This window comes from Caballeronia sp. J97 (genome assembly GCF_905220305.1).
Lineage (GTDB): Bacteria > Pseudomonadota > Gammaproteobacteria > Burkholderiales > Burkholderiaceae > Caballeronia.
On the sequence record NZ_CAJMZL010000012.1, the window covers coordinates 110,812 to 167,664 of the forward strand.

Annotated in this window: 51 protein-coding genes (1 of these 51 only partly in view); 28 read left to right on the forward strand and 23 right to left on the reverse strand. The window is 63.2% G+C overall.

Translation table 11 applies throughout. From position 1 onward, the window contains the following. A protein-coding gene (gene xdhB, locus U4Y90_RS17455; RefSeq protein ID WP_321796318.1) for a xanthine dehydrogenase molybdopterin binding subunit crosses the window boundary here: on the forward strand, positions 1-33 show its 3' end. 2,331 nt of this gene lie to the left of the window's left edge; the window shows 33 of its 2,364 coding nt (coding positions 2,332-2,364); its start codon lies beyond the left edge, outside the window; the stop codon is at positions 31-33. Further along, on the forward strand, positions 30-536 hold the full coding sequence (gene xdhC / locus U4Y90_RS17460; RefSeq protein WP_321796319.1) for a xanthine dehydrogenase accessory protein XdhC: 507 nt from the start codon (positions 30-32) through the stop codon (positions 534-536). The genes xdhB and xdhC overlap by 4 nt, the downstream gene beginning before the upstream one ends. Before the next feature lie 11 nt (positions 537-547). On the opposite strand, the gene U4Y90_RS17465 is transcribed toward xdhC, so the two are convergent. The 5 genes from U4Y90_RS17465 to U4Y90_RS17485 all read right to left on the reverse strand — a co-directional run bounded on the left by U4Y90_RS17465 (position 548) and on the right by U4Y90_RS17485 (position 5,407). Next, positions 548-1,468, reverse strand: coding sequence for an AraC family transcriptional regulator (locus U4Y90_RS17465; protein WP_321796320.1), 921 nt, complete (start codon positions 1,466-1,468; stop codon positions 548-550). A 57-nt stretch (positions 1,469-1,525) separates the two neighbouring features. Beyond that, entirely contained in the window at positions 1,526-2,509 is a 984-nt protein-coding gene (locus tag U4Y90_RS17470) for a LysR family transcriptional regulator (protein WP_321796321.1), read from the reverse strand. A gap of 138 nt (positions 2,510-2,647) precedes the next feature. Next, positions 2,648-3,307: a 2-hydroxychromene-2-carboxylate isomerase gene (locus U4Y90_RS17475; RefSeq protein ID WP_321796323.1), complete on the reverse strand. Its 660-nt coding sequence runs from the start codon at positions 3,305-3,307 to the stop codon at positions 2,648-2,650. 140 nt (positions 3,308-3,447) lie between these two features. After that, a complete protein-coding gene (locus U4Y90_RS17480) occupies positions 3,448-4,923 on the reverse strand; it encodes a TAXI family TRAP transporter solute-binding subunit (RefSeq protein ID WP_321796325.1) in 1,476 nt (491 codons plus the stop codon). A 310-nt stretch (positions 4,924-5,233) separates the two neighbouring features. After that, entirely contained in the window at positions 5,234-5,407 is a 174-nt protein-coding gene (locus tag U4Y90_RS17485) for a hypothetical protein (RefSeq protein ID WP_321796326.1), read from the reverse strand. A gap of 87 nt (positions 5,408-5,494) precedes the next feature. Between U4Y90_RS17485 and U4Y90_RS17490 the strand changes: the two genes are divergently transcribed. Both U4Y90_RS17490 and U4Y90_RS17495 read left to right on the forward strand, forming a co-directional pair. Beyond that, positions 5,495-5,866: a BON domain-containing protein gene (locus U4Y90_RS17490; protein WP_321796327.1), complete on the forward strand. Its 372-nt coding sequence runs from the start codon at positions 5,495-5,497 to the stop codon at positions 5,864-5,866. Positions 5,867-6,238: 372 nt separating this feature from the next. Further along, positions 6,239-8,290: a D-(-)-3-hydroxybutyrate oligomer hydrolase gene (locus tag U4Y90_RS17495; protein ID WP_415749374.1), complete on the forward strand. Its 2,052-nt coding sequence runs from the start codon at positions 6,239-6,241 to the stop codon at positions 8,288-8,290. A gap of 12 nt (positions 8,291-8,302) precedes the next feature. Here the strand turns inward: U4Y90_RS17495 and U4Y90_RS17500 are convergent, their stop codons facing one another. Then, a complete protein-coding gene (locus tag U4Y90_RS17500; protein WP_321796331.1) occupies positions 8,303-9,052 on the reverse strand; it encodes a DUF2242 domain-containing protein in 750 nt (249 codons plus the stop codon). A 454-nt stretch (positions 9,053-9,506) separates the two neighbouring features. On the opposite strand from U4Y90_RS17500, the gene U4Y90_RS17505 reads away from it, so the two are divergent. Next, positions 9,507-9,797: a co-chaperone GroES gene (locus U4Y90_RS17505; RefSeq protein WP_006999126.1), complete on the forward strand. Its 291-nt coding sequence runs from the start codon at positions 9,507-9,509 to the stop codon at positions 9,795-9,797. Positions 9,798-9,894: 97 nt separating this feature from the next. After that, on the forward strand, positions 9,895-11,535 hold the full coding sequence (groL, locus tag U4Y90_RS17510) for a chaperonin GroEL (protein ID WP_321796335.1): 1,641 nt from the start codon (positions 9,895-9,897) through the stop codon (positions 11,533-11,535). A 116-nt stretch (positions 11,536-11,651) separates the two neighbouring features. On the opposite strand, the gene U4Y90_RS17515 is transcribed toward groL, so the two are convergent. From U4Y90_RS17515 to U4Y90_RS17525, 3 genes are read right to left on the reverse strand one after another with little or no spacing between them, the layout of a single operon-like run. Then, positions 11,652-12,077, reverse strand: coding sequence for a hypothetical protein (locus tag U4Y90_RS17515; RefSeq protein WP_321796336.1), 426 nt, complete (start codon positions 12,075-12,077; stop codon positions 11,652-11,654). Positions 12,078-12,106: 29 nt separating this feature from the next. After that, entirely contained in the window at positions 12,107-12,886 is a 780-nt protein-coding gene (locus tag U4Y90_RS17520; protein WP_321796338.1) for a DUF72 domain-containing protein, read from the reverse strand. 31 nt (positions 12,887-12,917) lie between these two features. Continuing rightward, positions 12,918-13,793: a hydroxymethylpyrimidine/phosphomethylpyrimidine kinase gene (locus U4Y90_RS17525; RefSeq protein ID WP_321796444.1), complete on the reverse strand. Its 876-nt coding sequence runs from the start codon at positions 13,791-13,793 to the stop codon at positions 12,918-12,920. Between the two features lie 311 nt (positions 13,794-14,104). Here U4Y90_RS17525 and U4Y90_RS17530 point away from each other — a divergent pair, with 311 nt between their 5' ends. Next, positions 14,105-14,275 (forward strand): rubredoxin, encoded by a 171-nt coding sequence (locus U4Y90_RS17530; protein ID WP_321796339.1) that lies wholly within the window; start codon positions 14,105-14,107, stop codon positions 14,273-14,275. A 333-nt stretch (positions 14,276-14,608) separates the two neighbouring features. Then, positions 14,609-16,003 carry a hypothetical protein gene (locus tag U4Y90_RS17535; RefSeq protein ID WP_321796341.1) on the forward strand — a complete coding sequence of 465 codons (1,395 nt, stop codon included), beginning with the start codon at positions 14,609-14,611 and terminating at the stop codon, positions 16,001-16,003. On the opposite strand, the gene U4Y90_RS17540 is transcribed toward U4Y90_RS17535, so the two are convergent. Further along, a complete protein-coding gene (locus U4Y90_RS17540) occupies positions 16,000-17,511 on the reverse strand; it encodes a deoxyribodipyrimidine photo-lyase (RefSeq protein ID WP_321796343.1) in 1,512 nt (503 codons plus the stop codon). The genes U4Y90_RS17535 and U4Y90_RS17540 overlap by 4 nt on opposite strands. 30 nt (positions 17,512-17,541) lie before the next feature. On the opposite strand from U4Y90_RS17540, the gene U4Y90_RS17545 reads away from it, so the two are divergent. The 6 genes from U4Y90_RS17545 to U4Y90_RS17570 are packed head-to-tail and all read left to right on the forward strand — an operon-like array spanning position 17,542 to position 22,244. After that, positions 17,542-18,120 (forward strand): YqgE/AlgH family protein, encoded by a 579-nt coding sequence (locus tag U4Y90_RS17545; protein WP_321796344.1) that lies wholly within the window; start codon positions 17,542-17,544, stop codon positions 18,118-18,120. Beyond that, positions 18,117-18,563: a Holliday junction resolvase RuvX gene (gene ruvX / locus U4Y90_RS17550; RefSeq protein WP_321796346.1), complete on the forward strand. Its 447-nt coding sequence runs from the start codon at positions 18,117-18,119 to the stop codon at positions 18,561-18,563. Before U4Y90_RS17545 ends, ruvX begins: the two co-directional genes overlap by 4 nt. Beyond that, a complete protein-coding gene (pyrR, locus tag U4Y90_RS17555; RefSeq protein WP_321796348.1) occupies positions 18,550-19,065 on the forward strand; it encodes a bifunctional pyr operon transcriptional regulator/uracil phosphoribosyltransferase PyrR in 516 nt (171 codons plus the stop codon). The genes ruvX and pyrR overlap by 14 nt, the downstream gene beginning before the upstream one ends. A 44-nt stretch (positions 19,066-19,109) precedes the next feature. Continuing rightward, the gene (locus tag U4Y90_RS17560) at positions 19,110-20,147 is read left to right on the forward strand and encodes an aspartate carbamoyltransferase catalytic subunit (protein ID WP_321796350.1); all 1,038 of its coding nucleotides are present in this window, start codon (positions 19,110-19,112) and stop codon (positions 20,145-20,147) included. A 10-nt stretch (positions 20,148-20,157) separates the two neighbouring features. Continuing rightward, positions 20,158-21,435: a dihydroorotase gene (locus tag U4Y90_RS17565; protein WP_321796352.1), complete on the forward strand. Its 1,278-nt coding sequence runs from the start codon at positions 20,158-20,160 to the stop codon at positions 21,433-21,435. A gap of 2 nt (positions 21,436-21,437) precedes the next feature. Further along, positions 21,438-22,244, forward strand: a complete 807-nt coding sequence (locus U4Y90_RS17570) for a lysophospholipid acyltransferase family protein (protein ID WP_321796354.1) — start codon at positions 21,438-21,440, stop codon at positions 22,242-22,244. Here the strand turns inward: U4Y90_RS17570 and U4Y90_RS17575 are convergent. After that, complete coding sequence (locus tag U4Y90_RS17575) at positions 22,213-23,067, reverse strand: symmetrical bis(5'-nucleosyl)-tetraphosphatase (protein ID WP_321796356.1); 855 nt, start codon at positions 23,065-23,067, stop codon at positions 22,213-22,215. The two genes, U4Y90_RS17570 and U4Y90_RS17575, sit on opposite strands and share 32 nt — an antisense overlap. 351 nt (positions 23,068-23,418) lie before the next feature. Here U4Y90_RS17575 and rfbB point away from each other — a divergent pair, with 351 nt between their 5' ends. From rfbB to wecB, 11 genes are all read left to right on the forward strand, one after another. Further along, positions 23,419-24,480 carry a dTDP-glucose 4,6-dehydratase gene (rfbB, locus tag U4Y90_RS17580; protein WP_321796357.1) on the forward strand — a complete coding sequence of 354 codons (1,062 nt, stop codon included), beginning with the start codon at positions 23,419-23,421 and terminating at the stop codon, positions 24,478-24,480. Between the two features lie 10 nt (positions 24,481-24,490). After that, complete coding sequence (gene rfbA, locus U4Y90_RS17585; RefSeq protein WP_321796359.1) at positions 24,491-25,384, forward strand: glucose-1-phosphate thymidylyltransferase RfbA; 894 nt, start codon at positions 24,491-24,493, stop codon at positions 25,382-25,384. After that, positions 25,369-25,920 carry a dTDP-4-dehydrorhamnose 3,5-epimerase gene (gene rfbC / locus U4Y90_RS17590; protein WP_321796361.1) on the forward strand — a complete coding sequence of 184 codons (552 nt, stop codon included), beginning with the start codon at positions 25,369-25,371 and terminating at the stop codon, positions 25,918-25,920. The genes rfbA and rfbC overlap by 16 nt, the downstream gene beginning before the upstream one ends. 8 nt (positions 25,921-25,928) lie before the next feature. Further along, the gene (gene rfbD, locus U4Y90_RS17595) at positions 25,929-26,819 is read left to right on the forward strand and encodes a dTDP-4-dehydrorhamnose reductase (RefSeq protein ID WP_321796363.1); all 891 of its coding nucleotides are present in this window, start codon (positions 25,929-25,931) and stop codon (positions 26,817-26,819) included. Continuing rightward, entirely contained in the window at positions 26,801-27,706 is a 906-nt protein-coding gene (locus U4Y90_RS17600; protein WP_415749372.1) for a glycosyltransferase family 2 protein, read from the forward strand. The genes rfbD and U4Y90_RS17600 overlap by 19 nt, the downstream gene beginning before the upstream one ends. Before the next feature lie 333 nt (positions 27,707-28,039). Then, a complete protein-coding gene (locus U4Y90_RS17605; RefSeq protein WP_321796366.1) occupies positions 28,040-29,911 on the forward strand; it encodes a glycosyltransferase family 2 protein in 1,872 nt (623 codons plus the stop codon). A 145-nt stretch (positions 29,912-30,056) separates the two neighbouring features. Continuing rightward, the gene (locus tag U4Y90_RS17610; RefSeq protein WP_321796368.1) at positions 30,057-30,845 is read left to right on the forward strand and encodes an ABC transporter permease; all 789 of its coding nucleotides are present in this window, start codon (positions 30,057-30,059) and stop codon (positions 30,843-30,845) included. Between the two features lie 69 nt (positions 30,846-30,914). Next, entirely contained in the window at positions 30,915-33,362 is a 2,448-nt protein-coding gene (locus U4Y90_RS17615; protein ID WP_321796370.1) for a glycosyltransferase, read from the forward strand. 85 nt (positions 33,363-33,447) lie between these two features. After that, positions 33,448-34,905, forward strand: a complete 1,458-nt coding sequence (locus U4Y90_RS17620) for an ABC transporter ATP-binding protein (RefSeq protein WP_415749373.1) — start codon at positions 33,448-33,450, stop codon at positions 34,903-34,905. An 81-nt stretch (positions 34,906-34,986) separates the two neighbouring features. Continuing rightward, complete coding sequence (locus U4Y90_RS17625) at positions 34,987-39,054, forward strand: glycosyltransferase (protein WP_321796373.1); 4,068 nt, start codon at positions 34,987-34,989, stop codon at positions 39,052-39,054. Positions 39,055-39,104: 50 nt separating this feature from the next. Continuing rightward, on the forward strand, positions 39,105-40,232 hold the full coding sequence (wecB, locus tag U4Y90_RS17630; RefSeq protein ID WP_321796375.1) for a non-hydrolyzing UDP-N-acetylglucosamine 2-epimerase: 1,128 nt from the start codon (positions 39,105-39,107) through the stop codon (positions 40,230-40,232). 23 nt (positions 40,233-40,255) lie between these two features. Here wecB and U4Y90_RS17635 read toward each other — a convergent pair whose 3' ends face one another. From U4Y90_RS17635 to U4Y90_RS17650, 4 genes are all read right to left on the reverse strand, one after another. Next, positions 40,256-40,651 carry a GtrA family protein gene (locus U4Y90_RS17635; protein ID WP_321796376.1) on the reverse strand — a complete coding sequence of 132 codons (396 nt, stop codon included), beginning with the start codon at positions 40,649-40,651 and terminating at the stop codon, positions 40,256-40,258. 1 nt (position 40,652) lies between these two features. Further along, complete coding sequence (locus U4Y90_RS17640) at positions 40,653-41,597, reverse strand: glycosyltransferase family 2 protein (protein ID WP_415749375.1); 945 nt, start codon at positions 41,595-41,597, stop codon at positions 40,653-40,655. 53 nt (positions 41,598-41,650) lie between these two features. Continuing rightward, positions 41,651-43,906 (reverse strand): hypothetical protein, encoded by a 2,256-nt coding sequence (locus U4Y90_RS17645; RefSeq protein ID WP_321796379.1) that lies wholly within the window; start codon positions 43,904-43,906, stop codon positions 41,651-41,653. 61 nt (positions 43,907-43,967) lie between these two features. Then, on the reverse strand, positions 43,968-45,365 hold the full coding sequence (locus U4Y90_RS17650; RefSeq protein ID WP_321796380.1) for a hypothetical protein: 1,398 nt from the start codon (positions 45,363-45,365) through the stop codon (positions 43,968-43,970). A 749-nt stretch (positions 45,366-46,114) separates the two neighbouring features. Between U4Y90_RS17650 and U4Y90_RS17655 the strand changes: the two genes are divergently transcribed. Next, entirely contained in the window at positions 46,115-46,531 is a 417-nt protein-coding gene (locus U4Y90_RS17655; RefSeq protein ID WP_321796381.1) for a GtrA family protein, read from the forward strand. 79 nt (positions 46,532-46,610) lie between these two features. Here the strand turns inward: U4Y90_RS17655 and U4Y90_RS17660 are convergent, their stop codons facing one another. The 8 genes from U4Y90_RS17660 to U4Y90_RS17695 all read right to left on the reverse strand — a co-directional run bounded on the left by U4Y90_RS17660 (position 46,611) and on the right by U4Y90_RS17695 (position 54,674). Continuing rightward, complete coding sequence (locus U4Y90_RS17660) at positions 46,611-47,894, reverse strand: hypothetical protein (protein WP_321796382.1); 1,284 nt, start codon at positions 47,892-47,894, stop codon at positions 46,611-46,613. Between the two features lie 61 nt (positions 47,895-47,955). Then, positions 47,956-48,696: an SDR family oxidoreductase gene (locus tag U4Y90_RS17665; RefSeq protein WP_321796384.1), complete on the reverse strand. Its 741-nt coding sequence runs from the start codon at positions 48,694-48,696 to the stop codon at positions 47,956-47,958. Beyond that, positions 48,693-50,009, reverse strand: a complete 1,317-nt coding sequence (locus U4Y90_RS17670; protein ID WP_321796386.1) for an FAD-binding oxidoreductase — start codon at positions 50,007-50,009, stop codon at positions 48,693-48,695. The genes U4Y90_RS17665 and U4Y90_RS17670 overlap by 4 nt, the downstream gene beginning before the upstream one ends. A 3-nt stretch (positions 50,010-50,012) precedes the next feature. Continuing rightward, positions 50,013-51,434: a UbiA family prenyltransferase gene (locus tag U4Y90_RS17675; protein ID WP_321796387.1), complete on the reverse strand. Its 1,422-nt coding sequence runs from the start codon at positions 51,432-51,434 to the stop codon at positions 50,013-50,015. Between the two features lie 436 nt (positions 51,435-51,870). Next, positions 51,871-52,686 carry a glycosyltransferase family 2 protein gene (locus U4Y90_RS17680; protein WP_321796388.1) on the reverse strand — a complete coding sequence of 272 codons (816 nt, stop codon included), beginning with the start codon at positions 52,684-52,686 and terminating at the stop codon, positions 51,871-51,873. Positions 52,687-52,693: 7 nt separating this feature from the next. Next, the gene (locus tag U4Y90_RS17685) at positions 52,694-53,050 is read right to left on the reverse strand and encodes a DMT family transporter (protein WP_321796390.1); all 357 of its coding nucleotides are present in this window, start codon (positions 53,048-53,050) and stop codon (positions 52,694-52,696) included. Next, the gene (locus U4Y90_RS17690) at positions 53,047-53,832 is read right to left on the reverse strand and encodes a sugar phosphate isomerase/epimerase (RefSeq protein WP_321796391.1); all 786 of its coding nucleotides are present in this window, start codon (positions 53,830-53,832) and stop codon (positions 53,047-53,049) included. Before U4Y90_RS17690 ends, U4Y90_RS17685 begins: the two co-directional genes overlap by 4 nt. Positions 53,833-53,891: 59 nt before the next feature. Next, the gene (locus U4Y90_RS17695; RefSeq protein WP_321796393.1) at positions 53,892-54,674 is read right to left on the reverse strand and encodes a pyridine nucleotide transhydrogenase; all 783 of its coding nucleotides are present in this window, start codon (positions 54,672-54,674) and stop codon (positions 53,892-53,894) included. Positions 54,675-54,922: 248 nt separating this feature from the next. Between U4Y90_RS17695 and U4Y90_RS17700 the strand changes: the two genes are divergently transcribed. Continuing rightward, the gene (locus tag U4Y90_RS17700) at positions 54,923-55,777 is read left to right on the forward strand and encodes a glycosyltransferase family 2 protein (protein ID WP_321796394.1); all 855 of its coding nucleotides are present in this window, start codon (positions 54,923-54,925) and stop codon (positions 55,775-55,777) included. Then, the gene (locus tag U4Y90_RS17705; RefSeq protein WP_321796395.1) at positions 55,774-56,763 is read left to right on the forward strand and encodes an NAD-dependent epimerase/dehydratase family protein; all 990 of its coding nucleotides are present in this window, start codon (positions 55,774-55,776) and stop codon (positions 56,761-56,763) included. Before U4Y90_RS17700 ends, U4Y90_RS17705 begins: the two co-directional genes overlap by 4 nt. The last annotated feature ends 90 nt before the right edge of the window (positions 56,764-56,853 follow it).

The following is a 56,853-nucleotide window of genomic DNA, read 5'->3' on the forward strand; positions in this document are numbered from 1 at the left end:
GCGGTGAATGCCGTGCGGAGCGCGCGGTCATGATGCACGTCGTCCTGTTCGGCGCGGGCCACGTCGGTCACGCGCTCGTGAAGGTGCTCGGCACGCTGCCGTGCGTCGTGCAATGGGTCGACGCGCGCGACGAACTCTTCCCCGACGAAGTGCCGGCCAACGTGCAGGTCGAAGCGACCGATCTGCCCGACGCGATCGTCGACGAAGCGCCGGCGGGCGCGTATTTCATCGTGATGACGCACGATCATTCGCTCGACTTCTCGCTCACGCAACGCATCATGCGGCGCGACGACTTCGCCTACTTCGGACTGATCGGCTCGAAGACCAAGCGCGTGAAATTCGAGCGGCGGTTGGTGGAGCGAGGTGTGCCGGCGGACCGGCTGCCGGAGATCACGTGTCCGATCGGCGTGGAAGGTATCGTCGACAAGGCGCCGTGGTCGATCGGGCTGGCGGTCGCGGCGCAGTTGCTGCGGGTACGCGAGATGACGACGCGGCTGGGGGTGTCGACGTTCAAGGCGGCGCATCTCGCCGCCTGAGCAACGACGCTTCAGGTGAGGCCGTTGGTTTGCCTGAAGCGTCCCGGCGCCACCCCGTAAAGCTCCTTGAACCGCTTCGAGAACGCCGCCTCCGACTGATACCCCACGTCCGCCGCGACATCCGCGATGCTCTTCTTCGTGTGCGTGAGCATCGTGCTCGCGAGCTGCATGCGCACGTGGCTCAGCAACGCCAGCGGCGAGCTGTCCGAATGCGCCGAGAATGCGCGCATGAACGTGGCGCGCGACATCGCCGCTTCCTTCGCCAGCATCTCCAGGGTCCACGGTTCTGCGGGGCGCTCCAGCATCGCGATGATCGATGCGCCCAGCCGCCGATTCGCCAGCAGACCCAGCACGCCAGCCCAGGACGGCTGCCCGTCGAGCCATGCGCGCAGCACCATCGTGAAGAGCGCGGTCGAAAGCGCAGTGACGATCGACGGCGCGCCCAGTTGCGCATCTTCCGCCTCGCGGCGCATCGTCTGGACGAGCGGCGCGAGATAGGGCGCCGACGCGTTCGTGAACGACACGTGCACGACATCCGGCAGCACGTCGATCAGAAGCGCGCGGGGCGAATAGAGAAAGCGGCCGCACAGCAAGTCCACGCCCGGTCGCTCTCCGCTGCAATTGCTTTCCACCGTGACCGCGCCGTTGTGGCGCGTTTCCATCTCCGTCTTCTTCGCCCCTGCTTCACGGGCCTGAATGCTCAGCACGTGCGCGTCGCCACGGGGCAGGAAGAAAATATCGCCAGCGCGCAACTCCAGCGGCGCATGACTCTTGCGAACTACCGTGCATGCGCCATCGAGCACCACGTGGTACACCGCTTCGCCGGCGGGCGCGGGCGCATGATCGAGTTCCAGCGGGCCGCTCAGCAGGCAGCGCAGATCTAGCGCGCCGGAAAGGCTCGCAAGCTGGATCAGTTTGTCGAGAGCATCCATGAACGGGCGGGAAGAGGGTGTCGTTCCGGATAGTACCGAAGTCCCGCCGTGCCTGCCTTACTTCGCGACCGCGTCCGGCTCGGTGGTTTCGACGCCCAGCGAAGCCGCGACGGGCTTCTTGCGCGTGAGCGAATCGGAGACGCTCGAAATCAGCGCGCGCAGCCAGGCGACGTCCGTCGGCTGATCGGGCTGCGGCACCGAAAGCTGATAGCACTTGATGCGCGGAAACGGTACCGGCGAGTCGAGCACGGCGAGCGGCAGCATCGCGGCATAGTGCTGCGCGAACCGGCGCGGCGCGGTGAAGATGAGGTCCGACTGCAGCAGCACCTGCGGCACGAGGCCGAAGTACGGAATAGTGGTGACGATGCGCCGCTCGATGCCCGCGCGCGCCAGTCCGATGTCGATCGGATGACGCCTGCCGCCGCTGTATGGCGTCGGCGCGAGATGCGCGGCGAGCGCGTAGCGTTCCGCCGTCAGCGGCTCGCGCGCGAGCGGATGATTCGCGCGCATCAGGCAGACGAATACATCGGTGAACAGATCCTGGCGTTCGAAGCGCGGCTCGGGCTTCGTCCAGTTTGCGACCATCAGATCGATTTCGCCCTCATCGAGCATGCGCTCGTGATCGCGCGTCGGGTTCAGCGACTCGATCTCGAGGCGCGCGTTGGGCGCCGCGTCGCGAAAGGCGGCGACGAGCGTCGGCATGAAAAAATCGTTCAGGTAATCGGGAGCGGCGACGCGGAAGGTGCGGCGCGAACTCTCCGGGTCGAAATCGCCGTGCGGCGTCGCGACGAATTCCACTTCGCGCAACGCGCGCTGCGCCGGCGCGAGCAGCGACTCGCCGTACTCGGTCGGCACCATGCCCTGTTTGCCGCGCACGAGAATCGGGTCGTTCAGGATCTCGCGCAGGCGGCGCAGCGCGGTGCTGATCGCCGGCTGTGTCTGGTTCAGCCGCTGCGCGGTCTGCGTCACGCTGCGCTCCAGCAGCAGGGTGCGCAGCACGCGGATGAGCCAGATATCGAGTGAGTCGGCGGGATCGTTCATGGCCAGCAAAGCGGTTGAAATCAGGATGCGCGGGCGCGAACTCGCGAACCCTCGCCCGAAGTTACACGCTTTTTCACTTCTGACGCCATAGCGAGCGCGCTATGCACGGCATAGGCACACCGGCCAGCCCCGCCTCCGTCAGCCGAAATCGGCGTCCCGCGGCGCGATCGGCAACGCGCTGATGCGCTTCACTTCCGCGCCGTCGAGCCAGTTCGGCGAACGCGCGACGTAGAGCACCATCGGCAGCGTGTCCTCGCCCCAGAAGATCTGATCGTTGACGAGGAAGGTCGGCACGCCGAACACGCCCATCGACACGGCGCGGTCGTTGTTGTCGCGCAGTTTCGCCTTGATGTCCTCGTCTTCGATGCGCTCCACGCCCTCCGGCATCCCGACGTGCTCGCACAACGCGCGAAAGCCTTCCGGCGTAGCGGGATCGCGACCCTCGCGCCAGATGTAGCGGAAGATTTCCCGCACGCGGGCGATCTCGCCGTTCGCCAGCACCGCGAGACGCAGCGCCTTGCTCGGATCGAACGGATGCGCGGGCGGCATCCTGAACGGGATGCCGAGTTGTTCCGCGCGGAACAGCGCGTGGCGGTAGGTGAAGACGCGCTTGGAGGGAATCGTCGCGGCGTGCGGCTGGCCCCAGCGTTCGAGCAGCTTCATTAACTGGACGGGCACGAGTTCGAACGGCATGTCCGGCCACTTTTCGTGCTGTTCCAGCAGCAAGTACGAAAACGGCGAAATGAAGTCGAAGAAAAAGTACGGATGACCAGCGCTGGTCGAATGCGGGGCACTCATTTTCCCTTCTCCCTGAGATTCCGTGGCATCGTTCGCGCGAAAGCGCGCCTGAGCCTCATCTGTTCGTTTTTTGTCGTGACCTGCACATTGGATGCGACGCGCGTGGCATCGCATCCGTTCTTCCGCTTCTCAAATAGATATTACGTGCTGCCTTGTTCCGTGTCTGCCCGAGAAGCAAAGCCGGCCACATCCTGTCGCGTGACGTTGCGCGCATGGGCGTCGTCGCCCTGCGCGAAGGACGTGTGCGCGAGGCGCGCCCGCACGAAGCCGATGTGCTCGCGCAACACATAGAACTGGTCCGCGAACGCGAGCGGCATCTTCATGCGATTCACGGCCGTTTCGATCGCGTCGATGCGGTCGAGCAGGGCGTTGCGCTGCGCGCTGTCGGGACCGCTGATCGCTTCGCGCTCTATCGCAATGAGCGCGCCATACCAGCGATAGATGCGCGATTTCACGCGCCAGCGATACAGTCCCGGCACGAGCCGCAGGCCCGGAATCAGCACCACGATGAGCGGCACCAGCACGACGAGCACGCGATCCGCGAGACTCGCGAGCCAGAACGGCAGCGTGCGGTACAGAAAGCTCTTGCCCGATTTGTAATAGCGCTCGGCGTTGTCGCTGATGCGGAATTCGTGCACGAGCGGCGCGGGGAATTCGTTTGCCCGCTGCAGCAGATTCGCGCGCCCGTGCACTTCCCGCGCGGCCTCGATCAGCAGATCCGAGAGCGCTGGATGCAGGCTGTCGCGCGCGACCAGTTCCGCCGTCGGCGCGATCATGTGAACCGGGCGCGGCGGCAGGTTGCGGGCGAAATCGAACGCGCCCATCGGCAACTCGATTTCGGTCAGGTACGGAAAGCGGCGCGCGTAGGCATCGGCCTGGGTGAAATCCATGAAGCGGATGCCCGGCGTGCGCAACAGCTTCGCCATCGTCGGCGGCTGGGCCGAGTCGCCGGTCAGGAAGACCGCGTCGACCTGGCCGTCTTCCAGCGCTTTCGCGGCTTCGTCGCCGGCGAGCGGCAGCAGCGCCGTGTCGCCGCCCGGTTCGATACCGTTCGCCTTCAGGAGATTCAGCGCGAGCACGCGCGTGCCGCTGCCTTCCGCGCCGATCCCGAGCCGCTTGCCCTTCAACTCCGACAGGCGGCTGACCGCCGTCGCGCCGCGATAGAACACCGCGAGCGGCACGTAGGACACGCTGCCGAGCGATTCGAGATTGTCGTGCGTCGCGCCGGGCTTGGTCAGGCCGCCCTGCACGAAACCGACGTCGACGTTCGATTTCGGATCTTCGAGGCGCGTCAGGTTGTCGAGCGAGCCTTGCGTTTCCAGTACGTCGAGCGTTACGCGGTTGCGCGCGAGGATGGCCTTGTACTTCTGCGCGCTGGTCCAGAACGAACTGCCTTTCGGCCCGGCAGCGATGGTCAGCGTGCTCGGCGGCGCGGGCTGGATCAGCCGCACGGCGGCGTAGAGCGCGGCCGCGCATACGAGCAGGATCGGGCCGAAGGTGAGCGCGAGATCGCGCCAGGAGATCGCGACGAAGCGTGCGACGATCTTCGGCTGCGGCTTGCGTTTCGGCGGGAGGTCCGGATCGTGGCCCGGATTGCTGTGTGAAGGGTCGGTCATCTCGTAGGAAATCGTGAATCTTGCGCGCTCGATCGGCGCGTCAGGGTGGCCGGCATGGCGTCGATGGTACATGAGTTCGATTGGCGTCCGGACGGCGGCAAGCCACGCGCCTCGTGTGACATGCGTGTGTAGACATCGTCGGCGCGCTGTTGCTTGTGCGCGGCTTCGGGAAGGACCGCGTCGTTAAATGTTTTGCGCTAATGGCCGCGCTGGGCTAAATTGACGTTCGCCACCGCACGACAAGGCCCTCGCGCGCCGCGGCCCGAAATATGGGTTTGCGGATCGCGTCAAGCAGGCGCCATGCGGCAGGTCAATATTCGAGCCGACGGGCGTTGCCGCCCGACCAACCGGCCGTGGTTTGTTTCTTTCGCCAGTCTCTCGCAGCACCGTGAGCCGCGTCCGCCGGCTTGCCGCCGCCATTCCCGTGCCCGCCAGGGCGCCGGGCGCGCGCGGTCACGGGCAACCGCTCGATGTCGTAGTTCATCCGTCGGGATTGCGGTCCGGTTTTGCAGTGCAAAACGAGCGAAGTAGCAACTGTGCGAAGTCAACAAGCGAAACAAAAGGAGAAATCATGAAAGCAGTCGATCTGTTGAAGGCGCTGGGTGTGGTGGTGTGCGTGGCCGTGGCTTCGAGCGCCTATGCCCAATCGAGCGACGCGGCAGCCACGAGCACGGACTCGGCGGCGGCGGCCAAGGCTCAGAAGTCCGCGACCAAGAAGACCGACCGCAAGCTCGGCTACGACGTACGCCGCGCGTTGTCGAAGGCGCAGGGCTTCGATGTGTCGAACGTGTTCGTGCGCGCGCGCGGCGGTGCGGTAACGCTGACCGGCACGGTGCCGGAAGGCGGTCAGATCGCCCAGGCGGAAGAAGTGGCGAAGGGCGTGACGGGCGTGAAATCGGTCACCAACAAGCTCACGCTCGGCGTGCAGGGCGGCGGGCAATAACACGGGTTACGGGCAACGGGCGGCATCTCGCGGTGCCGCCGGCTTCGCTCGTCTCGCGGATGTTTTGAACGGGCTCCGGCGTTGTCGCCGGGGCCCGTTGTCGTTTGGCGCTTGTGTCGTTTGGCACTTTTGCTCCGGGGCACATGATTCGGCGGCGACGTTCGCTCGATAAGGCGCGATACTGACACTGTCGATCGCGCATCGCGTTCGCCCGTCGAACGAACGGATCGCACGCCTCGGGTTGCATCACTCAATCGGAACGGATGGCGGAGACTCACAATGAAAAGATTCGCGCGTTTCCCGAGCTTGCAGACTTGTCAGAACGTGCCGCGAACGGCCGCGCTCGGTGCGCTGGCCGTGCTTGCGGCAGCGATGCTCGGCGCATGCCACGGCGGGGATGACGACAATAGTGGCGGCCAGCCGAGCAACACCTTGCCGAGCTTCGTCTCCGGCTCGGTCAACACCCAGACCTATGACGGCGTCTCCGACGACCTGCTGACGGCCGGCCTCGGCAAGACGGGCCTCGCGTCCGCGACCGCGCCCACGATCGCCAAACCGGCCGCGCCGACGGCAGCCGAATTGCGCCGCCTCGCGATCTATTCGAACTATCGCGCGCTCGTCGACATGTCGGCGAACGGCGGCTACGGCCGTTTCTGGGGGCCGAATATCGATCTGAACGGCAACGACTCGCTCGGCGAAGGCAAGATCGCGGGCAAGGAATACATCGCCTTTGCCGACGACGGCAGCGGCACGCAGAACGTCAGCCTGCTCGTGCAGATTCCGACGAGCTTTAACCCGGATCAGCCGTGCATCGTCACGGCGACGTCGTCAGGATCGCGCGGCGTGTACGGCGCGATCTCGGCGGCGGGCGAGTGGGGCCTCAAACGCGGCTGCGCGGTCGCCTACACGGACAAGGGCAGCGGCAACGGCGCGCAGGAGATTTCGACCACGCTCGTCACGCTCATCGACGGCACGCTCGCGAGCACGAGCCTCGCCGGAACCAAGGCGATCTTCAAGGCGAACGTGAGCGCATCGGACCTGTCCTCGTTCAATTCGGCGTTCCCGAACCGCTACGCATACAAGCACGCGCATTCGCAGCAAAACCCGGAAAAGGACTGGGGCAAGAACACCTTGCAGGCAATCCAGTTCGCGTACTGGGCGCTCAACGACATGTTCGGGCCCGTCAGCGGATCGACACATCAGGTGCGCTACGCCAAGGGCAGCATCACGACGATCGCGGCATCGGTGAGCAACGGCGGCGGCGCGTCGCTCGCGGCGGCGGAACAGGATACCGACGGCTGGATCACGGCGGTCGTCGTCGGTGAGCCGCAGATCAACCTGAACCTGCCGTCCCAGGTATCCGTGCGGCAGGGCGGCGTGCCGGTCGGCTCGTTCGGCAGGCCGCTCGCGGACTACATGACGCTCGCCAACCTGCTGCAGCCGTGTGCGGCGCTCGCGCCCGCCGCGGCAGGCGCGCCCTATCTGACGGCGCTTCTGCCCGCCACCACCAACGCCATCCGTACGGCGCGCTGCGCGACGCTCGCCGCGAATGGCCTAGTCTCGGGCGGCAACACGGTCGCCCAGGCCACGGACGCGCTGAACCAGTTGCATCAAGCGGGTTACGAGACCGACTCCGACACGCTGCAGGCGCCGATGTGGGATTCGCAGGCGGTGCCGGCCGTCGCCGTCACGTATGGCGACGCGTACATGAAGGCGAGCGTGCTCGACAACCTCTGCAACTTCAGCTTCGGCACGACCAGTGCGGCGACCGGTGCGGCCGGCGTGACGCCGCTCGTCTCGCCGATGCCTGCCATCTTCGGCAACGGCAACGGCGTGCCGCCGACCAACGGCATCAATCTGGTCTACAACGCGGGGACGACGGGCGCGGCGGATCATCGCCTCGCGACGCCCGATGCCAGCTACGCGGGCGCCGCATGCCTGCGCTCACTGTGGACGAACGGCAATGCGACGATGGTGGGCAGCGTGAACGCGATCCGCGTGAACGCGAATCTGCGCGGCAAGCCCGCGATCATCGTGCAGGGCCGCGCGGACGCGCTCGTGCCGATCAACCATGCGTCGCGCCCGTATCTCGGCGCCAATCGCGTGGCGGAGGGCAGCAACAGCCAGCTCTCGCTCTACGAGATCACGAATGGTCAGCATTTCGATGCGTTCCTGAGTGTGGCCGGCTTCGATACGCGCTTCATCCCGATTCACTACTACAACATTCAGGCGCTCAATCTGATGTGGAATCACCTGAAGAACAACGCGCCGCTGCCGCCTTCGCAGGTGGTGCGCACGGTCGCGCGCGGCGGCACGGCGGGATCGGCGCCGGCGCTCACGACGTCGAATCTGCCGCCGATCGCGACGGATCCGGGCGCGAACGCGATCACCGTGGCAGGCGGCATCGTCAACGTGCCGAACTGACGAGGCGGGCGCTTATCGCGTTGCGGTGACGGGCGGCGTCGACGACGCTGCCGCCGCGGGTACTTCCGATGCGCCCGCCGCCACCGCATCCGATGCCTGGATCGCCGTGGCGGCGGCCGGCGCCTGCACGACGATCGGCGTCGGCGTGAGCTCGGGCGAGCTCACGATGAGCGACGGCGCGAGCGGCTTGCTCTTCACTTCGTCGGCCGCGACGGGCGCGCTGCGCGGCACCGTGCTCAGATAGTGGCCCATGAGAAAGAAAAAGCGGTCGTAGAACTTGCCCGCGGGCACGGTTTCGCTCGAAATCTTGACCATTGCGTCGCTGTTCGAGCGGATCGGCAGCGACAGCGAGCCGAGCACGCTCAGCCCGACGCTCGCCGACGTATCGCTTTTCTTGAGCGCATAGCCGTCCTGAACGGCGTTCACATACGCGATGCTCTGATCGGTCGCGTTTTCGCCGGGCGTGCACACGACGTGGAACGACACGACGACGTGCGTCTCCGCGTTCGGCTGAAAATTCTTGGTCGCGTCGACCGTGTCGGGCTGACCCATCGTCGTGAGGAAGCCTTGCGACAGCAGCGCGCGGCGTGCGGCCTCGCAGGTTTCGTTGACCGTGGCGTCGAAATTGTGTGCAAACGGGCTCGCGCCGGTGTTGAAAAGTTCCTGCTGATAGCTCGGTGTGACGGCGGTGCGGCCGCCGCAGGCGGCGAGGGCGATCAGTGCGAGGGAAGCGAAAAAGAGGCGCGGCGACGGCATGTACATGAGGCGGCGAATCCAAAATTTGTGTCAACGACAGAGACAAATTGTAGTTCCGACAGACCTGCCGATGAAAAAGCCCTGTCTGAAAATATCGTCGAATCCGTGGTTTACGGGGTGATGACAGGTGCGCAAGGCGTCCGAATGCCGATCCAGGGAACGCTGCGCGTGGCGGGGTGTCTCTTCACTGCTCCGCCGTTGAATCGCAGTCCATGCGTCGCGAATCGACATTAATCTTTTCAATCGGAATCGCAAAGATCATTGGTCAGGGCCTGTCTGCCTGCGCCTGCGCCTTGCTCTACGGGATTCCCCGCTCACGCTCCTCCTTGAAATTGTCAAACTCGGTCCATATAATTGGCACTCACTGCACGAGAGTGCTAACAAGATTGCCGTCCGGCGAGAATGTTCTCAATGGACGGGTTTTCCCGCGTTTTCAGTCTCAATCAAGAGAGGAGTGTGTATGAACCTTCGTCCTTTGCACGATCGCGTCATCGTCAAGCGTCTGGACCAGGAAACCAAGACCGCATCGGGCATCGTGATTCCGGAAGCCGCGGCAGAAAAGCCGGATCAAGGCGAAGTCCTGGCCATCGGCCCGGGCAAGCGCGATGACAAGGGCGCGCAAATCGCCCTCGACGTGAAGGTCGGCGACCGCGTCCTGTTCGGCAAGTACGCTGGCCAGACCGTCAAGGTCGACGGGCAGGAACTGCTCGTCATGCGCGAAGAAGACATCATGGCCGTTCTGGTCAAGTAAGCATCCTTCCTGCACGTCCGGCTTCGCTATCGGGCCGCAGCCCCGTCGGGCGCACTGAGCGAAGCCAGCAAACCGAATCGAATCAAGGAGTTTGGATATGGCAGCTAAAGAAGTCACTTTTGGCGATTCCGCACGCGCCAAGATGGTCGAAGGCGTGAACATCCTGGCCAACGCGGTCAAGGTCACGCTGGGTCCGAAGGGCCGCAACGTCGTGCTCGAGCGCTCTTTCGGCGGCCCGACGGTCACCAAGGACGGTGTCTCGGTCGCGAAGGAAATCGAACTGAAGGACAAGCTCCAGAACATGGGCGCGCAAATGGTCAAGGAAGTCGCTTCCAAGACCAGCGACAACGCAGGTGACGGCACGACGACCGCTACCGTGCTCGCGCAATCCATCGTTCGCGAAGGCATGAAGTACGTCGCATCGGGCATGAACCCGATGGACCTGAAGCGCGGCATCGACAAGGCCGTTGCAGCAGCAATCGAAGAACTGCGCAAGATCAGCAAGCCCTGCACGACGAACAAGGAAATCGCGCAAGTCGGCTCGATCTCGGCAAACAGCGACACGTCGATCGGCGAGCGCATCGCTGAAGCGATGGACAAGGTCGGCAAGGAAGGCGTCATCACCGTCGAAGACGGCAAGTCACTGCAAGACGAACTCGACGTCGTCGAAGGCATGCAGTTCGACCGCGGCTACCTGTCGCCGTACTTCATCAACAATCCGGACAAGCAAGTCGCCGTGCTCGAGAACCCGTTCGTGCTGCTGCACGACAAGAAGGTCTCGAACATCCGTGACCTTCTCCCGGTTCTGGAACAAGTCGCGAAGGCTGGCCGTCCGCTGCTGATCATCGCGGAAGACGTCGAAGGCGAAGCGCTGGCTACGCTGGTCGTCAACAACATCCGCGGCATTCTGAAGACGGTTGCCGTGAAGGCTCCGGGCTTCGGCGATCGTCGCAAGGCCATGCTGGAAGACATCGCGATCCTGACCGGCGGTCAAGTGGTCGCGGAAGAAACCGGCCTGACGCTCGAGAAGGCGACGCTGGCTGAACTGGGCCAGGCGAAGCGCATCGAAGTGGGCAAGGAAAACACGACGATCATCGACGGCGCTGGCGAAGCCGTGAACATCGAAGCGCGCGTGAAGCAAGTGCGCAAGCAGATCGAAGAAGCGACGTCGGACTACGACCGTGAAAAGCTGCAAGAGCGCGTGGCCAAGCTGGCCGGCGGCGTTGCGGTGATCAAGGTCGGCGCTGCGACCGAAGTCGAAATGAAGGAAAAGAAGGCACGTGTCGAAGACGCGCTGCACGCTACGCGTGCTGCCGTGGAAGAAGGCATCGTGGCTGGCGGCGGCGTCGCGCTGATCCGCGCACGCAAGGCGGTCGACGGTCTGAAGGGCGCGAATGCCGATCAGGACGCAGGCATCAAGATCGTTCTGCGCGCAATGGAAGAGCCGCTGCGCCAGATCGTCACGAACGGCGGCGAAGAAGCTTCCGTCGTCGTGGCGGCCGTTGCTCAAGGTTCGGGCAACTACGGCTACAACGCAGCGACCGGCGAGTACGGTGACCTGGTGGAAGCCGGCGTTGTCGATCCGACGAAGGTCACGCGCACCGCGCTGCAAAACGCGGCATCGGTGGCAGGCCTGCTGCTGACGACCGACGCAGCCGTCGCCGAACTGCCGAAGGAAGACGCTCCGATGCCTGGCGGCATGCCCGGCGGCATGGGCGGTATGGGCATGGACATGTAATTCGGCTTCGGCCGGTACATCGATGCGAGCTTCGAAAGAAGCTCGCATCATGCCAAAGAAAAAACCCGCAGCGATGCGGGTTTTTTTTCGTCCGGCGGTTCCGCGGAACGGCGGCGTCACTTGTTCATCTCCTCGCGCAACTTCTGCGCGGCGGCCTTGTAGTCGTAAGTCGGATAGAACTCCGTGCGATATCCGCCCCACGCGGTGCTCTCGATCGCCCGGTTCACTTCTCGCAACCGGTCGGCGGGCACCCGCAGCGTCACCACCTGACCGATGCCCATCATCACGTACCAGGAGACCACTTCGACGCCCGGCGGCGGAAACTGCTTGAAGTAGCCTTGCTCTTTCAACTGCTGGTTGATCTGCGGGAGCGTCTTCGATTCGTCGTGCTTGAGGAAGATCGTCAGCAGGAACGTGCCATCGCCCGCGGGCGTCGCACCCGGCGGCGCGTTCTGAGCATGAGCGGGCAGCGCGAAGTTGAACAGCGAGGCGACCAGTGTGGCTCCAAGCAAACGGGCGAGTCGTGCTGCCGGCTTGTGCATCGGGGGAATCCTCCGTAGCGTCGAACGTGTCAGACCTTGTGATGAATCCGCAGCCGCTCCATCAGATGCAGCGCGTTGGGCTGCGCGTGCCCCTCGGCGGTGTTGTCGAATACGCACCAGACTTCGGCCGTTTTTTTCGCGCGGGTGTGAAGCGTGCGCGCGAGATCGTCGAGATAGGTGTAATCGTAGGAAGACTTGTAGAGCTCGGGCGAGCCGTGCAGCCGCACATACACGAGCGAGGCGTCCGCGCGATGCTTGATCTCGCATTCATCGGGAATCGGATCGGCATCGACGTACGCGATGTGGTGCGCCTTCAGAAGCGCTGCCGCGTGTGTCGTGAACCAGCCATGTTCGCGCGCCTCGAACGCGATCGGCAGCTTCGTGCGTTCGCGCAACGCCTTGAAAAATGCCTCGGCGATGTCGTGATCGAACGGCAGGCTAGGCGGCACCTGCACGAGCCAGCAACCGACCTTGTCGCCGAGTTGTCCGGCTGCGTGGAGAAATTCATCGAGCAGGGATTCGGTATCGGCGAGCCGGGCATCGTGCGTGATCGCCTTCGGCAGCTTGACCGAGAAGCGGAACGACTCGGGCACGCTCTCCGCCCAATGGGCATAGGTCTGCTCGCGATGCGGCTTGTAAAAACTGGAGTTGATCTCGACGCACGTCAACACGTGCGAGTAGCGTTCGAGATGCGTGCCTTCGTGCGGAAAGCTCGCGGAGACGGCGCTTGAAAGGCCCCAGCCGGCGCAGCCGATGCGGATTGCGCCCTGCGGGCCGGGCTTGTGCAGATGGGGCAGTCGGTATGGCATGCGCTCGCGTCGCCTCCCTTCTTGTTGTATGTCAGTGTCGGGCTTCTCCGGGCAGCCCCGTGGGATCGTCGGGCAGCGAGGAAGCGTCGCCGTCTTCGTCGGCGTCGTTCGAGCGGGCCCAGAAGAAGCGATCCGGCAAATACGCGCCCATGCCGGGCCGGAATGCGGCGCGCGCGGCCTGGAACACGTACTCCTGCGCTTCACGCGCGGCTTCTGCGGGCTCCTGGCCGTTCGCGAGCAAGGCGGCGACGGCTGAGCCGAGTGTGTCTGTCAGTCCCATGATGCGTGGCACGCCGCGCTCCCACGTGTCCTGCCGCACCAGCCCTTCTTCGCTATAGAGCGTGTTCACGTGGCGGTGCGTGCCCGTTTCCATCGCAAGCACATATTCGCAGCCTTGCGCCAGGATGTGGGAAATCGCGGAGTCGAGCGTCGGCGATTCGGCGTCGCTGTCCGGCTGCGCGAGTTGCAGCAACGTGGCGTGATCGGCAATCAGCATGGTGGTCTGCGGCACGAGCAGATCGGCGAGCGATTCGCGGAGTTCGTCGGCGGACAGCACGTGTTCGTCGTCGAGCGTGAAATCGGGCGCGAGGATCAGCGGCACGTCGTCGTAGTCGGAGACCACTTCGGCGATGGCGGACACGAGCTCCGCGCGCGTCGCCGCGCCGATCTTGAACGCGGCGATCGGCATGTCCTCCAGCAACATGCGCGCCTGGGTCGCGACGGTGTCCGGATCGAGGCCGGTCACTTCATCGCAGCTCGCGGAATCGCGCACCGCATAGCCGGTCAGCACGGTCGCGCCGTGGCAGCCCATGCTCGCGAGCGTCAGCAGGTCGGCCTGCAGGCCCGAGCCGCCCGTGGGATCGGAGAGGCCGAAGGTGAGTACGATCGGTGGAGAGTCGCCGGTCATGGCAAAAGCGGACATTTGGTATTGGATTGCTTGAATGGACGATCGGCGCTGAGCGAACTCGTCCGCGTCTCGAACGCGTGAGCGAATGCCCGCTCCGTCATGTCTGGATTATGCGGCCTAATGCCGTCCGGCAGTTTTCTTTGCGCACTTTTTTCCGGCGCGCCAGCCTCGGACACCGGCCTCCGACGTGACGACCGTTTCGACCGATATCAGAGTGCGGGCATCCCGGGCGGACCGTTTGCTAGGCATCGACACGGCAACACGGTACCATCATGTCCTAATTTCAACCGACCAATCGACTCGGCATAAGTATGGAATATAGAAGCTGGATGTGCCTGATCTGCGGCTGGATCTACGACGAGGAAGCCGGATTGCCCGACGAGGGCATCCCGCCGGGCACGCGCTGGGAGGACGTTCCGATCAACTGGACCTGTCCCGAATGCGGAGCCCGCAAGGAAGATTTCGAGATGGTTCAGATCTGATCTTGTCGTTCTGCTGCGCCGCATGACTCGCGTCATGCGGCGCGCGTTTTTTGCGCACCGCGTTCGGCGACGGCGACGCGTGCCGCGCATGAGCATCCGTCGATCAGTCTGTACGATTTTTTCTCGTTTTGCACCGTCAGGCGAGTTCGTTACGGCGATTCCGGCGTCGCGCGATGCTGCCTCGGCGCGTGTTCGGTTTCCGTAGTGGCTCGTTAAGGCATACGCTTGAAGCAGGCGAGGCGACGCCCGTGGCTCGCCTATCAATGAGGCATTTCAACCGCGTGCGGCGGCGTTCAATTGCCGCGCCCGCGAACCGGCATGTGAGCGCTCGTTATGACTTCTCGTCCCGATTTGCCCGCTCCGTTCGAAGCCCTGCCCAATCCGCGCGGCGGATCGGTGCGACTCGCCGAAATGGCGCTGACCGACGCGTTGCACGCGTTCCACCGTCAGGGCGAAACCGGGGCCGCGTTGAAGCGCGCCATTGCCGCGCTGCATTCGGCAGGCTGGCTGCCCGCGCAGCGCTTCGCCGAAGCGCTGGCGCTCGTCGCGCCGCTCGGCGAGGAGTCGGAGGGCAGCCACGCGCATATCGCCGACGCGATGGCTGTTTTCCGCGCCGCGGTCGAGCGCCGCAACCTGCGCGAGCTGTCATGCTCGACGGCGCTTTTCGATCACTATCGCAACCTGCACGCGCTGCTCGCGTCGCACACGCGCGTCGCGCCGGTTTCCTACGATGACCTCGCTCTCGCGGGCCGTGCGATCGCGCCGGCGACCCTGCGGGGCATCGCGCCCGAGCGCCTTGCCCGTACCCGGGCGCGCTACGAGGAAACGCTGCTGAAACTCCTGCGCGGGCCGGCTGAAGAATCCGCCGACGCCTTCGCGCGCCTCGATGCCTGTCTCGACGAACTGCGCGGTTCCGATCCCTACGATTTCTGGCGGCTCGCGTCGTCGACGGTCCGTGCGCTGCGTGAGCGCGCGCAACGCAACGGCGGCGAGCTCGACCACATCGCCGACGTGAAGCGTCTCTATGCGCGCTTCAACCTCGTGCTGGCGGATCAGGCGCGCGCGTTGTCGTATGCGCCGCGTTCGCTCGTGCGCGCGACGCTCGCGCTCTTGTGGCGCGATTTCGCGCTGTACGGCGCGGCGCCGGAAGACGCCGGACATGTCGATGTCCTGCGCGACTACGGCCTGACGGTTGCGTGGCACGTCGCCGCGACGGCGGCATCGGAAGCGGCTTGGGAGCAGGGCGCCGCGCAGGCGAGCGAGGAAGCCTCCCGCGATGCCGCCACGCGCGACCTCGGCGTGTTGCGCGTGAATGCGGCCGCTTACGAGGACTTTCTGCAGAGCGCGGAGACGTCGATCGACGCGCTCGTCGAACGCGGCACGCAGGCGAACGAAACCGGCATGGTCGACGAGGCGGCGGCGCTTTCGGCGGCGGACGCGTCGCATCGGCTGGGCGCGGCGGCCTGCGCGCTGGGTCTCGGGCATGTCGCGCTGCTGGCGGACACGCTCGGTCTTGCGTGGCGGCGCGTCGCGCATCATGGCGAAACGCATGCCGACGGCGCTGAAGGCGCGACGCGCGGACTCGACGCCACCGTGCCCGAGCGCGCCGCGCAAATGCTGCGCTCGATGTTGCATCAGGCGGCCGCCGGCATCGCGCCTTCCGAGGGCCGAGGGTCGATCGTCGCGCTCACCGCGATGATCGAAAAGCCCGCGCCGATCGCGCGTTAGTCGTCCGCGTCGTCGTCGTTGTCTTTTTCGTCGTGCGGGCGTGTTCTCGCGCCCGGCGCGCGCACGACGTCGTAGCGCACGAGCGTGCGCTTTCTCGCGGCTTCGTGATCGACGACCGGTTGCGGATAATCGGCGCCGAGCAGGATTTTCGCCGTCTTGAGCGCGTCGGGTTTCGCGAGCCACGGCGCGTGAACATCTCGATCCGACAGTTCCGCGATCTCCGGCACGTAATGGCGGATGAACCTGGCCGCCGAATCGAACTTCTTCGACTGCGTCACCGGATTGAAGATGCGGAAGTACGGTTGCGCGTCGCAACCGCTCGACGCGGCCCATTGCCACCCGCCGTTGTTGTTCGAAAGCTCGAAGTCGTTGAGGAGCGCTTCGAAATAGGCTTCGCCGCGCCGCCAGTCGATGCCGAGATCCTTCGTCAGAAAGCTCGCGACGACCATGCGCAGACGGTTGTGCATGTAACCCGACGCGTTGATCTGCCGCATCGCCGCGTCCACGAGCGGATAGCCGGTCTGCCCCGCGCACCACGCAGCGAAATTCGCATCGGCGGCGTCGCCCGTTTCCCAGCGGATGCGATCGTATTCCGGCTTGAATGCGCGATGATCGCCCGGAACGCCGACATGCGGAAAATGGTGCAGCACGGAAAAATAGAACTCTCGCCAGATCAGCTCGCCTAGCCACGTCTCGGCGCCTTTGTCGCCGTGACGCTGCGCATCGTGCGCGCTGCGGGCGAGCGCGCGGATCGAGATGGTGCCGTGCCGCAGATGAACGCCGAGATAGCTCGGGCCTTTTAGCGCCGGAAAATCGCGCGTGCGGCCGTAGTCGGTCATGCGCTCGCGGAAATCGTCGAAAAGTTCGTATGCGCCGCTCGTGCCGGCGGGAAAAGCGGGGCCGTGCGCATCGGGAAAGCCCAGCGCGGCGAGCGATGGAATCGCGTGCTTCACGCCCGACGGAGGCTTCGCGAGCGCGTTCAGGTGATCTTCGGATGCGTAAGGTTTCAGCGCATCCGGCGTGAGCGTCGCGAGCCATTTGCGCTTGTACGGCGTGAAAACCGTGTAGGGCTTGCCGGCGCCTGTCATCACATCGTCATGATCGAAGACGGCCTGATCCCTGAACGAGAAAAAAGCGATGTCGTGACTCGCGAGTTTCTTCGCGACGTCCTCGTCACGCGCCTTCGCGCCCGGTTCGTAATCGCGATTGGCGAACACGGCGTTCACGCCGCATTCATGCGCGAGCGAAGGAATATCGTGCGCCGGGTGACCGTGCCGCACGATCAGCGTGCCGCCCGCCTCGCGCAGCGTGCGATCCAGCTCGACGATGCTCGCGTGGATGAACGGCACGCGCCGGTCCTTTTTATCGAGCGGCGCGAGAATCTCGCGATCGAAAACGAACGCGCACAGCACGCGACGGCACCTTGTAAGCGCGTGATAGAGTGCAGCATTGTCTGCCGCGCGCAGATCCCGCCGAAACCAGACCAGACCCACATCAAAGTCGGCCATCTCGCAGCGCCTTTGTTAAAATTCAGAATTATGTCCAAGACTTCCGATCGCATCAATTTGACGAATCAGTTCCTGATCGCCATGCCGAACATGGCGGATCCGACGTTTTCAGGAACGGTGGTCTACCTTTGCGATCACAGCGAGAAAGGCGCGCTCGGCCTCGTCATTAACCGGCCGACCGATATCGATCTCCAGTCGCTCTTCAATCGCATCGATCTCAAGCTCGAGATCGAGCCGCTCGTCCATTTGCCCGTGTATTTCGGCGGTCCCGTGCAGACCGAGCGCGGCTTCGTGCTGCACGAAGCGGGCGACGGCGAACCCTACAGTTCGTCGATGAGCGTGCCCGGCGGACTCGCCATGACCACGTCGAAGGACGTGCTCGAAGCGGTCGCGAGCGGCAAAGGCCCCGAGCGCTTCCTGCTCACGCTCGGTCATGCCGGCTGGGGGGCGGGTCAGCTCGAAGAGGAAATCTCGAAGAACGGCTGGCTCACCGTGGAAGCCGATCCGCGCATCATCTTCGACGTGCCCGCCGAAGACCGCCTCGAAGCAGCGCTCTCGCTGCTAGGCGTGTCGCGCTCCATGCTGTCCGGCGAAGCAGGGCACGCATGAGCCGCGAAGCCACGCTGCTGGCATTCGATTACGGCGAGAAGCGCATCGGGGTCGCCGTCGGCAATACGCTTACCAGAAACGCGCGTGCGCTCGTCACGCTCGAGAACCGCAATCGCGAATATCGCTTCGTCGAAGTGGGCAAGCTGCTCGACGAGTGGAAGCCCGACGCCATCGTCGTCGGCATGCCGATGCATCCCGACGGAACGCCGCATGAAATGAGCGCGCTCGCGAAGCGCTTCGGCAATCAGGTGAACGGCCGTTTCAACGTGCCGGTGCAATGGGTGGACGAGCGCTATTCGTCCGTCGACGCCAAAGCCGATCTGCGCGAACGCGGCGTGCGCACCAATGCGCGCGGCCGCTTCGACGAAATCGACGCCGAAGCCGCGCGCGTCATCCTTCAACAATATCTCGACGGACTTGCCGACGATCATGAGTTCCATTGACGCAGAGGCGCTGTACCGCGCGCTCGTCGACCAGATTCGCGCAGCGTATGGACAATCGCTCGCCACGCCCGATGGCGCCGTGCTCGCGGGCATCTACAGCGGCGGCGTGTGGCTCGCCGAGCGGCTCGCGAAGGACCTGAACGCGCCGCACTTCGGCGTGGTGAACGTGGCGCTGCATCGCGACGACTACGCGAAGAAGGGCCTGCACAGCCAGGCGCGCCCGACCGAGTTGCCCTTCGATGTGAACGGCCGCCGCATCATCCTGATCGACGATGTGCTGTCGACGGGCCGCACCGTGCGCGCCGCGATCAACGAGCTGTACGACTATGGCCGCCCGGCGTCGATCGATCTCGCGGTGCTCGCCGATCGCGGCGGACGCGAAATGCCGATCGGCGCGCGTTTCACCGGCGCGACGGTCGACGTGCCCGCGAACCAGAATCTCGTGCTCGCGCGTCGCGAGGACGGCGCGTTCGACTTCAAGACCGAAGCGCGCGCCAACTGAAGCTGCCGCTCCGGCATCTTTTCAAAGAACCATCCGGGATCGACATGAACACCGCCACCCAGGGCGCAGCCGATAGCGGCGCGCCTGCATCGGACAAGACTGCTGACACATTCCGGTACGGCTTTCTCAAGGGCAATCCGCAACTCACGAAGAACGGCGAGTTGAAGCATTTGTTGAGCATCGAAGGATTGCCGCGCTCGATCGTCACGCACATTCTCGATACCGCCGAGCAGTTCGTGAGCGTGACCGATCGCGAAGTGAAGAAGGTGCCGCTCCTGCGCGGCAAGTCGGTGTTCAACCTCTTCTTCGAGAACTCGACGCGCACCCGCACCACCTTCGAGATCGCGGCGAAGCGTCTGTCGGCCGACGTGCTGAACCTGAACATCAACGCGTCGTCGACGAGCAAGGGCGAATCGCTGCTCGATACGATCAACAATCTCTCCGCGATGCACGCCGACATGTTCGTCGTGCGTCACGCGTCGAGCGGGGCGCCGTATCTGATCGCCGAGCATTGCGCGCCGCACGTGCACGTGATCAACGCGGGCGATGGCCGTCACGCGCATCCGACGCAGGGTCTCCTCGACATGTACACGATCCGCCACTACAAGCGCGACTTCACGAAGCTGCGCGTGGCGATCGTCGGCGACATCCTGCATTCGCGCGTCGCGCGCTCGGACATTCATGCGCTGACCACGCTCGGCGTGCCGGAAGTGCGCGCGATCGGGCCGCGCACGCTGTTGCCGGGCAACCTCGACCAGATGGGCGTGCACGTCTATCACAATCTCGACGAAGGCCTGAAGGGCGTCGACGTGATCATCATGCTGCGCCTGCAGAACGAGCGCATGAGCGGTGCGCTGCTGCCTTCCGCGCAGGAGTATTTCAAGAGCTGGGGTCTCACGCCCGAGCGTCTCGCGCTCGCCGCACCCGATGCGATCGTGATGCATCCGGGCCCGATGAACCGCGGTGTGGAAATCGACTCGCAAGTGGCGGATGGCCCGCAGTCGGTGATCCTGAATCAGGTGACCTTCGGCATCGCCGTGCGCATGGCGGTGATGGGCATCGTGGCCGGCAACACTGACTGACAAAGACGACATGAAGATCCAGATTCAGAACGGCACGATCATCGACCCGGCGGCGGGCACCGAAGAACGCAAGGACGTGTTCATCGCGGCGGGGCGGATCGTCGGCATCGGCGAGGCGCCCGCGGATTTCAACGCGGCGAAGGTCATCGACGCATCGGGGCTTTACATCGCGCCGGGTTTCGTCGATTTGTCCGCGCGTCTGCGCGAGCCGGGCTTCGAGCACAAGGCGACGCTCGAATCCGAGATGGCCGCCGCGATGGCCGGCGGCGTGACGAGCCTCGTGTGCCCGCCCGACACCGATCCGACGCTCGATGAGCCGGGCCTCGTCGAAATGCTCAAGTTCCGTGCGCAGAAGCTGCATCTCGCGCATGTGTATCCGCTCGGCGCGCTCACGGTCGGCCTGAAGGGCGAGACCATCACCGAGATGGTCGAGCTGACCGAAGCGGGTTGCGTCGGCTTCTCGCAGGCGGACAACCCGATCGTCGATACGCGCACGCTGCAGCGCGCGCTGCAATACGCGACCACGTATGGCTACACCGTGTGGCTGCGCCCGCAGGACGCGTACATGTCGCGTGGCGGCGTGGCGGCGAGCGGCGCGGTGGCGTCGCGGCTCGGGCTGTCGGGCGTGCCGGTGGCGGCGGAGACCATCGCGCTGCATACCATCTTCGAATTGATGCGCGTGACGGGCGCGCGCGTGCATCTGTCGCATCTGTCGTCGGCGGCGGGCGTCGAACTCGTGCGCGCGGCGAAGGCCGAGGGTATCGCCGTGACCTGCGACGTGACGATCAATCACGTGCATCTGACGGATATCGACATCGGCTATTTCGATTCGCAGTTTCGTCTCGATCCGCCGCTGCGCTCGCAGCGCGACCGCGACGCGATCCGTGCGGGCCTCGCCGATGGCGCCATCGACGCGATCTGCTCCGCGCACACGCCGCTCGACGACGACGAGAAGCTCCTGCCGTTCGCCGAAGCGACGCCCGGCGCGACCGGTCTCGAACTCCTGCTTTCGCTGACGGTGAAGTGGGCGCGCGAGGCGAACGTGCCGCTCGCGAAGGCGCTGGCGCGCATCACGTCCGCGCCCGCCGATGTGCTCAGGCTGCCCGCTGGCCGCATCGCGACGGGCGCGCTCGCCGATCTGTGCGTGTTCGATGCGTCGGGCGAATGGCGCGTCGATCCGCAGAAGCTGAAGAGCCAGGGCCGCAACACGCCGTTCCTCGGCTACGAACTGCCGGCGCGCGTGCGTGCGACGGTCGTCGGCGGTCACGTCGCCTACGAGAGCCGCTGACCATGCATCTGGCCATGCGCAAGGCGCGGCTCCTGGTCCACTTGCTGTACGGCATGTGGATCGTCGCGACGCGCTTTCCGCGCGCGTCGGTTGCCGAGCGCGCGACGATGAACCGCGCGTGGTCGCTCGAGATGCTGCGGCTCTCCGGCATGAAGCTCGTCGTACATAACGACGAGGCGCGGCTCGATAGCGGCGTGCTCGTCGTCGGCAATCACATCTCGTGGATCGATATCTACGTGATCAACGCGTGGCGTCCGACGCCGTTCGTGTCGAAGGCGGAAATCCGCAAGTGGCCGGTGGTCGGCTGGCTCGCGCATCAGCTGGGCACGGTGTTCGTGCAGCGCGAGAAGCGCAGCGACGCGAAACGCATCATGCATGAACTCGCGAATCGCTTGATCGCGGGCGAGAAGATGTGCGTGTTTCCCGAAGGCACGACCACCGACGGGCAATCGCTGCTGCCGTTTCACGCGAACATGTTTCAGGCGGCGGTCTCGGCGTCGTGTCCGGTGCAGCCGGTCTGCCTGATGTACGAGGATGCGCAGGGCCGGCAATCGACCGCGCCCGCGTATATCGGCGATATGACGCTCAACGATTCGCTGACTGCGCTCCTGCGCGCCACGCCGCTCACCGCGCATCTGTACGTGTGCGATCCGCTCGCGCCGGGCGCGGACCGGCGTGTTCTGGCGGGCGAGGCGCAGGCTAGCGTGGATGCGGCGCTTCAGCGCATGCGCGGCGCGCCCGCCGTTGTGAGTGGCGCGCCGGTTGCGGAACCGCTTGCTACTTCTTCATCGAGCAGCTCACCTGCGTGACCACGCGCCGCGCGGGATCGGCGGTCATGCGCACCGCCGAGAGCTTGTTGCCCCATACGCAGCCTGAATCGAGACACAGCACGTCGTCGCGGATCATGAGGCCGAGCGCGGCCCAGTGGCCGAACACGATCGTCACGTCGCGAGTGCGGCGGCCGGGAACGTCGAACCACGGCATGTAGCCGGGCGGCGCGGCGTCGGGGCCGCCGTTATTGGCGAATTCCATCGCGCCTTCGGGCGTGCAGAAACGGATGCGCGTCAGCGCGTTGTAGATCACGCGCAGGCGATCCGCGCCCTTGAGCGAGTCTTCCCACCGATGCGGCTCGTTGCCGTAGAGCGCCGCGAGCGTTTCCTTCCAGTTCGGCGCGCGCAGCGCTTGCTCGAGCTCTTGGGCGAGCTCCATCGTCATCGCCGCGTCCCATTGCGGCAGCACGCCCGCGTGAACCATCAGCACGTTGTTCTCGAAATGCGCGACGGGCTTGTGACGCACCCATTCGATAAGATCGGCGGCATCGGGCGCTTCGAGGATTTCGTCGAGCGTGTCGCCTTTTTTCGGCTTGCGCAGTCCGGCGGCGACGGAGAGCAGGTTCAGGTCGTGATTGCCGAGCACGACCGTCGCGCGCGTGCCGAGGGCGATCACTTCGCGCAGCGTTTGCAGGGATCTGGGCCCGCGGTTGATCAGATCGCCCGCGAACCAGAGCGGTGTGTCGGGCTCCGGCGCGGCTTTCTTGAGCAGACGCTGGAACGGGTCGCAGCAGCCCTGGAGGTCGCCGAAGACGAGAGGGCTGAGCGTCGCGTCGATACTGGAGGTCAGGGCGTCGGTCATTGAGAGGCTGTTTTTCAGGCTTTTCAGGAAGAGATTTCGGAGCGAGCGAAGATTATGCGGCAGTGGGGGAATGCTGTCTGTCGGCGCGACGAGGCGTGAAAGCGCCTTCCGCGGTGACGCCCTGCAACCGTGTGCAAGCTTGAATCGCTAGCTGTATCAAGTTGTTATCCGTCTAGTTTTCCAATCGCCCAGCCTTATAATTCAGGGTTGACCCCAAACTGGGGCAGGAATAACGGAATCGGTCGAAAATGCCGATTCATCGTGAAAAAGCAGAGAACTTCGCAATTTTTTCGCGTAATTAGAGCTTTCGTGTGACTCGATCAGTCTGACGAAAGTATAAGAGGGCCAAGTATGATTCTCGTGACGGGCGGTGCCGGCTTTATCGGCGCCAATTTTGTTCTGGATTGGCTCAAGGGTTCCGATGAACCCGTGCTGAATGTCGATAAGCTTACGTACGCGGGCAATCTGGGCACGCTCAAGTCGCTCAAGGACGACGCCCGTCACGTGTTCGCGCAGGTCGACATCTGCGATCGCGCGGCCATCGACGCGCTGCTCGGCCAGCACAAACCGCGCGCCATCCTGCATTTCGCGGCCGAGAGCCACGTCGACCGCTCCATTCACGGTCCGGCCGATTTCGTACAAACGAACGTCGTCGGCACTTTTACGCTGCTCGAAGCCGCGCGGATGTACTGGAGCAAGCTGCCCGAGGACGAGAAGCAGGCATTCCGCTTCCTGCACGTGTCGACCGATGAAGTCTACGGCTCGCTTTCGGCCACCGATCCGCAGTTCTCGGAAACCACGCCCTACGCGCCGAACAGCCCGTACTCCGCGACCAAGGCTGGCTCGGATCATCTCGTTCGCGCATATCACCATACGTACGGCCTGCCGGTTCTGACCACGAATTGCTCGAACAATTACGGCCCGTATCAATTTCCCGAAAAGCTGATTCCGCTGATGATCGCCAATGCGCTCGGCGGCAAGCCGCTGCCGGTCTACGGTGATGGCCAGAACGTGCGCGACTGGTTGTACGTGGGCGATCACTGCTCCGCGATCCGTGAAGTGCTCGCACGCGGCGTTCCGGGCGAGACCTACAACGTCGGCGGCTGGAACGAGAAGAAGAACCTCGAAGTCGTGCACACGCTGTGCGATCTGCTGGATCGGGCGAAGCCGAAGTCGAGCGGTTCGTATCGCGATCAGATCACCTACGTGAAGGACCGTCCGGGCCACGACCGCCGCTACGCGATCGATGCACGCAAGCTCGAGCGCGAGCTCGGCTGGAAGCCCGCGGAAACCTTTGAAACCGGTCTTGCGAAGACGGTTCAGTGGTATCTGGACAATCAGGCGTGGGCTGACGAAGTGGCTTCCGGCGACTACCGGAAATGGGTCGAGACGAACTACGCGCAGCGCGCGTAAAGGGCTGATCATGGCGCGCAAGGGCATCATTCTGGCCGGCGGTTCGGGCACGCGGCTTTACCCGATCACGCATGCGGTGTCGAAGCAACTGCTGCCTGTCTACGACAAGCCGATGATCTACTACCCGTTGTCGACGTTGATGATCGCGGGCATTCGGGACGTGCTCGTCATTTCGACGCCGCACGACACGCCGCGATTCGAGTCGATGCTCGGCGACGGCAGCCAGTGGGGCATGAACATCCGGTACGCGGTGCAGCCGTCGCCGGACGGGCTCGCGCAGGCGTTCATCATCGGGCGGGAGTTCGTCGGCAATGATCCGTCGGCGTTGATTCTGGGCGACAACATCTTCTACGGCCACGATCTGGCCAAGCAACTGGAAGGCGCCAACACGCGCACCGAGGGCGCGACCGTATTCGCTTATCACGTGCACGATCCCGAGCGCTATGGGGTTGTCGAGTTCGACCAGCAGTTCCGCGCGTTGTCCATCGAGGAGAAACCCGCGAAGCCGCGCTCCAACTACGCGGTGACCGGACTCTACTTCTACGACAACCAGGTGTGCGATATCGCCGCGGACATCAAGCCGTCCGCTCGTGGCGAACTCGAGATCACCGAGGTCAACTCTCGCTATCTCGCTCAGAAGCAGCTCGACGTCGAGATCATGGGGCGTGGCTATGCGTGGCTGGACACGGGTACGCACGATTCGCTGATCGACGCGGCTACCTTCATCGCGACGCTGCAAAAGCGTCAGGGTCTCGTGGTGGCATGTCCCGAGGAAATCGCGTATCGCAAGCACTGGATCGGCGAAGAGCAACTGCTCCAACTCGCGAAACCATTGTCCAAGAACGCCTACGGTCAATATCTGCTCAATCTTCCGAAGGACCAAGTCGCATGGCCATCCAAGTAACCGCTACGGCGCTGCCCGAAGTCAAGATCATCGAGCCGAAAGTGTTCGGCGATGCGCGTGGATTTTTCTACGAGAGCTTCAACGCGCGTGAGTTCGCGGAACATGTCGAGGCGGGCGTCGAATTCGTGCAGGACAATCACTCGCGTTCGGCGAAGGGCGTTCTTCGCGGGCTGCATTATCAGATCCAGCATGCGCAGGGCAAGCTCGTGCGCGTGGTCGAGGGCGAAGTGTTCGATGTCGCTGTCGACATCCGCAAGCGTTCGCCGAACTTCGGGAAGTGGGTGGGTGTGAATCTGTCCGAGGAGAATCATCGGCAGTTGTGGGTGCCGCCGGGATTCGCGCATGGTTTCGTCGTATTGTCGGAGACGGCGCAGTTCCTCTACAAGACCACGGACTACTGGTATCAGGCACACGAGCGCAGCATCGCGTGGAACGATCCGGAGATCGGTATCGAATGGCCGATCGACTTCGAGCCCTTGCTCGCGGCTAAGGATGCGGCAGGCAAGCGCCTGTCCGAAGCCGAGTGTTTCGAGTGAGCAACGCGATGACGAACGGTGATCAACGAACGATTCTGCTGACTGGAGTTAACGGGCAGGTCGGTTTCGAACTGATGCGCAGCCTCCAGGGTCTGGGCAACGTCGTTGCGCTCGACCGCACCGGGCTCGATCTCGGCGATCTGGATCAGGTGCGCCGTGTCGTGCGCGAAATCAAGCCGAAGCTGATCGTGAACCCGGCCGCCTACACGGCAGTCGACAAGGCGGAAAGCGAAGTCGAAGCCGCAATGCGGGCCAACGGTGAAGCGCCGGGCGTGCTCGCCGAAGAAGCGAAGCGTCTGGGCGCCGCGCTGGTTCATTATTCGACCGACTACGTGTTCGACGGCACGAAAGACGGTGCCTATGTCGAAGACGATGCTGTCAATCCGCAGAACGTGTACGGCAAGAGCAAACTGGCCGGCGAGCAGGCGATCGCCGCTTCGGGCTGCGACCATCTGATCTTTCGCACGAGCTGGGTGTACGGCGCGCGGGGAAAGAACTTTCTGCTGACGATGTTGAAGCTCGGCGCTGAGCGCGACGAACTGGGCGTGGTTGCGGACCAGATCGGCGCTCCTACCTGGGCCAGCACGATCGCGGCGTTGACTTCGCATGTCCTGGCGCAGGCCGTACGGGCCGATCAGGACTGGTGGAAGCAGAAATCCGGTGTGTATCACCTGACGTCATCCGGTTCGACATCCTGGCACGGCTTTGCCGAAGCAATTTTCGAGAAGTCGTCGCTGTCAAAGAAGCCGACCGTGAAGCCGATTCCGGCATCGGCGTATCCGACGCCGGCCAGGCGTCCCGCGAACTCCCGGATGTCGCAGCACAAGCTCTTCGATGCATTCGGTATCGAGGCGCCAGATTGGGCCGACGCGCTCGAGCTGTGCATGAGGGGGCTGTGAGCACGGGGAGCAGCGCTCAACGCCCCGGTTCCGTCGTGGTGTTCTATAACCCGGACGAGGCGTGCATCGAACGCGCGAACCGTCTGGCGAAGCACACCTGCTGCGTGGTCGTCGACAATACGCCGAACGTCGACCGTATCGAAGGGCTTGATCCTGACGTGCGCTATTTGCCCAACCGCGACAATCTCGGTATCGCGACGGCGCTGAATCAGGGCATCGAACTCCTTTTGCGCGAGGGCTGCCGCGCCGCGCTCCTGTTCGATCAAGATAGCGAACCCACGCTCGAGCATTTGCAGGCTTTGCCCGCGCTGCTGGCGGAGTGGGTCGAGGCGGGAGAGAGGATCGCGATCGTCGGCCCTGCTTATGACGATCCGCGCCTCGGCGGCGTTGCGCCCTTCGTGCGCTTCAGACCGTTCGTGCTCGCCCGCGTGCCTGCGGAAGGCGCGCGGCCGGTGGACACGGACTTTCTGATCACGTCTGGATCGTGTCTGAATCTGAATTGCTGGAACGTCGTGGGTCCGATGGAAGATGAGCTTTTCATCGACTTCGTCGATCTCGAATGGTGCATTCGCGCGAAGCGCGCGGGGTATCGGCTGGTCGGCGTTCCGTGGATCACCATGGCGCACGAGTTGGGCGGTGAGCCCGTGCGGGTCTTGGGTCGCACATATCCCATGCACAGCCCGGTGCGTCATTACTATCTGTTTCGCAACGCGATCGCGTTGATCGGCCGGGGGTATGTGCCGTGGTCCTGGAAATCGACGGAACTCGTCAAGTTGCCGTTCCGCCTGATCATCTATTCGATGATGCCCTCGATGCGCCGTATGCATGTATCGATGGCGCTGCGCGGTCTTCGAGATGGACTGCGCGGCCGCCTCGGAAGGCTCTAGCGGAACTCGGATTCTCGCATTCCCAACCTGTCAGAGGTAAGTACCAAGATGCAACACGATGACAAGACGACAGTTCGACACGACGCAGACCGCGGGCCGGTCCGTGCGGGCGACGGATCGTCTTCATTCGACTGGCAGGATCGTTGTGCCGCGCTCGAGAAGAAGCTGAATTCCATGCAGTCGGATGCGAGAGAGTTGTCGTCGCTCCGAAATCGCGTGTTGCAGCTCGAGATCGAACTTGCGGCATTGCGCGGCTCGTTCTCATGGAAGTTGACCGCGCCATTGCGCTCGGCAGTGAGCGCAGGAAAAGCGGCCCGCCTGGCGGCCGCAACGATGTCGCGACAGATTCAATCGCGCGGCGGAGTAGTGCCTGCAGTGGAGTACTACCTTTCCGTGCTGAGACGCGAGGGAATGCGGGGAGCAATGGCGCGACTGCGCCACCTGAAGAGCGGAGGGGGATTTGCGGATGGGCCGCCGCTCGACGAGCTCTATCACGAGTGGATCGAACGCTACGATTCGATCACGCCAGAGAAGCGCGAACAAATATTGAAGGACATCGAAGGGCTCGAGCGGCGTCCGAAATTTTCGATCGTGGTTCCGACGTACAACAGCAACGAACAGTTTCTACGCGAGATGATCGCGTCGGTGCGGGGGCAGATCTATCCCGACTGGGAACTCTGCATTGCCGACGACGCTTCGACCGATGCGCGCGTGCGTGAAGTGCTGACCGAGGCCGCGGCGGCGGACAGCCGGATCAAACTCGTGTTCCGCGAGACCAACGGTCATATCTCGGAGGCGAGCAACAGTGCGCTCGAGCTGGCGACCGGCGACTACGCGGTGCTGCTGGATCACGACGACGTGATCCCGCCCCATGCGCTATACATGGTCGCGCGGTACATCGATCGTCATCCCGAAGGCCGCATGTTCTATAGCGACGAAGACAAGCTAAATGAGCAGGGCAAACGCACGGCGCCCTATTTCAAGAGCGACTGGAATCCGCAGTTGTTTCTGGCGCAGAACATGTTTTCGCATCTGGGCGTCTTCGAGATGGCGCTCGTGCGCGAGGCAGGCGGCTTCCGCAAGGGCTACGAAGGCAGCCAGGACTACGATCTGACCTTGCGCTGCGTCGAGATCGCGGGGCACGCGCGGGTAATCCACATTCCGCACGTGCTCTATCACTGGCGCATCGTGCCGGGCAGCACGGCCGGTAGCGGCTCCGAAAAGCCCTATGCCCTCATCGCAGCGAAGCGCGCCGTCGAGGATCATCTGGCGCGCTTTGGTATCGACGCGACGGTCGACCAGCCGTATCAATCGCTCGGAATCTTGCGCGTGCGCTATGGCCTCGGGCGGCATCCGCTCGTCTCCATCGTCATCCCGACACGCGACGGGCTGGCTCTCACGAAGCAGTGCATCGACAGCGTACTGGCCCAAACGCTTTATCGCGAGTACGAGATCATCGTGGTCGATAACGGCAGCGTGAAGCCGGAAACCCTCGCCTATTTCGACCAGATCGCCAGCACGACGGGCATCCGCGTGATTCGCGATGACTCTCCCTTCAACTTTTCGGCGCTCAACAACCGTGCCGTGCGCGAGGCGAAGGGCGAGTTCGTGTGTCTTCTGAACAACGACATCGAGGTCATCTCGCCCGATTGGTTGAACGAGATGGTTGGCATTGCTGCGCAGCCCGGCGTAGGCGCGGTGGGCGCGTGTCTGTGGTATCCGAACGACATGCTCCAGCATGGCGGCGTACTCATCGGCCTGGGCGGGGTTGCCGGGCATATGCATCACAACATGAGGCGCGGGCTGTTCGGTCATTTTGGACGCGCGGTGTCCATGCAGAATCTCTCGGCGGTGACGGCGGCCTGCCTCGTTGTGAGGAAGTCCGTGTACGAGGAAGTCGGCGGCCTGAACGAAGAGCTGGCAGTAGCGTTCAACGATGTCGACTTCTGCCTGCGTCTCGTCAAGGCGGGTTATCGCAATGTCTGGACGCCGCACGCGGAGCTCTACCACCATGAATCGGCGACGCGCGGCTCTGACATGGATGCGGACAAATATCAGCGCTTCCTGAGGGAGGTGCGCTGGATGGAAAAGGAATGGGACGGGTGGCTGGAACACGATCCAGCGTACAACCCGAATCTCTCCCTCAGCGGACAGGTTCGACCCTTTACGCTGGCATTTCCGCCGCGCGTGGGACAGTTCGAGTGACGGCCCGTACCGCCCGGTGGCGGGCTATGCACATGTTAATATAACTGGTTAATTTTTCGGACCGAACTACTGGGCCCGCGGCCATCAGGAAGATTTTTCCTGGCGCTTCGCATGCCCCGGCGAGGTCCTCTGCAGGGAACTCTCGATGCAACTTTCAGTTTGGCAGCACCGAGCGCTGTTATGGGACTTCGTGCGCCGCGACCTTGCGACAAAATTTCGCGGCTCGGCGCTCGGTTCTATCTGGATGCTCGTAACGCCTATCCTTACACTCGTCGTCTATTTCTTCGTTTTCAGCGTAGTGTTCAAGGCGCGCTGGTCGGCCGGCACGTCGGGCAGCAAGGAGTCGGCGCTGATTCTGTTCGCAGGTCTGATTACCTATACCTTTTTCTCCGAATGTTTTTTGCGCGCGCCGGTACTGATGCGCGAGAACCCGAATTTCATCAAAAAGGTTGTGTTTCCGCTCGAGATCCTGCCGATGGCGATCACGCTTTCGGCGCTCGTGAATGCCGCTATCGGCTATGGCCTGTTGCTCATGTTTCATCTGATTTTTGTCGGTCTGCCGCCGGTCTCGGCGCTCGCGCTGCCAATCGTGCTGTTGCCGTTCTGGTTCGCCGTGCTCGGCGTGAGTTATCTGCTGTCTTCGCTCGGCGTCTATCTGCCCGATATCAAGCTCGCGGTACCGCCGGTCGCGATGGCGCTCATGTATTTGAGCCCGATTTTCTATCCAATCGACATGGTGCCTGAGGCGCTGCGCACACTCGTGAGCTGGAACCCGTTCACGCCGATTCTTGAAAATGTGCGGCATGTTTTCTTCTTCGGCACCTGGCCCGACTGGACGGGCTATCTGATTCAGATCGCGGCTTCACTCGCATTCCTGTGGGTCTGCTATTGGTTCTTCGATAAATCGAAGAAGGGTTTTCCTGACGTCCTTTGATCGAGCAAGCCAGAACCGGCGCAGATGAATGCCGGCGGGAAAGACTATGCGTGAAGTCGGTTAATCACAATGAACACAACGAAAGTAAAAGTAGGCGTCGTCATCGTCACATACAACTCGGCAGAGGTATTCGCGCTGGCGCTCGATAGCCTGCTGAGAACCGCGAGCGATACCGCGTTCGAAGTCGCGGTCATCGACAACGCATCCGCGTCCGCGCAGCGCGAGGCCTCGCGGCGCATCTTCGATGACGCCGTGCAGCGCGGGCTGCAAGGCGTCTACTTTCAGCAAGAGAAAAACCTGGGTTTCTCCGGCGGCAATAACATCGGCATGGAGCATTTCCTCGCCGACCCGGCCATCACGCATATCTGCCTGCTCAACAGCGACGTGATCGTGACCGATCACTGGCTCGACTATCTGATCGAGGACGACAAGGACGCCATCGGCCCGCTCACCAACGCGTCGAACAACGAGCAGGGTATTCCGATCGCCTACCATCTCGGCGACCGCGACAACCTCGCTGCTGGCAGCGCCGCGCTCGATCTCCCCGCGCTTGACCGCTTCGCGGAGGAACGGCGCAAAGCGTGGCTCGGCGATGTCGTCGAGAGCGATTTCCTGAGCTATTACTGCGTCCTGTTCACCCGGCGTGTCGTCGAAACGCTCGGCCTGCTCGATACGCGCTTCTTTCCGGGCGCCTACGAGGACGACGACTACTGCCTGCGCACGCTTGAGCACGGCTTCACGATGCATGTCGCGCGCGACGTGTATCTGCATCACTGGGGTTCCGCGTCGTTCGGCAAGCTCGATGCGCTCGAAGCGCAAGGTTATGCCGCCGACAATCGCCGTCGCTTCGAAGAGAAGCATGGCCGCGCGTGGCAGGATCGCACCTACCTTTCGGTGACTGCGTGGAAGCAGGACTCGATCTTCGCCGTTGCCCGGCCGGCCCATCCGGCCCTGCACGTCGAAACCCATCGTCTCTACACGCAGCAATTGAACAAGCTCGTCGACGGGCTCGAAGCCTATCGCACGCATCTCCTGCACGAAATCAAGACGCGCCGCTCGGTGCAGAGGCGCGATCTGCGCTCGGTCGTGTTCGGTCAGTACGAAGACGAAGACGCCGCACCGCGCTCGCTGATTCCGGGAATCGAATCGATTTCGTCGGATGTGCGGCAATATCTGTCCGGCGAGGGCGAAGCGGCTACACCGGACGACATCGAGCGTTTGAAGGCGCGCTTCGAGCGTCTGGAGCGCGACGTCGATGCGCTGGTCGCGGAAACCCGAGCGTTGCTCGCGCAACTCAACGCCATTCCGGCCATCGAGCCCAAGTCCGCGGACGGCATCATGAGCCGCCTGACGGCACGCGTGGCGCGAGCAGCGCAATTTCCGGGTTCGCGAGTGAGCCGCATCGCGCGATGGCTGGAATTCGCAGATCTTTTCTTCGGTGCCAACGGCATCATGTTCGTGGCGCCGTATCCGACCAAGGCGCGCGAGCGCGACGGCTACTTCCAGCGCGTCAAGGCGATCGATTCGCTGTTCCCGACGCGCCGTCGCCTGTATTGCGACGTGCGCGAGGGCGGCGGCCCCAAGCCGTTCATCGAACGGGCGGGACGAAGTGCGTGGGTGCTCAACATCGCGCTCGAATCCCGCGTGCAGCGGCTCGCCGCGTGCCTCCTTGCGTGGCGCTTCAAGCGCGTCTACTTCCATAGTGTGCTGCGCATGCCCAATCCGCTTGGCCGTGCGCTTCTGCGTGTGCCAGGCGTCAAATGGGTGCTCGACGTACACGGTGTCGTGCCCGAAGAGTTCCGGATGCACAACGATTTCTATTCTGCGCGCATCCACGACGATTGTGAGCGCTGTGCGGTGGAGCGCGCGTCGACCGTGATCGTCGTGTCGCAAGCAATGGGAAACTATCTTTCGCACAAGTATCGAGAGCTCCTGAAGGCTAACGTGATCGTGCTGCCGATCTTCGCGGTCGACGAAGGCAGCCAGACTCCCCGCGCCTATAAGGACGGCAAACCGACCGTTATTTACGCCGGCGGCACGCAAAAATGGCAGAACCTGCCCGCGATGATGAACGTCGTGCGCGAAGGCATCGACCTGGCCGACTGGTGGATCTACACGCCGGACGTCGAGCAGATGCGCAGCGAGGCAGCGGCCGAGGTCGTGCATCATCCGAACTTTCATGTGTCGAGCGCGACGCGTGCGGAGCTCAACGGCATCTATCAGCAGTGCCATTTCGGTTTTATTTTGCGCGACGACATGGTGGTGAACAACGTGTCGTGCCCGACCAAGCTCATCGAGTATCTGGCTTTCGGCATCGTGCCCATCGTCGATACGCCGAACATCGGCGACTTCAACACGTATGGCATGCGCTATGTGACCGCGTCCGATTTCGCCGCCGGAAAATTCCCGGACGAGCGCGAAAGAATGGACATGGCGCGTCACAACATGGCCATCTGCGAGCGGCTTGTCGAGCAGAAAACGAGCGGCGAGCAGCAACTCGTGGGAGCGCTCGCCTGAGTCGCGGGCTGCGGCTCGCGATGTCCTACGAACCTCGCGGGCGAGATCACTTCAATCAGGGCAGGAGTTTCGAGAGAGAGTGGCTTTGGACGATCTAGCTATTCATGTTCGCAATCTGAGCAAGCGTTACGAACTTTACGCGAAGCCGCAGCATCGTCTGATGCAGATGCTGTTTCGCGGTCGCAAGCAATTTTTCGGCGAGTTCTGGCCGCTGCGGGACATTTCGTTCGACGTGAAGAAAGGCGAGGCGGTCGGCATCGTCGGTCGCAACGGCGCAGGCAAGTCGACGCTCTTGCAGATCATCGCCGGCGTGCTGCAAGCGACCGAGGGTGAGGTGTCCGTGGAGGGCCGCGTCGCTGCGCTGTTGGAATTGGGCAGCGGCTTCAACCCCGAATTCACAGGACGCGAGAACGCTTATCTGAACGGGTCGATCCTCGGCCTCACGCGTGCGGAAATGGATGCCGCAATGCCGGAGATCATCCGGTTCGCGTCGATCGGCGAGTTCTTCGATCAGCCGGTGAAGCATTATTCGAGCGGGATGATGGTCCGGGTCGCGTTTGCCGTGCAAGTGCAATTGAACCCCGACGTGCTGATCGTCGACGAAGCGCTTGCGGTTGGCGACGCGCTGTTCCAGAAGCGCTGCTATCAGCGCATACGCGAATTGCGCGACCGCGGCGTCGCGATCCTGTTCGTGTCGCACGATATCGAGTCGGTCAGAACCTTCACCGATCGCGCCATTCTGCTCGACAAAGGCAGACTCGCCGTCGCGGGACCGTCTTCAGAAGTCGTGCTCGCTTATCGCAAGCTGCTTCACGACGAAGAGAACCGTGCGAAGCAGAGCGAGATCGACGAGCATAAGGCAGCAACGAAGGCGATCGCCGGCGCGGAGACCGCACAGGTCGCGGCGGCCGCCGAGACCTCGCCGAATGACGCGGCATCGGCGGTAACGGCGATCAGCAGCGCAGCGGAAAAGGCGATGGACGAGCCGCACGACCAGGGCAAGTTCGAGTTCGGCAGCCTGGAGGCGATGATCACGGACGTCACCGTGCTCGACGAAGCCGGCGAATCGTGCGCGACCTTCTATACCGGCGACACGGTGAAGGTGGTCGTCAAGTTCCAGATTCGCGAGGACATGGACAAGCTGTACGTCAACCTGCGCATCCGTAACAAGGAAGGCATCAAGATGTACTCCTGGGGCACGTTCAACCAGGATGCCGAATTGATGGCGGCCGGACGTGACGGTTTCATTTTCTGGAACCGCAAGTTCCGCGCGGGCGAGGAGCATACCGTCGTGTTCACGATGGACGCATGCGCTCTCGGCGAAAATTTTTACGAAGTGCAGGCTTCGCTGATTCATCAACAGTCGATGAATTTTTCCGATCAGGCCATCCTGCACTGGATCGACGAAGCCGCGTTCTTCATGGTTCGCGCGCGCGTGGACACTCATTTCTTCGGCGGCGTATGCGACCTGCACATGCACGCCGAACTGCAATCGGACGCGGGCAGCAGCGCGAAGCCCGGTGCCGAGGCATCTCGCGCCTGATCGCAGACCCCCGAAAAGTCCGGACCACGACGCGTTCCGGACGCAACGCCACTCCCGCATCGCCGAGCGTAAATCGAACCTATGTCTGACGAGTTACTGGTCTTTCTGCGTCAATGCCTGATCTGCTTCGGGCATTGCCGTGTCCTGTATGTGGGCGACGGATTGTCCGACGCGCTGCGCGTACTGCTGGACGCAGGCTGCGATGCCCATGGCCTGGCACTCGATGAAGAGGAAGCACGCGCTGCGGCAACGCAGTTCGCACCCGGCCGCGTTCATCGCGCGACCGACGCCGGGGCATTGCCCGAAGGCGTGGCGGCCGATCAGTTCGATGGACTGATCGCCACGCTCTCTGCTTCCCCGGAGTCCGAAGTGGGCGAGGCGCGCGATCGTGCGTCGAGAGCCATCCTTGCGCGCCCGTTTCAGCAGATCGCGGTGCTCGGCCCGGCGCACGCCGCTGCGGCCGTCGTGAACCGCGTCGAATATCGCCGGCATCCGCGCACCAAAACATCGTGGTGGTCGCAGCCTTTGCCGCGCACGAGCGCTCGCCAGTCAGCATTTTTCGAAGGATTGCCGTCGGGCGTGGCGCAGTTACAGGAAACCGCGCCGCCGCAAGACATGCTTGCGCACGTAGACTCCGCGTGGCCGACCGCCTTCGACGACGCCGTCGAGGCCTGCGCATTCGTACGTATCGGCGATGTCGTATTCGTGCTCGATTCGAGCGCGGGCAGCGCGGCGCGTGTCGTCGCCCAGAACAGCGCGGCGCGTGCGGTCATCGGCTACGAGCCCGACGAGGCCAGCCTCGGCTACGCGCGCACTCGCTATGGCGTGGACGAACGCGTGTCCTTCTTCGCGGACGCCGCCGCCCGCACCGATCGGGCAGCATCGTTCGACGTCCTTTTTGCGCTCGATTCGCACGCGTTTCCCGCCGAAGTGCTCCAGGCCGAGATCGAACGTCTGCGTCCCGGCGGACGCGTGGTCATCGGCATATCCCGCGAGCGCGCGGCGGACCGGGCGCAGGAAGGGAGCATATCGCCGCGCGCCTGGCTGCATCACGTGTGCGGCGGGCAGGCAGAAAGCGTGCTTGCGGAGCGGGCCTTCATGTCGGTGGCATTGCCAAACGGCGACACAGGCCGTACGTGGTCCGAAATCGGCATCGACGATCCCGCGGACATCGCTGGCACGCTCATTCTCATTGCAATGCGTGACCCGCTTGCCGGTCACGCGGCGGATTTCGTCGAAACGACGTTCGAAACCGTCGACGCGCCGAATTTCAACGTGCTCGCCGACCGCCGCGAGATGACCAATCCGTGGCTCTTCAAGAGCATGATCGCGATCGGCATGCGTCTAACGAACGACGATTCGCTCGATGCGCTCAATGCGCAGGTCATGGCGACCGTGCCTCGCAACAGCGCGGATTTCGGCGCGGCCTTGTGCGGCCGCGCTTACCGCGTGCTTGGCCGCGCGAGATCGGAGCAAGAGGTCCGCGCGTGCCTCGACGATATCCGCGACTATGTCGCTGCCGCCGGCGATTCGGCGCATCAGTTGCGATGGAAGGTATCGTTGACTTTCGTCGCCGCGCGGCTCGCGCAGCGGCTCGGCGATTTAGCGGCGGCGGAAGACTGGGCGCTGCGCTGCGCTGCGATGGACCCGATGCCATTCAGCCCGTTGCTCGGCACGAAAGTCGTGGCCGCACTTGATCTGGCCGCGACCCTGGCGCTCGTTCGCGGCGACCGGCAGGTCGCCCGCGAGCGCCTGAAGCAGGGCGTCGAAACCGTGCGCCGCCTCCTGTCGGGCGACTGGCTCAATGTGCTCGGCAATGTCGAGAAGCCGCTCAGCTTCGGCCTGCCCGAGGTCTCGCAGCTTGCCGAGGCCGGCGCGCGTTGCTCGTATCTGCTGAATTTTCTCGACGACGCCGGCTCGCGGCCCGGATTCGTCTGGCAGGAGCACCGCGGCTTCTTCGAACGCATTCTGGACGAGAAGAATACGAGGCTCAGCGCGCTGACGGCGGGGTACGCCGTGCTCGCGGGCAACGAGGCGCGCCTCGAAGCAGTGGCGAGCCAGCGCGAAGTTGAGCGGCATCGCCTCGAATCGTTGGTCGCGGACAACGTCGCCGAACATCAACGGCTCGAAGGCGTGATCGACGAACTGAATAAGGAAAGGCAGCGACTCGAGTCGATCATTGGCGAGGTCAACGGCGAGCGCGAGCGGCTCGATCGCGTGGTCGAGGAAAAAGAACGAGACAGAACGAGGCTCGAGGACTTAGTTCGAAGTTTGAGCGAGAATCAGGCGCCGCACACGGAGAGTATCACTGGCGCTAATATCGTCGGCGGGGCGTTCGCTCGCGAGCAACAAACAGGACGCATTTTGAGAAGACTCAGTATCTGGCGCGTGATCAGGCGCGCTCTTTTCGGCGGCGCGGAAGCGCCCGCCGTGCTTGGACCCGAGGCGGCCCACGTCGACGCGCGCGCGCCCCGACGCACGCCGGGCGCACCGCTTTCGATCGATGACATCGTTGCACCGTGGCTCGCCGGATTCGATCTCGGCGAGCGCCCCTGGCGCTGCACAGAGCGTGCGGCGCGGCAACTGGGCACGTCAGTCGACGGGCAAAGCGCGACGAGCGACGACAATGCACATCTCGTGATTGTGTCCGCGTCGGAACTGAAGGCATGGCCGCGCGATGAAATGCGCCGAATCGTCGCGCTCTTCGACGATGCCGACGACGCCTATGCGCTGCGCAACGAGGTCTACGACAAGGTCGATCTGTGCATTGGGCTCGGTCCCCGTGTCCATGAGCGTCTCGCGCTGCTGCATCCGATGGTCGCGCGCGCCGATGGTTCAGCCCTCGACGCGGCCCGCCGCTTTGCCAGCGCGGCCGACGAAGGCGCCGTGCTGCCCGTTCCCGCGTTTGCAGCCGAACTGCGAGGCGCGCCCGTCGTGCTCCTGCAGGTGGACAGCTTCATGGTCGGTGGACTCGAGCGCGTGGTGTTCGATCTGCTCGACACGCTCGCCATCTCCGGATTCCGGCCGATGCTCGGCGTGACCGGCGACATCGCACCGGAAGCCGAGGCCGAGCTCAAGGAGAGGCGCTTTGCGTACGTGCGCCTGCCATCCGAGCCTGATGCCCTGCGCCGGCTGCTGCAAGAGCGCGAGGTGGCGCTCGTCAACGCGCACTATTCGCTGACACTCGCGGAAGTCTGCGCGTCGCTCGGCATTCCGTTCGTGCAGACCGTCCACAACATGTACCAATGGCTCGACGAGCCGAGCAAGCAGAAGTGGCGACAGGCCGACGAAATCACCGATTGCTATATCTGCGTGTCGGCCAACGTCGCCATGTTCGCGGATACGAATCTGCGTCTCGCGACCGAGCGTATGCTGGTAATTCCGAACGGCTGCGACTCCGCGGGCATGGTGCCGCTCGCAGCGCCCGAGCGCGATGCCGAATTGCGCGCCGAGTTCGGCTTGCCGCAGGACAGCGCGGTATTCGTCAATGTCGCGTCGATCAATCCGGTCAAGGGGCAGGGCTTGCTGATCGAGGCGTTCGCCATCGCGCATGCCGCGCGTCCGAACATTCGGCTCGTCATACTCGGCAAGCACGCAGACGCGGGCTATGCGCAGCGTCTGCGCGAGAAGATCGAGCGTCATGGCTTGCAGGATGCGGTGCTATTGCCCGGCTACCGGTCGGACGTGCATCGCTTTGTCGATGTCGCGCGTGCCATCGTCATGCCCTCGTTCACCGAGGGCTGGAGCCTTGCGATCTCCGAAGCGGTGCAGCGTCATGCGCCTGTCATCGCGACGGATGTAGGAGGCGCGCGCGAGCAATTGGTCGACGAGGCCAGCACGGTTATCGACGCCTACCGAACGGACTGGGCGACGCTTGACGGCCCGATGTTCTATGAAGCGATCGCCAAGGAAGATACGTTGCTCGCCGTGCGCGATCAACTTGCGGCGGCGCTCATTGCGCACGCGGACCGGCCAGTGCGCGCCGCGCGCCAAGCGTTGCAGCGCTCGTTTACGTCGATGACGCCCGCGCAAGCCTACGAGAGGCATGCGGAAGTTTTCAAGGCCTTGCTGTATCGCAAGTCGGCTACCCCGATACGTTACGCGTCGTACCGGCCGCAACGCCAGAGCCGTTATCTTTCAAGAGACTAGCGCGGACGGCCTCGTGGCCGAGTCTTCATTCATAGAAGGTTTCAACGATCATGCGTAAGAAAAAAGTTGTCGTATTCGCAGGCACGAGGCCTGAAGCAATCAAGGTCATCTCGACGGTGCGCGCATTGCGCGATGCGCCGGACGAATTCGACTCCTGCCTTTGCTCCGTCGGCCAGCATCGGGAAATGTTGATGCAGGCGTTCGCCGACTTCGGCGTCGTGCCCGACGCAAGCCTCGACGTCATGGCGCAGAACCAGACGCTCGCTGGCCTGAGTTCGCGCCTCTATACGGCCATCGATGCGTTTCTCGAAGCCGAGCATCCGGATATCGTCGTGGTCCAGGGCGACACGATGACCGTCCAGGTGGCAGCGCTGACGGCTTTCTATCGCAAGATCAAGGTCGCGCACATCGAGGCGGGCCTGCGCAGCCGCGACATGCGCGCACCGTTTCCGGAAGAGCTGAACCGCCGGGTCACGTCGCTCGTGACCGATGTGCACTTCGCGCCTACTTCCCTGTCGCGCGACAACCTGCTCGCCGAACACGTGCCCGCCCATCAGATCCACGTGACCGGCAATACCGTCGTCGATGCGCTGTATCTGATGCTCGAGCGTCTGAAGAACGAGCAGGTCGCACTGCCGCCGCGCGTCGAGGCGGCGATCGCGGAGAAGCGGCGCATCGTGCTCGTCACGGGGCACCGCCGCGAGAGCTTCGGCGAAGGCTTCGAGAACATATGCAAGGCGCTCCGCGAATTGGCCGTACGCTATCCGGAAGCCCGGATCATCTATCCGGTCCATCTGAATCCGAAGGTGCGCGAGACGGTCAATCGCGTACTGAGCGGGCAGCCCGGCATCTATCTCGAAGAGCCGCTCACATACAAGCCGTTCCTGAAGCTGATGAACGCCAGCCACGTGATTCTCACGGACTCGGGCGGCATTCAGGAGGAAGGCCCGGCGCTCGGCAAGCCGGTCCTCGTGATGCGTGACGTCACGGAGCGTCCGGAAGGCGTCGATGCCGGTGTGAACAAACTGGTGGGCACGCAGGTGGACCGCATCGTCTCCGAAGTGTCGCGCCTGCTCGATGACGAAAGTGCCTATCAGGCGATGTCGGCGGGCAAGAATCCGTTCGGCGATGGCACCGCTGGGCAACAGATCGTCTCGGTGCTGCGCACGCTCGCCTGACGACTTGACCAGGAGCCGTTCGATTACGAGCGGCTTCTGCCCGGCCTATACACCCACAAACGCGCTGTCGCAAAGTTGACGAACATGCCGGCGATGGAACCGATCGCGACCGCGATCAGCGGTCCCGTTCCCGAGTGCGGCAGCGCTTTCATTGCGAGCACGTAGGCGCCGTAGTTGCACAGGCCGCCGAAGGTCATCGCGACCAGATACTCGTACCACTCGCGCCAGGCCGAATGCCGATGCCCCTCGGTGAAAGTGAAGCGGCGATTGATGCGCCACGTCACGAAGGCCGCGCACAGAAACGAGATCAGCCGTCCGACGTAGAGCCCCGCGCCCAAAGCGAGCATCGCATAGAGCACCCCGGAATCGACCAGAAAGCCGATTGCCCCGGCTATCGCAAAACGGACGAACTGACGCATTTCAATGGGGCTGCCGGCGCACGGCGGGCACGGCCAGATAGGCGAAGTGCTTGGCCTCGTTGCGGCCGCGCGTGACCGTATCGAGGACGATGCCGCAAATCAGCAGGATCGCGCCGACGAGCATCAGGCCGCTGCTGAGAATCACCGTGGGCACGCGCGGCACGAGTCCGGTTTCGAAGAACGTTTCGAACACCGGGATTGCGAAGGCAACCGAGAGCGCCGCGCACAGGAAGAAGCCGGACGAGAAAAAAGCGAGCGGCTTCTCCGTCTTGAACAGCTTCAGAATGGTCATCAGAATGCGGAACCCGTCGCGATAGGTGTTGAGCTTGCTTTCCGAGCCTTCCAGTCTCGATTTGTAGTTCGTCTCCAGTTCAGCGACCGGCATTCGCAGGCTCAGCGCGTGGACCGCCAGTTCGGTTTCGATTTCGAAGCCCGCGGAGTGCGCCGGGAAACTCTTCGCGTAGCGGCGCGAGAATACGCGATATCCGGAAAGCATGTCCCGGAAGGTCTTGCCGAAGATGGTGGCGGCGCACCGCGTGAGCAGAACGTTGCCGAAACGATGCCCCAGCCGATAGGCGGTTTCTTCGTCGCTGAGACGCGAGCCCACGACCATGTCGAGATGCCTCCCGACCAGAAGATTGACGAGCGCGGGTGCGGCAAATGCGTCGTAGGTCGCGTCACCGTCGACCATGACGTAAACGTCGGCCTCTACATCGGCAAACATCCTGCGTACGACGTTGCCCTTTCCCTGAAGCGGCACCGCGATAACTTCCGCGCCCGCGTCGCGCGCCACGCGGGCGGTGTCGTCGGAGGAGTTGTTATCGAATGCGTAGATCTCGGCCGTGGGGAGGCTTTGCCTGAAGTCACGCACGACGCTCGCGATGGCGGCTTCCTCGTTATAGCAAGGAATGACGACCGCGACGCGCGGGTAAGGTTTTTCGCCCATATTCATGCGCAGAATTATTGCATATCCGCATGCGGGCACGGCCCGCGAACTGACTAGCGCGGCTGCTCCGCGCGCCGCGTCGTGAAGGACGGAACGAAGTTGAGCGCGACCAGAATCCAGCCGACCACGAATGCGGCCCACGCCCAGTTCATGAACGGCGGCAGGAATTCGAAACGGACGGTCGATCGTCCTGCCGGCAGTTCGACGCGCTGGAATATCTCGCCGGTTTGGGCGATCGGCGCCGCCTCGCCGTTGACGGTCGCGCGCCAGCCCTGCATGAAGAGTTCGAGCCGCGTGAGCGTCGAGGCGGCGGTGCAGTTCGCATCGACGCCGTTGCGCGTGTCGGCGACCAGCGTGCAACCCGGCGCGTCGAAATAGGGCGCGGGACTCGCGAGCTCGAATACGCGCATGGCCTTGTCGTTGAAGACTTCCTTCAGCGTTGCGTCCGCCGTTGCATCGACATGGTGGACGAGCGATGCGAAGGCGGGCAGTCCGAGAGCCTCTTTCGGCGCAAGCACGTAGCGGACGCCGACACGTCGGTACGCGTCGAGATTGGCGATCAACTGATCCGCAGCCGAAGGCCCTGCAAGATCCTGGCGACTGCTGCCGGTGAAGAGGATCGGCGGTGCGTTGCTGTCGAGGTGGCGTTCGACATAGTCGGTCCAGATTCGCGGAATCGGCAGATCGTTGTGATTGATCGACGCGATGCCGAAGTACGCGCCGTAGTTGGGCTGCACCGGCCCGAGCGTCACGAAGCGTTGCAAGCCGAGGTTCTTCTGCAGGAAATGCACGCCGTCGAGCACCACGGTGCCGCGCGAAGGCGTGCTGAGTGTGGGAATCACGAAGCAAATCACGGTCTCCAGCACGAGGAGCGCCGCCAGCGCGCGTCGCCGCGTCTCGCCACTGCGCGTGCGCCACGCGACGGCAGCCATTGCCAGCAAGACAACGGCGACGAAGATGCCATTGCCGAGCGCGAGCCGGCCATGAAGGCTCATGCCATATCGATGCGTCGTCCAGATCGCGGCGACGACAGCGACCGCGAGCAGCGCGGTGGCGATCTTGAGCGCACGAGACTCGGCTTCGCGAGAGATATCCGTGAGCGCAAATGCAGCGAGCACGCACAGGCTGAATTCCCATGACGGTGGCAGATAGCGGAAATACGCCGCGACCTTCAGCCCCGGCACAACCTTCACGATCAGGCTGGCGCCGGGGAATCCGTATGAGATAGCGACCGTCACCAGCACCCACAAGACGAGTGCGATTCGCAGACCGCGAAAGGAGCGACCCGTTGCGCCAGCGAGCGCGAGTCCGACCAGCACGCAACCGGCATAGCCGCCGACCGAGCCCCAGAATCCCGCATGCTCGGGAAGCTGAAAAATGGCGCCGAATGCGTAAGGCGCGAGTATGCCGACCAGAAAGCCGGGACTCAGGTGAATCGACTCGAAGCCGGGGCCTTCGTGTCCGCCGGTATTGGCGAGCGGCAGGAAATCGAAGAACGGAACGAGCACGGGCGCGCTGATCGCGAGTGCGGCGATTCCCCCGATCGCTACGCGTCGCAGGAAGATCCAGCGATCGGCGTGCGGCAGCGCGGCGGTACGCACGAGTGTCCAGACAAGAATCAACAGACCATCCAGATACGCGACCTCGGGGAATCCGGCATAGAGCGATGCGGCGAGACCGATCGACAGCAGCGCATAGCCGCCGGCCTTCGCGCGTGCGACCCGCTGATGCAGTATCTCGATGCCGAGCAACGTGAGTGGAAGGAACGGGATCGGGTTGATGACCGCGTTCGCGAGCCAGGCGTAGGTGCCGTTGAATTCGAATGCCAGCGCGGCGGCGACGGCCGCGAGCTTCGAACAGCCGATCTTGCGCAGCAGTGACCAGGTGGAGAGACCGGAAATGACCTGTAACGCGATATGCATGTACAACTGACCGTTCTTGAGCACGAGCAGCCAGGTCAACGGAAAGAGCGCCGCGGACTGCACTTCTCCGACGAGTGGCGTGCCCACGCCTTCGAAATGATTCCACCACGGAATGTGCCCGCTCAGGACATCGAGCGCGGCGCGGTGACCCAGCGCGTGGCTCGTGAACGCGATATTCGGGTCGATGGTGGGAAAGGGCGGGAAGCCGCCGAACGGGCCGGGGCGCAAGCCGTCCGCGATGCCGCCGTAGAGCAGGGTCGGGTCGGCGATCAGCATGCCGAGAAGCTGCGGAGCCCGCGCGAGAATCGGAGCAAGCATCAGAATGCCGACGCACAGCAGGGTGGACTTCAGGCGGACGGCAGATCCGTCGGTGGTCGTGCGGGGCATGGTTGACGCAATCGGGATTGTATTGGGCAAGCGATCCTAACATCCCGAGGGGAAGGCGAGACTACTTGGGCATCGCGACTCCCGTAACCCTGACCATCGAGCTTCGCTGATCGATGGTCACACGCACGGTGTCGGAAGCGGCGCAATGCGGATCGGTGTAGTAGAAGAATCGCCGCTTGTAGTTGTCACCGTAGTCAACGAGCCAGAAGGCGTTACCGCGGCCGAGGAAGATCCAGAACGGCGCGGGGCCAGGTTGATCCGACGGCTTTTCGGGTGCGAAGCAGAATGTTGTGTCCTTGTCGATGGGAACGCTCTTGATCGCCTCCTGCGCATCGCGAATGCCCGCTCCATACGGGGACAGCATGAAGTTGTTGCGCGTGGGCGCGCCGTTCTCCACCGAATAGAAGATGAAACACACGGTGAGCGTCAAGAGCACCCAGGATCTTCGTTCTTCGGCACGGAAGACTTGCCCGGCGAAATTGCTGAACAACGTGAGGACCAGCATGAGATAGGGAATCGCCAGATAGCCGAGTGTGCGCTGCGCGCCCAAAAAGAAGAGCATGCCGACGGCAGTAGCCATGCTGCCGGCGAGCGGGATCGTCAGCAAATAGTTTCTCTTCCAATTCCACAGCGTCAATATCAGGATCGCGGCGAAAAGCAAGCGGTACCAAGAGCCGATCATTCCTTCGCGCAGGAGTTCATCGTAGAACCGTGCGTAGTCGATAGAGTGATCGAGCGACAGATCAAGGTGGTAGTGAACGTCTGCGCTGTGCGAGATTGCGAGCGACCAGGCAAGGGTGCACGCGGCCAACAGCGCAATGCCCGAGACGAGCGGGATGAAACGATTCAAGGGCGAGCGGTGATGGCGAAGAACCACGTGAAGACCGACAAAGACCAACGCGAAAAGCGACGACACATTGGAAAACATGGCGAGCCCGTAGATCAGCGCCGAGCGGAGGACGCGGGGATGTCCTGCGTTGATATCGCGCAGGGTCGAAAAGATGAACCAGAACGAAAACAGGTGCGCGATGGTGTGCTGGGAGTTCGAGATCCACGACGCATGCGGCACGGTTGGCGTCATGTAGAAATAGACCATGGCGGCAGTCGCGGCCGTCCAGGGATCGAGATCGAACTCGCGTAGCGTGCGGTAAATCAGTGTGCAGACGCCGGCGATGACCACAAGATTGAGATAGAAATAATTACTGCTGTCCGCGCCTAACAAATGCGAGGTGAGGAAGAAGTAGAGATCGCGCGTAATTGGTCGGCCGAAGTTGATCGCGGGGTTGAACAGTTCGGACAGATGAAGCGTCGAGTAGTACGGCCAAAATTCGAAGTCGTCCTGGAAGAAATACGAGCGGCTGATGATGGTGAGATAGGCCGCTAGCACCAGCACACAAATGCCGAAACTCACATAAGCAAGCAATCTTCTGAAGTTGTCAAATCGCGACGTATAGGCCAACACTTTTCTCCTTCCGCGAGTTCGCGTGCGCGAGTACCTTTCCTTCGGGCGTCGGTAGAGTTCGCCAGGTCCTTCGCCTCGAGCGCTTTGTCCGCCATAACTCTGCTGAGTTGCTGGACAAGGCACGAAGCCTTCTGTCGGCGTAACCAATTCGACACAGCGCCCGAAGGACTGTATTGATGACGTGAATTTCCTTCGAGGCGCGGGAGGCCGCCACGATACGGTCATGCAAACGAAGGGCGAATTGATTTTCTCGACGGCCTGCGCGGATGGGCCGCATTGATGGCGTGTTCTGCTGCCTTCGGCATACTTTGCTGATCATTGGGGCCGCGCAGTCGAAATGGATGAGCTTTCCGACAGACGGCGCGCTCGCGGTGCGACGGTACCGCAGGTCGGGTATTCCGGTGCTCGCGTCATGCACACTAACATACCTGATGATGACGTTGCGCCTCAATAACGCGCCGCATTCGGCGCGGATGCTGCAACGAAGCAGCCTGCCGGCGACGGCGTTTCAGTTCCACGAATCGCTTCGAAGCCTGCTCGAATTCGCAACTATCAACGTCCTTTCGACTATGTCGCTTCGCTTAGCTACAATCCCGTTCTGTGGACCATGAGCGTAGCGATAGTGGGCAGTTGTATCGTATTCGCGCTGCTGGCTGCTTCTCCGACTTCACGGGTTCGGGCGCTTCGCTGTTCATCGAGCAGGCGATTCTCCAGCGCCATGCTCTGCTTCACCAACCGGATTCGTAATGCGACTTGCGTTGCTCTATACCTTCTTCGCCGCCATCGCCACCGTCGCCAACATCGGCGCGCAGGACGTCGTCACGCGCATCTACAGCGGTCCGTGGCACCTTCTGCTATCGGTGTTCGTCGGCACAGGCGTCGGCCTCGTCGTGAAGTACATGCTCGACAAGAAATGGATCTTCCGCTTCAAGGCGGAGAACGCGCGCCACGACGCGACCATGTTCACCCTCTACGTGACAATGGGCCTTGTCACGACCGCCATCTTCTGGGGCGTGGAGTTCGGATTCAATCACATCTTCGGGACGGCCGAAATGCGCTACGTAGGCGGTTGCATCGGTCTTGCGATCGGTTACGTAATCAAGTACCGGCTCGACAAACGCTACGTGTTTCGCAGCCTCTCTCCTGGCGCGGCGCGCGCTTGAACAGAGCGCGCGCGACGCCTCGGGTGATTGGCATGTACGGCGCGCACTCCGTCTTCGTCGAGCTTCGTGCCCGAGGCGATCAGTGGCCTGACTTTACTGTCGTATGCCAGGGGCCGCCCGGCGCTGCCTCGATGAAATACGCGCCGTCCTGCTGAACGGTTATTCTCGACTGCATCGTCGGCGCATGGAACCGTGTGGCGCCGTTGGCGAATAGCAGCACGAGAAATGCAACCGCCACATAACGCAAAAGTTTCAGCGGACTTTTTGCGGCGGCAATTGCGAGCGCCCAGATGCACAGCACGAAGGGGGTGAAAGTGTATCTGGCGACGCCATCGTAGAACCACTGCACTGCGACAGCAGGAGCATCGTTTCTCACCACGCCCAGCATCCAGAGGACCACGGCCGTGGCCACCGCAATGAAATTGACGGCGCGCCATCGTCCTTCTGGCGAAAGTACGCAGGTCAGGAATATTGCCAGAGTGATCAGCGCTGCGTACGTCATCGAATCATCCGTCGCAGGGAGAACCTGCGGGATGAAGAAGGACTCCATTATGAAGTGCTTCAGGAAGGTCTCGATCCACGGATAGTGCAGGTACTCGACTAACGGGTGTAGCGGATGCCGGTCGTTTGCGAACGCATATATCGCCAATTGAGTGAAACCTGCCGCGAGCACGATCACGAACGGCGCAAGGCGCCGAAGTCTTTCCTCGCGTTTGAGCGCCACGAGCGCGCCAAGAACCGCGAGCGGAACGAGGATGGCGCTGAAGGGCCCGGTGAGAGCCAGAACAAGAACGATGAAGCATCGGGCGAGAAGGTGCTCGCTATGCTCGCGTCCCAACGTGTCCAGCAACATCGCCATTAACAACGGACCCAGCGTCCATTGCAGATTCGTGAGATTCAGCCAGCTCTCTCCGGTGTGCGGCAATAGAACAGGCGCCAGCGCCATCACGAACGCGGCAGGGCGCGGGAAATATCGAATGGCTATGACGTAAAGATAGCTACAGACCGAGGCCGTGAGGAGTGCGCACGTCCACGCAAAAGCTATCGCGATTCCCTGCACGTCTCCATCCAGGGCGCGAAAGGCAAAGGCGACCAGTCGCGGAATGATGTGAAGGTAGCCGGCGTAGGGCATCAAGATGGCGTGTGCGCCGAACTTGTACGCTTGCCCGATGAATACGGTAGCGTCTTCCGCCCAGAGATAGCCTTGCTGCAGTCTCTCCGGCATTCTGTAGAGCAAGATGACGACGGCAATGAGGTACGTCAGCACGACGTCGGGGGCGAGCGAAAAAGACGCGCGAGCGCATCCGGTGTCCGCCAGCCGACGGCTCTCATTCGAGGTCTTGTCCATCGATTTCATCAGCATGGGTGTCGGGCTCATCGTGAGTCATTTGCTCGACGAGAAGTGGATCGTTGTCATCGAGGTTTTAGATGTTTGCCCGCTTGAACATGAACCGCGGCACATTGCGAATGATCATCATGATGCCCCACCAGAACCACGGCGTATAAAGCACGTCCTTCTTCCTGTCGATGCCGCGCACGATATCCTTCGCGACCTTCTCGGGCGTCGCGACCAGCGGACCGGGCAGAGGCAGGCCCGCGGTCATCGGCGTGGCGACGAAGCCGGGTTTGATATCGACGACATGCACGCCGACCTTGAAGAGCCGCGCGCGCAAGCCTTCGAGAAACGCCTGCAATGCCGCCTTTGCGCTGCCGTAAAGATAGTTCGACGGACGCCCGCGATCTCCCGCCACCGATGAAATCACCGCGAGCGTGCCGTGCCGCTGCGCTTCGAGCCGGTTGGCAATCGGCGTGAGCAGCGCGATCAGCGAAAGCGCGTTGGTGTGGAACTCGCGCACCGCGACGGCGGGATCGTTCTGGCAGGTCGCCTGATCGGGCAGCGTGCCCGACGCGACCAGCACGATATCGATCGAGTCCATGTGCGCGGCGCAATCGGCGAGCATCGCGGCGTGATCGTCGAGCTTGTCGACATCGAGCCGATGCACTGCAGCAGCCGCCGCTCCGCGCGCCGTCAGATCGGCGGCGACCTGCTCCATGCGTTCCTGATTGCGCGCGACGAGAAAGAAGCGCGCGCCTTTCGCGGCCCATTCGCGCGCGCAGGCGATGGCAATGGCGGACGTGGCGCCCACGATGACGATGTTCTTCATAGGCCGGTCATTCGTTTCCAGAAATGCGACAGCATGGCCGGATCGCGGAGCGATTCGAGCTGCTGCCATTGAGGATAGGCGGCGCGGAAATCGGCGCCCGACATGTGCGCGTCCTTGGCCGGATAGATGCGTCCGCCGGCTTCGCGCACGATCGTGTCGAGCGCGGCGAACAGGTGCGAATTGCGCATCTCGTGCTGCGGAAAATCGAGCGCGAGCGATGTCCCTTCCATCGGAAACGACAACAGCCCGGGCGACGAAATGCTCCCGCAGCGCTTGAGCACCGCGAGAAAGGAGCCCGTGCCGCTCGACGAAATGCGATCGAGCATCGCACGCACCGCATCGCGCGCGCTCGCGGCCGGCACGACGCACTGATACTGTTGAAACCCCTGCGGCCCGTAGATGCGGTTCCATTCGAGCAGGCTGTCGAGCGGATAGAAATAACCGTCGTAACCCACGCGCGTAATCTCGATCGGTTTGCGCTGCTTGCGGTAATACAGCTCGTTGAAAGCGCGCAGCGTGAGACCGTTGATGAGCGAAACGGGCGGCGTGAAGGGCACGCGGCGCTTGTGCCGTTCTTCGACATCGAGCGAGCCGTGAATCGCGTGATCGCCCGCCATGAAGATGCCGCGTCCGAGCGCAGGCCCGCGGCTCGCGCAATCGACCCACGCGACGCAGTACTCGTGCTTTGCGTCGTATTCTTCCGACAGGTCGAAAAATTCGTCGAGCTTGCCGAAGCGGATGCTCGTCACGTCGATGAGACTCGTGCGGATCGGCATCAACGAGAATTCGGCCCACAGGATAAGTCCGGTGAGCCCGAGCCCGCCGATCGTCGCGTTGAACATGTCCGTGTTCGCTTCGGGCGAGCACTCGATCAGCGTGCCGTCGCTGCGCGCGAGGCCGAACGCTTGCACGTGCCGTCCGAACGTGCCGCGCACGTGATGATTCTTGCCGTGCACGTCGTTGGCGATGGCGCCGCCCAGGGTCACGTACTTCGTGCCGGGCGTGACCGGCAGCATCCAGCCGCGCGGCACCGCGAGCGCGAGAATCTGCTCGAAGGTGATGCCGGGCTCGGCGCGCACGACGCCGCGCGTCCAGTCGGCGGAAATGATCCGATCGAGCGCGAGTGTCTGAAATACGTGATCGGAACTGGCGAGGCACACGTCGCCGTAGCTGCGGCCGTTGCCGAACGCGAGCGTCGTGCCGTGCGTGCGCTGCACGTCGCGCCATTGCGCCTGCGCTTCATCGCGCCAGTGCGTAGCGTGCGCGGTCTGCGGCAGGCGCGGGTAGCGGCCCCAGGAAAGCAGTTCGCTCATCGCTCAGATCGCGAGCCAGAACGCGAAGCCGCACAGCGCGACGACCAGCAGGCTCATGCGATCGCGCGCCGCGAACACGATGGGGTCGTCATGCATCTCACCGCGATGCGCGATGACCCAGGTGCGGCTGATCCAGTAGAGCATGACCGGGCAAGCTATCCAGATGTATTGCGGATGCCTGTAAAGCGCCGCTGTGCGCTCGTCCTGGATATACATTGCGAGCACGAGCACGGAGATATAGCCGGAGGCCGTGCCGAGCGATGACACCACGGAAAGATCACTCGACAGATAGCCGCGGCCGCGCGTCTTCTCGTGTCCGGCCCTGAGCGTAGCGTGAAGCTCGGTATAGCGCTTGACGAGCGCGAGACTCAGGAAGAAGAACATCGAGAAGGCGAGCAGCCAGAACGTCAGATGCACGCTGATCGCCGCCGCGCCGGCGACGATACGCGTCGTGTAGAGCATGGCGAGCGTGACGACGTCGATCATGACGCGACGCTTGAGCGCAAGCGAGTACGCGAGGGTCAGCACGTAATAGCTAAGCAGCACGATGTTGAATCGCCACGGCAGGAAGGTGAGCGCGATTGCAAAGGCGGCGGCAAGCAGCACGGGACAGAGCGTTATGCCCGACAGGAGCGGCAGCGTGCCGGCCGCGAGCGGGCGCTTTCTCTTGACCGGATGATGACGATCGTCTTCGAGATCGAGCAGATCGTTGAGCAAATACACGCTTGACGCGCACAATCCGAATGCGAGGAACGAGAGCAGGGCGAGTCCGATCAGCGGCAGCGAATTCAGATGATGGCCGGCCAGCAGTGGCACGAAAATCAACAGGTTCTTGAGCCACTGATGCAGGCGCAGTGCCTTCGCCCAGACTTTGAGCGTCGGCTGGCGATTCTCGAAGACCTGTTCGATGTTGTCGTGCTTCGACGCCGCGCGCACGACACCCGCATGCGGATTAACCACATAGGCGCGGTCGGCGGCCTGCCACACGGCGATGTCGTCGTGCGAATTGCCGACGTAATCGAAGCCCTTTTCGCCGTACTCTTCGACAAGCCGATCGCGTTTCTTGTGCGATGAAAGATTGACCTGCTCGTTGGTCGCGAACACGCGATCGAAGATCCCGAGATGTTCTGCAATACGGTGCGCGAAAGATTCGTGGCTGGCCGTTGCAAGCGCAATGCTTCGGCCGGTGTCCCGCATTTCCTGAAGCCAGCCGACGACCTGCGTATTGTAGGGCAGCGTCGTGACATCAATGGTGACGTGTTCCGCGAGTCGCGACTTGAGTTTGGACTTCCCGCCACTGGAAAGCCATTGCAGCGGCTTGAAGAGCTTGTGCGGCGAGGATCTCAGAAAAGCGAATCCGCTCTCGACCAGAATATCGGACTGAATCAACGTACCGTCGAGATCGACGACAATGGGCTTGCTCATTGGATTGGACGATCTAGCGGACCGGATAAGCCCACGACGATGGCTGGCTCGCGCCAGGGCGAAAAAGAAGGGCCGATCAGACCCGGCCGGATACCCATTTTCGGGGAAAATTTATCACAAAGATGGGTCCACGCCGCGCGTTTGTGCCTTTGCGCACAATGCTGTGCGCGGCCGGATTGCGAGGGGTGTCATCTTTACGGATCGATCTGCTGCTTTCAAGCGACGGACCAGCGCGAGCGGACAATGTCTGCTATGCCGCTGTGAGCCGGCAAGTATGTCCGATCTATAACTCTGACTATAACACTGAGCTACTTCCCCCAAAAAAGCGTGGCAATGTCGCGGCATCGCTTTCAAACGCGCTTGGCACAGCAGTAGATCGTCAAGACGGCAAGCGAATGAAGCAGCTCGATTCTTTGTTCTTCAGCTCCGCGATCGATCAAACGTCATATCCGCCGAAACAGACCTTGACGAGTATCTTGAGCACGTCGGCATTGCCCTTCACCGCGCTGATCTTCGTGGGCACTTCGCCCTTCGGATAGCGTCGCGTGGTCGGAAGCTCGATGCATCGATAGCCGAGCTTCGGAGCGCGATAGGACATGTAAAAGAGCAATTCGTAGCTCACGAATACGTCGCGAAAGATCGCGATCCTGGGGTCGAGAAGCATTTTCCGGCCATATCCCCGGAAGCCTTGAGTCGTATCGGTCCATTTGAAGCCCGAGAATGCGCTGAGCATGGGTGCATGAATGAACCGTATGGCAAAGTCGCGCAACTTCGGCGTGTTTTCAGCGACGCCGCCGGCAAGAAAGCGCGAAGCCTGCACGAAGTCGGCGCCTTGTTCCAGGGCATCGATGAAACGTGGAATCGCTTCCGGATCATCCTTGTCGTTTCCGTCGATAGTGACGATGTGCGCATAGCCCTGATCGAGTGCGAATGCATAGGCACAGCGCAATTGCGCGCTCAGCTTGCCCGGCGCGGTCTTCAGGATCAGGCCGCGCACCCCGTGATCGCGCAGGAATGCCTCGCCCAGCGAGCCGTCGGTGCTGCCGCCGTCGACGATGATGATGTCGGCGCGTGCAGCGCTGCCTTGGTTGCGCATGCGCGCGAGAAGGCAGCGAATGCGGTTCCCCTCGTTGATGACCGGGATGATGACGCATGCCTCGTGCTGCCGCCCGAGCCAGAACAGCGTCTCGAAACTCGGGATCTGCCAGCCGATGCGTTCGTCAAGCGAAAGGGAGGTGGTCGCAGTGTTCATGGTTTCGTCAGGCAATACGCATGGTGAGCAGCACCACGCCGGTAACGATGAGGCCGATGCCCGCGCCCGTCGTCCAATGGAACGGTTCGCGAAAGACCAGCACGGAACTGAGTGCGACGGTCGCGATGGCGCCGGATGTCAGCACCGGGTGCGCGACGTTGAGCGGCAAACGCGCGAGCGCCGCCGCATACAGCACGAATGCTGCGCCGTACAGGCCGAGGCCGAACCAGAACGGCCAGTTCGTCAAGGCGGCCGATGGATCGGATGGGGAAGGAAACTTGCGTGGCGGAAGCATGGCGAACTTCACCAGCACGCTTGCCGCCGCGTTCGAGCCTATACCCAGCGCGAGGATGATCCACTTCATCGCGACGCTCCGGCCACAGCGTCGCCGTAGTGCGAAATCGTCGTGCGCAAGGCTCGCTCGATGGCCACCCGATGCGGCTCGTCCCTAGTCGCGACCATCTCGATGGTGACGATGAACTCCGGCAGGTGCTCGCGGACGCTGCGCGCGATTGCCGAGTGATCGCAAGGACCGTCGCCGACAGGAATCAGGGCTGGCTCGCTCGCATGCACATGACCGATCACGGACGCGCACGCGCGCACCGTCGCGTCGGGGTCTTCGGCGTTGATCGTCATGGCGCCCGTGTCGAGTTGCATCCGGATCGCAGGGTGATCGACATGCCGGACGACATCGAAGGTTTCCTGGCTCGTCATCATGAAGTTCGACCCGTAACAAGGAGGATTCGGCTCCAGGCAGAAAACGACGCCGTGCTCATCCGCGATATCGCCCAGCCGCCGGAAGAAGGGCACTGCGATGTCCAGGGCTGCGTCATCGCCGAGCTGACCGCGATCGCGGTTCGTCGGAGAACCGAACACCAGCCTCGTCGCGCGTATGCCCTGGCCGATGCGGCAGACCGCTCGCAAATGCGCGAGCATCGCTTCCCGGCTGTCGTCGGAGCCGAACAGGTTCAGACCGGTCGTGCCGAACAGCAGCGACTGCATTCCCACCATTTCGATTCCGCGACTCGCCCACCAGTCCCGCACTCTCTCCATGTCGTCGGAAGTGGCGGATGCGGGCTGCGGAAAATACTTGCCCGGAGCGATGTCGATGGCGTTCACGCCATAACGTCCATACAGTTCGGCCAAGGCCTCGTCCTCAGCGACGTCCCAAGCGATGTTGGAGACCGAGATTCTCATGGTGGCCTTCAGGCTTCGGCTGTGCTGGCGAGCGGTTCCGACTGGGCATAGGCCCGCACGGCTTGCACGGCCTCGCGCCTGCTGTATTGATATCCGCCGGAACCGCCGTAGATGGCGGCGTGGCGCGTGCGCAGGTCGTAGGCGGCCGGCGCATTGCGGAGATGCTGCTCGAAGGGTTTGCCGAAGCCTAACGACGAGAGATCGGCGACGCTGATCGGCTCGGCCGTCAGATGGATCAACCGGAGACCCGCCTGTCGCGCGATTTCGATGTCCCAGGCGAGATTGATCATCGGATAAAACTGGAACACGCCGCGACTGTCGATCGCGCTCAAGTTGTTGTCGTTCAGAAAATCGAAGATGACGTTCTTGCGCAGGCCCGGTCCGACCAATCCCGGGAGACGCACGATCAGATGCTCCGGAAAATGCGCCTCGACGAACTTCTCCAGATGGCGGCGATTCTTGCCGTAGGCGTGAAGACTCGCCTCGTCGACGTCGGAATCCTCGTCCACATCGATCGGGCGGCTGAAGACGTCCACCGTGCTGATGAGCGTGAAGTGACCGCAGCGAATGGTTTTCAGATGCGCGATGAGGCCTTCGATATTGCGCAGGTCGGCTTCCGGCTCGCGGTTGGCGATCCATTTCTGCGCGGGAGTGCCGGCGCAGACGACATCGTCGAAAAATTGCCCGTCGATCGTTCCGACATTGGTCGACCGGTATAGCGACTCGAACCTGCCTTGCTTCAGCAGCGTCTGTCCGACGAAGCCGGAGAATCCGATAAGCGCGTTGGTCATGATGAATTTCCTGCGAGCCCGTTCAGGGATCTGGAGTTGCGAGGAACCTCGTGCCGCGTTTTTCAGGCAAATCGTATATGGCGTCGTTTCCTCCGCCAAGAAACCGTCGGAAAAGCCCCAGTAACTGTCGTGAAGTGACGCCCCGCCGCGCGGTTGCCGAAATCGCCGACATTAAGGACAATCGGGGCGTCTTCCACTCGTCGATGCGGTCCGTTTTCCTTTCGTGGCGCGGACGCCCCATTTGTCCGATGAACGCGAACGCCCCGCAGAACGGATCGGCGCATCAGTCCGATCCCGCCATCACCCTCAGCATTTCGATCGTGGTCTACCGGCCCGATGCCGCACTGCTCGCGCGCACCGTCGAAACGCTCGAAACCGCGCTCGCGCAGTTGCACGACGTCGCCGGGCGTCCGTGCCTGTATCTGATCGACAACGGCAATCCGGGCGAGCTGGCCGATCTGCCGGTGCCGTCAGACGCCGAATTCGACACCGTTGTGATCGAAGGGCACGGCAATGTCGGCTACGGTCGCGGCCACAATCTCGCCATCGCGCGCGCGAACAGCCGTTACCACCTGATCCTCAATCCCGACGTCGAGCTCAACGCCGATGGCCTGCGCCGCGCGCTCGCCTTTCTGCACGGCTCGCCGGAAACCGGCCTGCTCGCGCCGTGGATCGGTGGCGACGACGGCCGTCAGCAGTTCCTCTGCCGCCGCTATCCGACCGTGCTCGATCTGTTCGTGCGCGGCTTTCTGCCGTCCGCGCTGAAGAAGCCGTTCGCGGGGCGTCTCGCGCGCTACGAGATGCGCGACGTCATCGGCGAGAGCAACATCGTGTGGGATCCGCCGATCGTGAGCGGCTGCTTCATGCTCTTCAGAACCGACGTGCTCAAGTCGCTCGGCGGCTTCGATCCGCGCTATTTCCTTTATTTCGAGGACTACGACCTGAGCCTGCGCACGCGCCGCGTCGCGCGCATCGCCTATGTGCCCTCGGTGCGCATCCTGCATCACGGCGGCGGCGCGGCGAAGAAAGGCTCCGTGCACATCAAGCTGTTCGTCACGTCGGCGTACCGGTTCTTCAACCGCTTCGGCTGGAAGTGGCTATGAGCGAAACCGGCCGACGCATCGCGATTACCGGCGCCAACGGCTTCGTCGGCCGCGCCGTGAGCCGGACGCTGCTTGCGCGCGGCATCGGCGTGACGGGACTCGTGCGGCGCGGCGCGCAATGCGAAGCGGGCGTCGACACGCGGTATATCGACAGTCTCGAATCGATCGCGCCCGATGCCTTCGCCGGCTGCGATGCGGCGATCCATCTCGCCGCGCGCGTGCATGTGATGAGCGATGCCGCCGCGCAGTCGCAATCGGCATCGAAGGCCGAAGCGCTGCTCGACGCATACCGGGCGATCAACGTCGACGGCACGCTCGCCGCCGCCGATGCCGCGCGGTGCGCGGGCGTCACGCGCTTCGTGCTGATGAGCAGCATCAAGGCGCTCGGCGAAAGCGATCCGGGCCGCCCGTTCACGGAAGACGACGGGCGCAATCCGCCCGATGCCTACGGGGTGTCGAAAGCCGAAGCCGAAGTGAAGCTGCTCGAATTCGGCAGCCGCACGGGACTGGAAATCGCGATCGTGCGGCCTCCGCTCGTCTACGGTCCCGGCGTGCGCGCCAATTTTCTCGCGATGATGCGTGCGATCGCGCGCGGCATTCCGCTGCCGCTCGGCGCGATCGATGCGCGCCGCAGCCTCGTTTCCGTCGACAATCTCGCGAGCGCGACGATCGAATGCGCGCTGAATTCCGCCGCCGTGGGCCGCCTGTTCCATGTCACCGACGGCTACGACCCGAGCGTCGCGGAACTCGCGCGCAAGCTTGGCGAGCATCTCGGCAAACCGGCGCGGCTCGTGCCGGTGCCGGCGGGACTGTTGCGCGGCGTCGCGCGCCTCGCTGGCAAGACCGCGCAGATCGACCGGCTGACCGGCAGCCTGCGCGTCGATTCGCACCGCATCCGCGAGACGCTCGGCTGGCAGGCGCCGCAGACCCTCGACGAAGGCCTGGCCGCCACCGCTGCGTGGTTTCGCGCGACGCACAGTCGATAAGCCGTTCGCGAACGTTAAAATACGCGGTGTTTCGAGATCGGCATTGCAATCTTTCCGACAGGGTCTGTCGGCGCGATTTTCGTTATTCGT

What these genes read in the sequence shown, in the direction of transcription:
- groL (WP_321796335.1), top strand. Translation starts at nt 9,895, where the DNA reads ATGGCAGCTAAAGAAGTCACTTTTGGCGATTCCGCACGCGCCAAGATG.
- U4Y90_RS17475 (WP_321796323.1), bottom strand. Translation starts at nt 3,307, where the DNA reads ATGAGTGCCCCGCATTCGACCAGCGCTGGTCATCCGTACTTTTTCTTC.
- U4Y90_RS17665 (WP_321796384.1), bottom strand. Translation starts at nt 48,696, where the DNA reads ATGAAGAACATCGTCATCGTGGGCGCCACGTCCGCCATTGCCATCGCC.
- U4Y90_RS17645 (WP_321796379.1), bottom strand. Translation starts at nt 43,906, where the DNA reads ATGCCCCGCACGACCACCGACGGATCTGCCGTCCGCCTGAAGTCCACC.
- U4Y90_RS17705 (WP_321796395.1), top strand. Translation starts at nt 55,774, where the DNA reads ATGAGCGAAACCGGCCGACGCATCGCGATTACCGGCGCCAACGGCTTC.
- U4Y90_RS17615 (WP_321796370.1), top strand. Translation starts at nt 30,915, where the DNA reads ATGAACACAACGAAAGTAAAAGTAGGCGTCGTCATCGTCACATACAAC.
- U4Y90_RS17540 (WP_321796343.1), bottom strand. Translation starts at nt 17,511, where the DNA reads ATGGCCGACTTTGATGTGGGTCTGGTCTGGTTTCGGCGGGATCTGCGC.
- rfbA (WP_321796359.1), top strand. Translation starts at nt 24,491, where the DNA reads ATGGCGCGCAAGGGCATCATTCTGGCCGGCGGTTCGGGCACGCGGCTT.
- U4Y90_RS17490 (WP_321796327.1), top strand. Translation starts at nt 5,495, where the DNA reads ATGAAAGCAGTCGATCTGTTGAAGGCGCTGGGTGTGGTGGTGTGCGTG.
- U4Y90_RS17520 (WP_321796338.1), bottom strand. Translation starts at nt 12,886, where the DNA reads ATGCCATACCGACTGCCCCATCTGCACAAGCCCGGCCCGCAGGGCGCA.
- U4Y90_RS17640 (WP_415749375.1), bottom strand. Translation starts at nt 41,597, where the DNA reads ATGGGCGAAAAACCTTACCCGCGCGTCGCGGTCGTCATTCCTTGCTAT.
- U4Y90_RS17530 (WP_321796339.1), top strand. Translation starts at nt 14,105, where the DNA reads ATGGAATATAGAAGCTGGATGTGCCTGATCTGCGGCTGGATCTACGAC.
- U4Y90_RS17570 (WP_321796354.1), top strand. Translation starts at nt 21,438, where the DNA reads ATGCATCTGGCCATGCGCAAGGCGCGGCTCCTGGTCCACTTGCTGTAC.
- xdhC (WP_321796319.1), top strand. Translation starts at nt 30, where the DNA reads ATGATGCACGTCGTCCTGTTCGGCGCGGGCCACGTCGGTCACGCGCTC.
- U4Y90_RS17680 (WP_321796388.1), bottom strand. Translation starts at nt 52,686, where the DNA reads ATGAACACTGCGACCACCTCCCTTTCGCTTGACGAACGCATCGGCTGG.
- U4Y90_RS17695 (WP_321796393.1), bottom strand. Translation starts at nt 54,674, where the DNA reads ATGACCAACGCGCTTATCGGATTCTCCGGCTTCGTCGGACAGACGCTG.
- U4Y90_RS17525 (WP_321796444.1), bottom strand. Translation starts at nt 13,793, where the DNA reads ATGACCGGCGACTCTCCACCGATCGTACTCACCTTCGGCCTCTCCGAT.
- U4Y90_RS17470 (WP_321796321.1), bottom strand. Translation starts at nt 2,509, where the DNA reads ATGAACGATCCCGCCGACTCACTCGATATCTGGCTCATCCGCGTGCTG.
- U4Y90_RS17675 (WP_321796387.1), bottom strand. Translation starts at nt 51,434, where the DNA reads ATGAGCAAGCCCATTGTCGTCGATCTCGACGGTACGTTGATTCAGTCC.
- U4Y90_RS17660 (WP_321796382.1), bottom strand. Translation starts at nt 47,894, where the DNA reads ATGCTGATGAAATCGATGGACAAGACCTCGAATGAGAGCCGTCGGCTG.
- U4Y90_RS17610 (WP_321796368.1), top strand. Translation starts at nt 30,057, where the DNA reads ATGCAACTTTCAGTTTGGCAGCACCGAGCGCTGTTATGGGACTTCGTG.
- U4Y90_RS17515 (WP_321796336.1), bottom strand. Translation starts at nt 12,077, where the DNA reads ATGCACAAGCCGGCAGCACGACTCGCCCGTTTGCTTGGAGCCACACTG.
- U4Y90_RS17495 (WP_415749374.1), top strand. Translation starts at nt 6,239, where the DNA reads ATGCTCGGCGCATGCCACGGCGGGGATGACGACAATAGTGGCGGCCAG.
- U4Y90_RS17535 (WP_321796341.1), top strand. Translation starts at nt 14,609, where the DNA reads ATGACTTCTCGTCCCGATTTGCCCGCTCCGTTCGAAGCCCTGCCCAAT.
- wecB (WP_321796375.1), top strand. Translation starts at nt 39,105, where the DNA reads ATGCGTAAGAAAAAAGTTGTCGTATTCGCAGGCACGAGGCCTGAAGCA.
- U4Y90_RS17625 (WP_321796373.1), top strand. Translation starts at nt 34,987, where the DNA reads ATGTCTGACGAGTTACTGGTCTTTCTGCGTCAATGCCTGATCTGCTTC.
- rfbD (WP_321796363.1), top strand. Translation starts at nt 25,929, where the DNA reads ATGACGAACGGTGATCAACGAACGATTCTGCTGACTGGAGTTAACGGG.
- U4Y90_RS17655 (WP_321796381.1), top strand. Translation starts at nt 46,115, where the DNA reads ATGCGACTTGCGTTGCTCTATACCTTCTTCGCCGCCATCGCCACCGTC.
- U4Y90_RS17700 (WP_321796394.1), top strand. Translation starts at nt 54,923, where the DNA reads ATGAACGCGAACGCCCCGCAGAACGGATCGGCGCATCAGTCCGATCCC.
- U4Y90_RS17480 (WP_321796325.1), bottom strand. Translation starts at nt 4,923, where the DNA reads ATGACCGACCCTTCACACAGCAATCCGGGCCACGATCCGGACCTCCCG.
- U4Y90_RS17575 (WP_321796356.1), bottom strand. Translation starts at nt 23,067, where the DNA reads ATGACCGACGCCCTGACCTCCAGTATCGACGCGACGCTCAGCCCTCTC.
- U4Y90_RS17565 (WP_321796352.1), top strand. Translation starts at nt 20,158, where the DNA reads ATGAAGATCCAGATTCAGAACGGCACGATCATCGACCCGGCGGCGGGC.
- pyrR (WP_321796348.1), top strand. Translation starts at nt 18,550, where the DNA reads ATGAGTTCCATTGACGCAGAGGCGCTGTACCGCGCGCTCGTCGACCAG.
- ruvX (WP_321796346.1), top strand. Translation starts at nt 18,117, where the DNA reads ATGAGCCGCGAAGCCACGCTGCTGGCATTCGATTACGGCGAGAAGCGC.
- U4Y90_RS17485 (WP_321796326.1), bottom strand. Translation starts at nt 5,407, where the DNA reads ATGAACTACGACATCGAGCGGTTGCCCGTGACCGCGCGCGCCCGGCGC.
- U4Y90_RS17545 (WP_321796344.1), top strand. Translation starts at nt 17,542, where the DNA reads ATGTCCAAGACTTCCGATCGCATCAATTTGACGAATCAGTTCCTGATC.
- U4Y90_RS17635 (WP_321796376.1), bottom strand. Translation starts at nt 40,651, where the DNA reads ATGCGTCAGTTCGTCCGTTTTGCGATAGCCGGGGCAATCGGCTTTCTG.
- U4Y90_RS17505 (WP_006999126.1), top strand. Translation starts at nt 9,507, where the DNA reads ATGAACCTTCGTCCTTTGCACGATCGCGTCATCGTCAAGCGTCTGGAC.
- rfbB (WP_321796357.1), top strand. Translation starts at nt 23,419, where the DNA reads ATGATTCTCGTGACGGGCGGTGCCGGCTTTATCGGCGCCAATTTTGTT.
- U4Y90_RS17670 (WP_321796386.1), bottom strand. Translation starts at nt 50,009, where the DNA reads ATGAGCGAACTGCTTTCCTGGGGCCGCTACCCGCGCCTGCCGCAGACC.
- U4Y90_RS17605 (WP_321796366.1), top strand. Translation starts at nt 28,040, where the DNA reads ATGTCGCGACAGATTCAATCGCGCGGCGGAGTAGTGCCTGCAGTGGAG.
- U4Y90_RS17685 (WP_321796390.1), bottom strand. Translation starts at nt 53,050, where the DNA reads ATGAAGTGGATCATCCTCGCGCTGGGTATAGGCTCGAACGCGGCGGCA.
- rfbC (WP_321796361.1), top strand. Translation starts at nt 25,369, where the DNA reads ATGGCCATCCAAGTAACCGCTACGGCGCTGCCCGAAGTCAAGATCATC.
- U4Y90_RS17465 (WP_321796320.1), bottom strand. Translation starts at nt 1,468, where the DNA reads ATGGATGCTCTCGACAAACTGATCCAGCTTGCGAGCCTTTCCGGCGCG.
- U4Y90_RS17500 (WP_321796331.1), bottom strand. Translation starts at nt 9,052, where the DNA reads ATGTACATGCCGTCGCCGCGCCTCTTTTTCGCTTCCCTCGCACTGATC.
- U4Y90_RS17560 (WP_321796350.1), top strand. Translation starts at nt 19,110, where the DNA reads ATGAACACCGCCACCCAGGGCGCAGCCGATAGCGGCGCGCCTGCATCG.